Consider the following 55162-nt stretch of genomic DNA (forward strand, 5'->3'; position numbering starts at 1 on the left):
CCGATCATTTGACCAGCGCTCGCATGCACCTGATCATGGGTCTGGTGCTGCTGACGGCGATCGGTGCGGTCTATGGCGCGATCGGCCGCATCAAGGATACCACGGCCGAGGACGCCTATCTGTTCCTGAAGCTCTTCACGGTGGCGCGCGAGCCGCTACCGTCATTTGCCGCGTTTCTCGGCTTCCTGCTACCGCTGGTAGCCATCGCGCTTGGTTTCGATGCGATCAATGGCGAATACAACCGCCGCACCATGAGCCGGCTGCTGGCACAGCCGATCTATCGCGATGCCGTGCTATTCGGAAAGTTTCTCGGAGCACTTCTTGTCATTGCCATCGCGCTACTCACGCTGTGGCTGCTGATGACCGGGCTCGGTATTCTGTTTCTCGGATTGCCACCAACGGCGGCTGACGTCGTTCGCAGTCTGGCCTATCTGGCAGCGACGCTTGCCTGCGCCGGCGTTTGGCTTGCGCTCGCCATCGCATTTTCGGCCGTCATTCGGTCACCGGCGACGTCGGCGCTTGCCGCATTATCGGTGTGGCTCATTCTCACGGTCTTTTGGGGAATGATCGCGCCGCTGCTGGCCGGCCTTATCGCACCAATCGATCCGCTCGATCCTTCTACGGTGCTTGCGCAGTTCGAAGCTCAGCAATTGATTGCGCGGCTTTCGCCGCAAACGCTCTATGCTGAAATCACGGCCATATTGCTCGACCCCGCAGCGCGCTCGGTTGGACCATTGTTCATGTCGCAGCTTCAGGGCTCACTGTACGGAGCACCTTTGCCGACGATGGAAAGCGCGCTGATCGTCTGGCCCCAGCTTTCGGCGCTGGTTGCCGCCATGATCCTGTTGTTCACGGTTGCCTATGTCGCCTTTCAACGTCAGGAGGTGCGCGCCTAGCGTCATCCCGAACGCCTGTCCCAATTGGTGGAGCCGGCTTCCAGCGTTGGAAGGCCTTTAGCTTCAGGCCCCGGCAAGCTCCGCGGGGTCCTCCGTGGGGCGATAGAAGGGATAGATGCGATAGGTGCTTCGTTCAGGAGATCGCGAAAAAGAGCGACTGGCCCTCGCGATTAATGCGCACCAAAAGGGGTCTATTCTCCTGGCGCGCCTTTGCCCATTCTTCGGCCAGGTCCGGGGGCTGAGCGACAGAGCGATTGTTGGCCGCCACGATCACGTCGCCGGGTCGGATACCGCTCTCGGCCGCTGGTGTACCGGGTTCGACATCACCGACCACCAACCCCGAATCGACGCCTAGGCGCCGCCGCGCAGCATCCGACATCGGTCCGAGACTCAATCCAAGCCGTTTGCCGTCCTTGTCAGAGTTTTCCCAAGCGCCCGTCCGGGCCGGGCGATCCTGTTGACGCTGCCCAACGGCGACGGTGATCTCCTGCGTCCTACTGTTTCTGACCACGGTAAGCGGGGTCCGCGTCCCCGGCTTCATTTCTCCGACGGCCCGAGACAGAGTGCGCGGTCCCTCAATGGTTTTATTTCCGATGTGCGTGATCACGTCGCCGACCTTGATCCCGGCGTCGTCCGCGGGGCTGCCCGACTCCACCGCGGCAACAAGTGCGCCCTTGGTATCGGGCCGGCCCAGCGCTTGGGCGATCCCGGTCGTCAATTCCTGCAGGCGCATACCGACGTAGCCCCGCTCGACCTTCCCCGTCCGGATGAGCTGATCCGCGACCGCCTGCGCGGTCCGCGACGGAACGGCAAATCCGATGCCGACGTTGACGCCGACCGGCGAAAAGATCGCCGTATTGACGCCGATCACCTCGCCCGCGGCGTTGAACAGCGGCCCGCCCGAATTGCCTTGGTTGATCGAGGCATCCGTCTGCAGAAAATCGTCATATGAGCCGGCTTGGATGTCGCGCGCCCGCGCCGATAGCACCCCGACAGTGACCGTGCCGCCGAGGCCGAAGGGACTTCCGATCGCGATCGTCCAGGCCCCGGGCTCCATCTTGTCGGAATCCCCCCAAGTTGCGACAGCCATACCGGGGCGCGGTTCGATCTTGAGTACCGCGATGTCGGTGGACGGGTCTCGACCGATCAGCTTCGCCGGCACATCCGTCTTGTCGGTGAAACGGACATGGATCTCGCTGGCTTTGTCCACCACGTGGTTGTTCGTCACGATGTGGCCCTCGGGACTGACGATGAACCCTGAGCCGAGCGCCGTCCGCGCCTGCGTACGAGGTTCGCCGAAGCGACGCCGAAACAGGTCACCGAAGGGCAGGTCGTCCGGCAGCCCGCGCGCCTCGTCTTCTATCATCTGCTTCGTGAGGATCGCGACGACGGCGGGCATCTTCTCGCGTACAACCGCGGTAAAGTCGATTGGAACCGCGGCCGGCTGGGCAAAAGCCGGTGTCTTCGCCGACGCGAGCGCACTCGCGGCAAGAGCGCTCGCAACTAGGGTACCGAACAGGTGCGTTCTCAGATGACGGGTCATGTGGCGTTTCCCTTTTTAAGATTCGATCCGCTCGAACCTCGGCGGAGCTTCGCTCTACGAGTAACGTCGCGCTGCGCGAGCGGTTGCGTTGGTCGAAGAGCAGCGACGTTTTGACCGAAGGCAGCGGCCTGACCGCGGAGCCTGCTCTGGACCGCTATCAGAAGGCAGGGATTTCGAATGTATGGCCGCGCTGCAGCCCGCTGCGGCGCGGGGCGGGCGCCGGATCCGGGTCGTTCGGACGATTAGCCCGCAGTCGGCAGGGAGGCCGCTACGATGGGAAGAGCCCTTGGCGTCCCCCGTTTCCCAGACTTTGGCTCTCCACCCACGCTGGTGGGCCTCTCTGCCGACGACAGCGCAATGCGCCGGAACGGCGCGGAGTTCGCGCTGCGGCCAGGCCGCCGCTGCGGACCGAGCTATCGGCGGCTTCGTTTTAACTCACCCTCGGGAGGCCCCGGTCGTACTCCGTTGGCATGCGGAAGAGCCCGGGCCGAGCGCTGTCGGGCAACAGAAGGGTGTCGACTTTGAAAATCGGAGTGCTCGGCTTCCAGTTCATCCAGCGCATCGAATCCAGGTAGGGAATGGGCGGAAGCGGCAGCAGATTGCCGGCGGTGTCCATGGCCAGCTTCGGCGAACCGTCCCTGGCCAGCCTCGGCGAACCGTCCATGCCCCAGGCGCCGAACGGCAGAAGCATTGTCGCCAAGGCAAAGGCGCCTGCCACGATTTTTCGGGTTCGGCGGCCAAATGTCTCCGCACGGGCGGAGTCGAGTGTGCGAGTCCTGATCATCTCATCCTCCCATCGTTGAAAAACTGGTCCATGCGATCGTGAGAAGGCTGAGGGCGAACATGAGCCAATGCATTACAGTCGCCCCGCTCTTGCGCGATCGAGATTGCATGCGTGTGCTCATCTGAGTCTCCTTGTGCTGTGCGTTTCCTTTCTCTTTTGGTCAGTGGTTAGGGAGCCCGGCCGGTGGCGGCCGGGCTCGGTCTTGCTCAGAAGTCCATCGGCGGCGCGGCGGGCCCCGGCTCGGACTTCTTCGGCTTTTCGGCGACCAGCGCTTCGGTGGTGATCAGCAGCGCCGCTACGGAAGCCGCATCCTGCAACGCGGTGCGAACGACCTTGGCCGGATCGATCACCCCTGCCTTCGCCAGGTCTTGGTACTCGCCGGTGGCGGCATTGAAACCCCAGTTGTAGCTGGAGTTCTCAAGCAGCTTACCGACTACTAGCGAGCCGTCTTCGCCGGCGTTCTGCACGATCTGCCGTGCCGGCACCTGGATGGCGCGGCGCACGATGTCGACGCCGGCCTTCTGGTCGGCATCCGCGATCTTGATGCCATCGAGCGCCTTCAAGGCGCGCAGCAGCGCAACGCCGCCGCCCGGCAAGATACCTTCCTCGACCGCCGCCCTGGTCGCGTGCATCGCGTCGTCGACGCGATCCTTGCGCTCCTTGACCTCGACTTCGGTCGCGCCGCCGACGCGGATCACGGCGACGCCGCCGGCCAGCTTCGCAAGCCGCTCCTGCAGTTTCTCGCGGTCGTAGTCGGAGGTGGTTTCTTCGATCTGCATCTTGATCTGGGCGACGCGGGCCTCGATGTCCTTCTTGGACCCCGCACCGTTGACGATGGTCGTGTTCTCCTTGTCGATGACGACCTTCTTGGCGCGGCCGAGCATCTTGAGCGTGACGTTCTCGAGCTTGATGCCGAGATCTTCCGAGATTGCCTGGCCACCGGTCAGGACCGCGATGTCCTCCAGCATGGCCTTGCGGCGATCGCCGAAGCCCGGCGCCTTCACGGCGGCGACCTTCAACCCGCCCCGCAGCCGGTTGACGACGAGGGTCGCGAGCGCTTCGCCTTCCACATCCTCGGCAACGACGAGCAGCGGCTTGCCGGACTGCACGACGGCTTCGAGCAGCGGCAGCATGGACTGCAGGGTCGACAGCTTCTTCTCATGGATCAGGATGTAGGGGTCTTCGAACTCGACCCGCATCTTCTCGGTATTGGTGACGAAGTATGGCGACACGTAGCCGCGATCGAACTGCATGCCTTCGACCACCTCGAGTTCGGTATCGAGGCTCTTGGCTTCCTCCACGGTGATAACCCCATCGTTACCGACCTTCTGCATGGCGTCGGCAAGAAAGCGGCCGATCTCGATATCGCCATTGGCCGAGATGGTCGCGATCTGGGCGATCTCGTCGTTGGTGGTGACTTTCTTGGCGTGCGCCTTCAAATCATTGACGATGGCTTCGACGGCAAGATCGATGCCGCGCTTGAGATCCATCGGGTTCATGCCGGCGGCGACGGATTTGGCGCCTTCCTTGACGATGGCCTGGGCCAGCACGGTCGCGGTGGTTGTCCCGTCGCCCGCGAGGTCGCTCGTCTTGGAGGCGACTTCGCGCACCATCTGCGCGCCCATGTTCTCGAACTTGTCCTCCAGCTCGATTTCCTTGGCGACGGTGACCCCGTCCTTGGTGATGCGCGGCGCGCCGAAGGATTTCTCGATCACGACGTTCCGCCCCTTGGGGCCGAGCGTGACCTTGACCGCATTCGCCAGCGTATCCACTCCCCGCAGCACCCGGTCACGGGCGTCGGTGGAGAATTTCACCTCCTTTGCAGCCATGTTCGTTGCTCCTCTGTCCTCAATAACTGTCGGCTTCGGCTCAAGCGGCCTTCTTGACTGAGTCGGTTTTGTCGACCACGCCCAGAAGATCGCTCTCCTTCATGATCAAGTAGTCCTTGCCGTCGATCTTCACTTCGGTGCCCGACCATTTGCCGAACAAAACCCGGTCTCCCGGCTTGACGTCGATCGGGATCAACTGGCCTTGCTCGCTTCTGCCGCCGGGACCCGAGGCGACGATCTCGCCTTCCTGCGGCTTCTCCTTTGCGGTGTCGGGAATGATGATGCCGCCGGCGGTCTTCTCCTCGGCATCGATGCGGCGCACCAGCACGCGGTCGTGCAGTGGGCGGAAATGCATGCACATCCTCCATGTCAGTTCAGCGATGTTCAAAAACCGGAGCCAGCAAACGGCCCCTGGGCGAAAAGGACCTAGGATCCGAAAAACCGCCGTTCAAGGGGTGTTTGAAAAATATTTGTCACTCTGACCGTCCGAGTGCCAACCGCGGTGAAGGACGGATTTGGCTCGACCAGCTAACCGGGGAGCGCTCATCCATTCATCGCCCTCGCTCCGTAGCTGACTGCGGATTGAGGCGTCTGCCCCATGTCGAACCCCGCCAAGAACGCCGAACATGGACGACTATCGCGACCTGGTGATTGCTGGTCTGGCGGTGCTGTGTGCAGGTCTCATGTTGGTCGCCGGTCTCCTGTTCATTCTGAGTTCGTCCGACGGGTCGAAACCGGCGGAGCTTGAGCCGCCAAGCCCGCAAGTCGCGGCATGGAGTCCTTTGGAGACGTAGGCGTTATGGAAAGCCAGGGGTCAGAGCCGCTTCTTTTCCTGCTTTCGCCTTCATCACGTCCGCTTGAGTGCGATAGGCCTTTGCCAAGTTCAAGAGGCTCTCCGAGATTTCTGCATCAGCGGCCACTCTCGTTCGTCGCTCGGCTTTGTCGGCCTGCTTTCGCAGGAATCGATTTCCTTTGCCATGGCGGATGCCGCACGCGAATGAACATCGAGCTCTGGCTATCCTTCAACGTATCATGATATCGCGCTACCTCTGTTTCGCACAGATAGGCGAGGCGCCTTGCCCTGGGCGGGCCGACGCACTGCGATCGAAGTCAGCTTGCCTTCCTGTCGACGTGCTGGAAGGATGCTGGCGTAATCTGCGGCTCCTCGAGATCGAGCAGTGCGTCGATCACCTCCTGGAGACGGGAGGGACCCGGCAACAAGTTGCCCTTCGAGTGCTCCGTCTCGAGCTGATAGGCATCAAGAGCCCGGCGCCGCAGGATGTCGCGTTTTCGGGTCGGCGACAGATTGCTGTCCAGCAGCACGTGTTTCGGATCTGCGTAGCTCTCGGCAGGCTCAGCCCCAGGCCCGAACCCGTGACGGATCACCTCCGGTCCAAGTGTCCGCTCGATCCATTCAAGCCGCCGGCGACGCTGCCGGCTGGCGTCTCGGCCCTCAACCTCGGGATTGTCCGAAACCAGCCGCGGCTTCGATTCCTGCGCGAAGCCTTGCACCGTGTATTGCAGACCTTGGCGACGCGCATATGCGATGGCGGCTTCGGCGGACGGGAACGAAAGCTCGACCTGCGAAAGGGTGTCGTCGTCGCCGGTCCAGCCCATCAGGGGTTCGACAAACGGGGCCCCGCGGCGCTCGAAACGCAGCGTCCAGCGCTGGGCGCGCGCGCGTCCCGAAGTCATCGGCGAGGGGGTAGGCTTGTAGATCACGGCCTGCGCATCCGCCGGAAATACCGACTTCGTCACCGGCGCCTCTGCAACGGGCCGGCGCGCCGTAAACTCCGAATGAGCCGATAAAGGCGCGATGTTCATGAACGCCTCCTTCGAACCAGGCGGGCGGGAGCGAGGCTCCCGTCCGCTTCGTCTTACTTTCCGTTGATTGCGATCCTTTTCACCTTTCGCTCCGCCGTAGGTAACTTCGGCAGCGTGACGGTGAGGACTCCGTCCTTGAACGATGCGGCGACTTTATCCTGCTCGACGTCGTTGACGGGAATGCGCCGCTCGAAACGTCCGTAGTAGCGCTCGCTGAAGCGACGCTCCTTGTCTTCCGTTTCGCTCTTCTTCTCACCGCTGATCGTCAGCACGCCGTCGGCAAGTTCGACCTCGACGTCTTTCTGCTCGATACCGGGAAGCTCGGCGATAACCTTCACTTCCTTGTCGGTCTCGTTGAGCTCGACGCTGGGCCACCCCATCGTCGCCGGTGGGGCGAACCGGCCGATATCGACGCTACGGAATACGTCGTCGAATAGCCGATTCATCTCGCGATGCAGCGAGAGAAACGGGTTGTCTCCCTCGGTGCGTCGCGCAGGTACATTGCGTGAGCCGTTGTTCCATGGAATGAGTTCGCGTAGTGCCATTTGTGGTCCTCCTTTTCTTGGGTTTGGTCAGTCAATCGACCAGCAGTCCGCAGCGCGGACCAAGCCGCGCAAGCGGTTCGCTGTGCAGCCAGCCGGTGTCAGGCCGCCTGCGTCCGACCGCTCTTCTGGTGGTCGTTGCCGGCAACATCGATCGCGATTTGACGCGGCTTCAGCGCCTCCGGCACTTCCCGAGCCAGGGCAATCCTGAGCAGGCCGTCTTCGAACGTCGCGTCCTTGACCTGGACGTAGTCGGCCAGGTTGAATACGCGCCGGAAGGGCCGGACGGAGATTCCCCGATACAGGTAGTCGCGTTCATCCTCGTTGGCCTTGCGGCCTTCGACCGTGAGCGTCGAGCGCTCTGCGGTGATCGCCACGTCGTCCGGGGTGAAGCCGACCAGCGCCAGCGAAATCCGGTACTGGTCCTCGCTGGTGCGCTCGATATCGTACGGCGGGTAAGTGTCGCCGTCGTCTACCGTGTCGTTCACCAGGTCTAAGAGGCGGTCGAACCCGATGGTCGAACGCCAGAAGGGTGATAGATCGTAGGTTCTCATAACCACATCCTCCTCTGAGCAATATGGATAGGAGCAACATCGGGGTTCTCTCCGATGGCCTCTGCCGGACCCGACGAGGCATCCGGCGCCACGCTGCGCGTAGCTGCACAAAAACTAGGATGCGGCGATTTTGTTTCAAGAGGATGTAGGATTCGAAAAGCGACTAGCCGACGGACCGGTCGTGCCACGCGAAGCCTCCTAGAAAGTCGAACGTCGCCGCGTCAGTCGACGACGGGCAAAGACTTGCGGGCCTCATGTCTCGCCTCCGAATCCCCCGGGGCTGCTTGTGGCGCTGCGGAAACCCGTTGACCAGACGGCCCGGGCTGGCTGGAAATTTTTCGGACCCCTTGAAACCAAAACCGGTTTTTATAATTTTCCAGTCGCCACCGCAGGGTGGTCCGGGCGCCTGATGGGCCCGGGAAACCAGAGACGGGCACCGGTCGTGTCCGGTGCCGCTCGTACCCATTTTGCTCTTTGGAGGATCTGGCTATGCGCAGTTACGACTTCTCTCCCCTTTGGCGTTCGACCATCGGTTTCGACCGCCTCTTCGACCTCGCGGAATCCGCCCAGCGCGCGACCGAGGACAACTATCCGCCCTACAACATCGAACGGCTCGGCGAAGACAGCTACCAAATCTCGCTGGCGGTGGCCGGCTTCTCGCCCGACGAAATCTCGATCACGGCCGAGCAGAACGTCGTGACGATCGAAGGCAACAAGCCCGAAAAGGCCGAGCGCGAGTTCCTGTACCGTGGCATCTCGACCCGGCACTTCAAGCGGCAGTTCAACCTGGCCGACTACGTCCAGGTCAAGAGCGCCTCGTTCGACAACGGGCTGCTGAAGATCGAGCTGGTCCGGGAAATCCCCGAGGCCATGAAGCCGCGGCGGATCGCCATCAACGGCAGCAACGTCCATCAGATCGAAGCCAAGGCGGCTTGAGCGAATACCCTGCGGCGGCCCGGCCTCGTTGTGTCGGGCTGCCGCCCACACTCGTCTAGAATGGAGGAAAACATGCGGCCGACGACCGCCACCCACGGCAACGTTTTCGACTTCCACGCGCTGCTGCACCCCGGTACCGTCTTCGAGCATCCCAAGGACGTGGTATCGCATCCGGATCTGACGCTGGCCGAGAAGCGGGCGATCCTTGCCTCCTGGGCTTCCGACGCTTCAGCAATCGCCTCATGTCCCGCGTTGCGGGCTCCGGAAGGACTGAAGGCGCCCGTAAGCATTGACGTCATCCTTGAGGCGTTATGTGAACTCGATGGCGGCCCGCGCAACCCGCCTGGTGGCACACCAAAGCGCCGGTTCTCAACGGCGCGGGCGCTGGCAGCTTGAGGAGAGATCGCATGGACGATATCCAGTTACCTCGTCACGTGATCGACCGTCTGGAGCATCGCTGGGCGAACCGGCTGCAGCAGGGCGCGAAGGCCTGGAGCGGCGAGAGGGGCAGTTCGGTCCGGTTACGCCATGTGCAGTCCTACGGTCCGCGAGACATCCCTGTCACCGTCAGACGTGCTCGCCGTGCTGCGGATGCGCCGAGGTACGAATAGAATCGCAAGACTTCGAAAGCGATGGATGACCCATACGATCTAGTGCTGGGCATGTTTGCTTTGGCGATCGCTGCCGTCATGCTGGTGAAGCGGATCGCGATCAACGGCAAGTGAGGAAGGATCGGGCGCAAGCCCACGGTCCAGCCCGGGCCGATCTGCGCAGCCAGTTCGAGCTGAAGGCTTGATCGTCAATCCCGGCCTTCACCGGCCGCAGGGCAACGCTCGCCACTTTTTCTGCCCAGCCACTGCGTTGGCCCGAAAAGATTCGGCATGCTGGGCGGGAAGGGGCCAGTCCGGCCCGCATAGGCCGGCAACTGGGGTGGCATCATGCAGGGCGCTGGTCCTTCTAATCAGGAGGACATTCCGGGCAGGTGTCACCGATCGAGTTCAGTACGTCGCGAACCTCGGCTGCCGCTTCATCGGGGGAGACCCCTGCTGGCGGGTCTTCACGGGCGATATCGATCGCTCGCTCCCATGCATGCGGATCAGCGCGGTCCTGCATCCAACCGTGCTCCTGGCATTCGCGGATGGCGCCAGCGTTCTGAAGCACGTCAATCGCCCATCCGCGCATAGTCCGGATCGCCGGCCTTCGCTCCCTTTTCATCAGCATCGAAATAGCTCCTGACGGCGAATCATTTTGTCCGCTATTCGTTCCGTCTGCTAGCACATGGCAGGGATTCGCAAGGGTGAGAGCTCGAGTTTTGGAGTGTAATGCGCCCCGCGAACTGCTCGCTTCAGGTTACACGCTTGAAGTGAACGGCACACTGAAGGCCGCATTTGCGGTCAGGGAAGGCGCCACGGCAAGAAGCTGTGAAAACGTTTCTAAATGCTTCAGGGACGCGCAGAGCAAAGTTCGCGAGGGGTCCCAGTGCCTGAACTTGGTTTTCTTGGCTTTCGTTTGGGCGCGTGCGGCAAGTGCCGCACCGGGCTTATATGAGCTGAGTCAAGGGCGGCCGGCCCCGGGGACTCGGAGGCTGTCATCGTCCGCTGCTGGCGAATGATACCGGAACGGGTAGTAGCGGATTATAGGCACTTCCTTTTTTGTAAGTGAGCAATATTGACCAGCCGGAATGAGCCACACGGCCTATGGTCTGCCATGCTGATTTATTGCTTCTCCGTTCGCAACGCCGATGGAAGCTATCGTGAGGCCACCGGACAGATCACTCTGACCGACGACAATGCTGCGCGAGCTTTCGGCAAGGCGATGATGCGAGACATGATGCGTGGCGGCGCCCCGCGATATGCAGGCTGGACCCTGGATGTTGTCGAGGGCGCACGTTCAGCTTGCCGTCTCCACTTTCCCTCGGAACCAATCCGGTCCGCCGCACTTAAATAGCTTGGGATGAGGTGTGCTGTGGGAATTTCCGCGACCAAGTGACCCGTCGTTCTTATCGTCGAAGATGACTATTTGCTCCGAATGAACGCCGCAGAAATGATTAGTGACGCCGGTTTCGACGTTATTGACGCTTGCAACCCTGACGAAGCAATTGCAATTCTCGAAACCCGTCCGGACATTCACGTCGTCTTTACTGACATCCAAATGCCCGGCTCAATGGATGGCCTCAAGCTCGCCAGATTTGTTAGGGGCCGATGGCCGCCGATCAAGATCGTCGCGACCTCCGGCTTCGTCAACGTTGGGAAAGACGACTTGCCGGAAGGCAGTCGCTTCCTGCCAAAGCCCTACAGCCCAGAGCAAATCGTTGCGACGCTTCGTGAATTGACCGCAACCGCGTGAGCCGCGGTCGCGAATGCCCCTCAACGGACATCGCTTGCCGCGGAAGGCCGGGATTTCTGACGCTACTTTGCGTCTGCATCGTCGCTCTGCGGCCGCTTGCGGATCAGACCGAGCCAGCCTTGTACGATCTGCAGCCACCGGGCCCGATCCATCTCGCTGGTTGACCGGTCGGCCTCTTTCTGGGCTTCTGCCGCCTTCTCTCGATACTCGTCGTCACGGGTCATGCAAAGACATGCGTGCCGCGTTGATGTTGTTCCTCAGCCCAGTCCATCTAGCCGGGCGAGTCAGGGCTCTTGAATCGTTCGATGAGCCGGTCGAGTTCCCAGAGTTCTACGTCGAAACCGTCCACCAGCAACTTTGCCTTTGCTCTGGCTTGCGCCTCGTCCGGGCAATCGAGATCAACACGGAACTGGACGTGTCCGTCCGGGCTAAGGATGTAGGCCCGATAGTCAGCCATTGAAACCGCTCATCCTATCGGAGGGTTTCAGTTTCGGAGGAGCCGAACTGTTTCATGGCATGCTCCACTTCATCGGCGAGCCGGCTAAGGTGAGCATGCAGTCGATCGAACACGTCTCGTTTTCCCTGATCGGTGGCAAGGTCTCGGATCAGCGCAGCCTCGGCTGCGTCGTTTCGAAGCTTCTCGATGCAGGCGACGTAATCCTTCATGTTTCCCTGTTCGCTAAGATGGCCTCAATGCTTTGTCGGTTTTTCGATAATCTCGACGTTGGCACGGAGGCCCGACCGGTGAAGCTTCAGCAGCCCCTGCGCCAACTGCCGCAGATCGTTGCGAGCGGCCCCGATGGGGAGTTTGCGCGCCCGTCGAAGGGCATCTGCCGCATGAACGATCAGAGGCGCTTTCAGTTTCCGGTCGCTCATTTTGGCGTCTGCAAGCCGGGGGAATGCAGCCAATCGCTGACATGGGCGGCCGTCTCGGCCTGTCGGGCTCGTCGGAGAAGCAGCTCCCGTGACAGGCTGCCAGGCGGTTCTCTTTCGGCCGCTTCCCTGAATTTTTTGGCCTCTGCCGCCAATCGCTCTTCAAATGTCGATGTGTGTTTGACACGCCGGCGCACCTTGACCATGGCAAACCCCTATCCAAAACGCCTCCCGGCGATTTTTAAATCTCCCGCAGCAATGGCGTCTGTCCGGTGTCAGACTCAAATCAAAATGGGTATCCGTTTTCGAGTCGTCCCGCGCCATCGATCAGGGAGACCAAGAGAAGGCGCAATTGTGCACCGCATCCAGAACAGGGACGCCCACGCCAACCAACGCAACAGTCGCTGAAATAAGAAAAGATGCCGCTAAGTCATATTCTGACAGAACCCGACCCTTTTTCGTGCCAGTGTTGGTCATTGCCGACCACGATCCATGGGCGTCGGTAACTGAGAGTTCTTGCACTCCCGCCTGTCAAACGGGAGCGCAGAGATGCTGCACGCCAACGCATTTTTGGCCGCCCTGTCGCCGAGCGACACAGCCGCCCTCAGGCCTCACCTCAAGGCAACTCATCTGCAGCAAAAGACGGTGCTGTATGAAGCCGGCGACCTGATCAAGGCCGTCTACTTTCCCATCAACGCCGTCGTGTCCCTTGTTGTCTCCCTCGCGACCGGTGAAATGACCGAAGCCGCCATGGTAGGCAGGGATGGCGCGATCGGCATGGCGTCCGCGCTGGATGGAAAAATCGCTCTGAGCCGGGCCATTGTGCAATTGGGCGGCGATGCGATGGTTTGTGACCCCGCAGCATTCAGGGGCGCGGCGATGCAATCGGAGTCCCTGATTGCCAGGGTCATGCGACATGAGCAGGCCCTGTTTGCACAAGCGCAACAATCAACGGCTTGCATGGCACATCACGAAGTCGATGCCCGGCTTTGCCGCTGGTTATTGCGCGCCCGCGACTTGTCGGGGAGCGATCAGCTGCCGTTCACGCAGGAATTTTTGGCTGAGATGCTAGGCGTCCGGCGCACGAGCGTGACTGCAGTGGCGCGCACCCTTCAGGAAGCCGGGATGGTCAAGTACACCCGCGGAAAAATCGAAATCTTGGATGTTGAGGGTTTACGCGAAGGCTCCTGTGAGTGCCACGAAACGATCAACGAGCAATATGGTCAATTGCTGAGCTGAAGCCTCGCGCAGGCTGTCAAGCATCAAGTAGCGACAATAGGAGCCCGAAGCGGGCACGGCAGAAGCCGTGGCCCATGTCGGCCTGCGGCACATAGAGACGCTTTTGCCACTCAGTTAACTTCCACTTCCGATCAAAGCGGACATACTTCTCGACGGCGCTCAGTCGCGGTCGAATAGATGGGGCGACCCCCGCGCCAGGCGGGGTCGCGGCCAAGCGACCGCTCAACCGAGCCCGCAAGCGGTCTCGGCCCATTCGGGTCACGATCGCTCCGCCAAGAAGACGGCAGCGTACGCCTAGCCTGCTTCCATAACGCGAACAATCAGGACTGGAGCCGTTGTCCCGCCTGCATGCTGCACCGTGGCAGCCGCATCAACTTATATCCGGTCGAGCGCCAGCGGCTCGTACCAAAATCCTGCATACTCGTGGCGGTTAAATGAGTTTGGCCCGCGCTTCCGGGCCAATGCCGGGACGGATGTGTGACTGAGGATGCCGGGTTGGCCTTATCAGCCGTACGAGAGATGAGTCCCATCCATCTTGGAGCTGGCACCTGTCGGAACCTTGCCGGTTTCGACGTATCTCCAGAGAGCGATCACTAGCTTGCGCGCGAGCGCGATGATCATAATGCGCCGGACGCGACCCTTTAGGTCTCCGACACGCCTGTAATACCAGAGAGACAGTTCGCTTTTCGATTGGTACCTGAGCCACAGCCAAGCCATTTGCACGGCGATCACACGGGCTCGTGTGTTGCCGGCTTTATTGATTCCCTGGTCGTGTTTGGTGTCTCCACTGTCGTAGGGTGCCGGCGTCAAGCCGACATAGCTGGCGACTTGCCGGCGGTTCTGGAACGGTCGATAGAAGACTTCCCGCGTGAGCACTGTGGCAAACTCGGCGCCGATACCGTGCAGCTTGACGAGCTGGCGCAACTTTTCGGTGCAAGCGTCCCCTGATGGTTCGCTCCCTTTGACGAGCCTGTCACGTTCGGCTTCGACCTCCCGGACTTGCTCGGCGACTACCTTGAGCCGCTTCCATTCGCGCTCGATCTCGATCTTCAGCCGCGCCGGAATCGGCCGACCATCGCCGGTCCGCATCTTGTCAAGACGCTCACACCACTTTCCATCCGTGATCCGGAGCGCCCGAATGCCATGCGTTATCAAAAGAGCCTTGATTCTGTTCAAATGGCCAGTACGTTCGCGCACGAGTCGCTGCCGCTCGCGATGGAGGCGCCGCGCATCCTCTTCTTCGGGCGTTGGCGCCCGGACCACGCGACAGCTTTGCGGATCGCCTTGCACGAAGCCAACAATTGCCCTGAGCAGACGTTTCGCGTCGATATTATCTGTCTTGATATGCTTGGCGCGACGATCGATCGGAAGACTCGCCGGGTCGAGGACGTGGTTCTCGATGCCGTGGTTGACGAGCACCCTATGCAACCAGAACCCGTCGTAGCCTGCCTCATAGCAGCATACCGTCCGCACCCGGCTGACGTCCTTGTCTTGAAGCTTCGCTCGCAGGCGACCGATAAGCTCAAGCAAACGCTTCGTGTCCCCGCCCGGTATCGCATGCACGCTAATCTTGTCGCCAAGCCGCGGTGCCAACGTCGCCACCAGCCAGGTCGAGCGGCTCAACTCCATGGCCAGAAATAGCGTATTCTTGAAGCCTTCGGGCTCTACTTTCACGGTGAAATCGGTCTGACCGTTCATGGTCACCTCCCTGTGTCAGCGAATCAGAAGCGCCTATTGGAGCACTCTTACCTGCTGCATAGGATCTCTCGTGAACCGAGCCGCAAGGCGTCTCGGCCATCCGGCTTCGATCCCTCGCGCGATCATGAGTCGCTCGCCGGAGGCACTCGCCCTCGGTCCCGCCGTCATTTTCATTCCGGCGTCGCTATCACTGCCCTTCGTTCGGGTGCCTTTTTAACCGGTCTCGCGACTGCACTCGGTCGCGGGTCCCGCCGTCATTTCATGCCGGCGTCGCTATCACTGCCCCGCGCGCCGGGTGCCTTTGCCTTCGCTTCGCGCCCTTCGGGCTTCCGTCACCTATGCGAAGGTGGCTGCGCTGCCGCGAAAACCATTTTCTCAGAGAATTGCGGCGTCACCCTCGCTGAAAGTGGGGCGGCATCGATCCTTCGCGCAAGAGCAGATCATGCCCCTCGCCGGGCAGAAACGAAAAACCGGACCTTTATGCAGTAGCTAGCTGCACAAAGGGCCGGCCTTATGTTGCCTTGCCGCGCTAGAGAAACGGCTGCAAAGATCAGATCCTTTGGACAGGTTCGCTTTGCGTCCGGGTTGCGGCGACCCGCAGGCGGCAATCTCTCAGTCGCGGATACGACTACTTCTTTTTCTTTGAAGTCTTCTTTGCCACCTTCTTGGTGGCTGCCTTGGCGGTCTTCTTTGCCTTCTTCGCTTTCTTGGCCATGTCGTCCTCAGTAAAAATTGGCTCAGTGAACATGCGCACGCCGTGAATCGACATGCGCAACATTGAGACGATATCACAAATGCAAAATTGATACCAACGAGTGGTGAGATCGCTCTTGAGCCGCTCGCTGGGCTTTCATCCTGACGCCAAGACGCCGCGCGACCGCGAATCCGCTTCTCAAAGGCGCGCGGCGTCACCGTCACTTAGAGTGAGAGTGCGGGCCGGGTCTGCCGCGCCGGGTTGAAGATCGGAGGAGAGGCTTCCGGCGCCCGTCGCGGAGGACCGCGATGTCTGGACATACCGCCCGAGTTCGTGCCGGCAACGACCGCGCGAGCCTTTACACCGAAATCACCGACAAGATCATCGCCGAGCTGGAGGCCGGCCGTGTTCCGTGGGTTCAGCCATGGGGGACTTCGGCGATCAAGGCGCCGCTCGCGATGCCGCGCAACGCTTTCACGCTACGCCGATATTCCGGGATTAACGTGCTGATCCTCTGGGGTTCTGTCATCGAGCACGGTTTTTCCGGACAGAGCTGGCTCACTTTTCGCCAGGCGCTCGGGCTTGGCGGCCATGTCAGGAAGGGCGAGCGGGGAACGACCGTCGTCTATGCCGATCGCTTCACCCCGGACGACGAACGTCGGCGCGCCGCGGAGGCCGGTGAAGAGCCGGGTGCCATCGCGTTTCTTAAGCGATTTACGGTCTTCAACACGGACCAGTGCGATGGCTTGCCCAAGGAGATTGCTGCTTCGGTCGTCCCGCCCCCGCCAGATCAGATTGAGCCCCGAGCCGAGGCGCTGATCGCCGCGACCGGTGCGGATTTCCGCATCGGCGGTGCACGCGCTTACTACAACACGACGGGCGACTTCGTGCAGGTGCCGCCGCCGGCTGCATATTTCGAGCCGATCAATTGGCACCGAACCGCATTTCATGAACTCGGTCATTGGACCGGCCATGCGTCCCGCCTCAACCGCGACCACTCGGGTTCGTTCGGCTCAAAATCGTACGCGCGCGAAGAGCTGGTCGCCGAAATGGCCGGTGCCTTCGTTTGTGCCTCGCTCGGCATAGTGCCGACCGTGCGCCACGCCGACTACATCGGTTCCTGGCTGGAGGTTCTGCGCGAGGATAATCGCGCCGTCGTGCGCGCCGCGAGCGCGGCATCGAAAGCCGCCGATTTCCTGCTCGCTTTTCTGCCGCCCGCGATCGATTCTGTCATTGAGGGCAAAGAGGAGGCCGCGTGATGCATCCGCCCGCCGTTTCAGCTTCAGTTGGTGCTGCGCCTCAGAGAGTGAGAGGCGCGCCGGCTTGTCTGTGACGGGTAGGAGGTCGAGAGAGAATCTTTCGGCCGCCCGTCGTGGAGAATCCGACATGGCAAGCGTTCAGAAAATCAAACTCAGTCCCTCCCGCGATATTCCCTTCAACAAATTGGTCTTGAGCCAGTCCAACGTCCGCCGCGTGAAGGCCGGCGTCTCGATCGAGCAACTGGCGGAAAGCATCGCTCAGCGCACACTGCTACAAAGTCTGAGCGTTCGCGCGGTCGTCGATGTCGACGGCCAGGAAACCGGCATGTTCGAGGTGCCGGCCGGTGGACGCCGCTACCGCGCGCTGGAACTGCTGGTTCAGCAGAAGCGTATGGCGAAGACGCAACCTGTCCCCTGCATTATCAGGGATGGCGGCATCGCCGAGGACGATTCCCTCGCCGAGAATGACGAGCGAGTCGGCCTGCATCCACTCGATCAGTTCCGCGCGTTCAAGGTACTGCGTGACGGTGGCATGAGTGAAGAGGATATCGCCGCGCGGCACTTCGTCTCGCCGGCGATCGTCAAGCAGCGCCTGCGTCTGGCGTCAGTGTCGCCGAAGCTGCACGACGTCTATGCCGACGATGGCATGACGCTCGAACAGTTGATGGCCTTCTCGGTCACGGCCGACCAGGCGCGTCAGGAGCAGGCCTGGGACAATGTCAGCAGATCCGGCAACGACGAGCCATATCAGATCCGGCGGATGCTGACGGAGAACACCGTGCGCGCTTCCGACCGTCGCGCCCAGTTCGTCGGGCTGGATATCTACGAGCAGGCCGGCGGTACCGTGCTACGGGATTTGTTCGCACACGACGATGGCGGCTGGTTGCAGGATGTGCCGCTGCTCGATCGTCTCGCCGCCGAGAAGCTGAAGGCCGAGGCCGAGACGATCGCGGCCGAAGGCTGGAAGTGGATCGCGGTGGCAGTCGACTTCCCCTACGGCCACACTAACGGGTTGCGCGAGATTGAGGGCGAACCGGTTGATCTGACGGAGGAGGAGCGGGCGACGCTTGACGCCCTCAATACCGAGCACGCCAAGATCGAGGAGGATTACCAGGACGCCGACGAACTGCCGGACGAGATTGATCAGCGCCTTGGAGAAATCGAGGCGGCGCGGTCCGTTCTGGAATCTCGATCGCTTGTCTACGATCCGGCCCAGATCACCCGTGCAGGCGTCTTCGTCAGCATCGATGCCGAGGGTTTACTGTCGATCGCCCGTGGCTACGTGCGACCGGAAGACGAGGCGCCCGTGACCGTCGAGCCTGAAAGCGAAGTACAAGGCGACGGAGAGACCAACGATGACCGGCCCACGACCAATGGTGTGGTCCAACGCGCGGTCATCACTGTCGGCGGCGCGCCAACTGAACCCGTCGAGGAGGACGACGACGACACGGTCAAGCCGCTGCCGGATCGGCTCATCACCGAATTGACCGCACATCGCACACTTGCGTTGCGCAATGCGCTGGCGAACGATCCGGCCGTCGCCTTTCAGGCGGTGCTGCACAATTTCGTGTTGGCGACCTTCTACCGCTTCTCGTCGTCGGGCGGCTGCCTGGAAATCGCCATCCGGACCCCGACATTCCCTGCTCAAGCGCCCGGCTTGAAGGAGAGTGCATCAGCGGAAGCTATCGACGGGCGCCATGACGGATGGAAAGCCCGCCTGCCCAAGGACGAAGCTGATCTATGGAACGTGCTCACGGCGTTCGACGGGAAAGAGCAGGCCGCGTTGTTCGCGCATTGTGCGTCATCGGCGGTCAATGCGCTCTACGAGTCCGCCAACCGCTACAATGAGGGCCGCGTCTCCGCGAACGGCATACGCCGAAGGCTCGATCACGCCAACGTTCTTGCGCGCGCCGTCGGTCTCGATATGGCAGCAGTGGGCTGGAAGCCTACCGTCGACAACTATCTCGGCCGGGTCACCAAACCTCACATTCTCGAGGCCGTTCGCGATGCAAAGGGCGAGCAATCGGTGCAGCTTATCGACCACCTCAAGAAAGTCGACATGGCGCGGGAGGCCGAGAGGCTGCTCGAGGGGACCGGATGGTTGCCTGAACCACTTCGTCTCGAAGAGGTGGGCACGGTAGGGGAGCCCGCTGCAGATCACGAGGCGTTACCGGAGTTCCTCGCGGCCGGCGAAGACGAAGCTGGCACCGAGGCCGACGAGGACCGGCCACATATAATTGCGGCAGAATAATCTCGCAGGTGCGGGGGCTCCGGCCGACCCACACCTTCTTATCCCGTCTCAAGCCCGGCATTCCGTGCCGGGCTTTTTCTTTCGCGGAGCACCAAGATCATCCCCGCTCCGGCTCGCATGAATCTCTTACCGTCGCTTCTCAGCGCAGTGGAGTAGCTGAACTGGGTTCGGGATTCTCTGCGGTGTCATTGTCGTCCAATTCGACGAGATAGACCATCAACATTCCATCGGATGATTGAGCATCTTTGGAAGCATCGTCGAATGTTGCGATCTCGTCGGCGAAGCCCACGCGTGCTCTCAGCGGAGCTTTGCCATCCCACAACGGTGCGCCGTTGGACTGTGTTGATGTGAAATCTTCACGCAGCCACGGCGCGCTGCAAATTTCGTTTGCTTCAAGGAGGCTCTTTGCTTCGAACGTCACCGTTGGGGTGCCGCCGATCTCGATCGTAAAGACCGAAGGAAACAGCGTCGGCGTCATGTTCGCTTCGCCTTTTCGGCAGCTTCCCGCGCCAATCGCAATGCTTTCAAGCGTTCGCGATTTTAGTGAAACGCCTTTTGCGCCTTTTCATGCTCGCTTACGGCTTTCTCGGTCTTGACCTGCCCGAATACGTTCAGCGCCTCTCGTTCGGCTGCCGTGGCGACTCGTCGTTTGAGCTTTCGGTCGTTCATCTCGTCGCTTCATTGCGCTTCTCGATGAGCAGAAAGATAGCGCGCCGATTCATGAGATGAAAGGGGCTTTTTTCCTTTCACTTAGGGCGGTGCGCAGCCACTCAGTCTGCATTTCTTGGCGGTCAGTCAGCGTCACCGGAAGAGGAAGAGGTTGGCCGGGATGGGTTTGAGCCGGCTCGGTCGAGAGAGCGCCCTGCGGCTCAAACCTTCCCCGCTCTCCGAGGCTTCCTTCATGACGATCATTCACTCATCCGTGGCCGCCGTTGCGGCCGCGACGCTTCGCGTTACGCCCACTTCTCTGAAAAAGGCCGGCGCGGTCGCTAGCGCCGCGCAACAACTTCTTCTGCATCTGCAGCGCGGTGAGTGCGTCGATGCGCCGATCTTGCGCGCAGCAATGGAAAACGCCTTTGGCGCCTCCGACGCCGATGGTGGGTGGGATTGGAAGACGTCCTACGACGCCGGTGAAGCCGCGACCGTCCTGTTCGTTCGCAAGTTCGGTCCGGCCATGCGCGCGCGTGCCGATTCACCTGCCGCGATGCTGCCGATGCTGGCAAAGATCGCCGGCCTTCTTCCCACCCACACCCGCCGTTCGGAAGAGAGCGAGGCGCTTCAGCAGTTCAGCACGCCCATCGCGCTTGGTTTCGCGGCGAGCACGGCAGCGGCGATCATGCCTTCCGATGTTGTGCTGGAGCCTTCGGCTGGCACGGGCTTGCTCGCCGTCCTGGCCGAGCTGTCTGGTGCTTCGCTCGTTCTCAACGAGCTCGCCGAAACCCGCGCTGGACTTCTTTCGCTTCTCTTTCCTGGCATCGCCGTCACGCGCTTCGACGCCGCGCATATCGACGATCATCTCGACACCGCCATCACGCCAAGCGTCGTACTGATGAACCCGCCGTTCTCGGCCGTCGCCAACGTCGATCGCCGCATGGCCGACGCTGCCTTACGACATATCGCGTCGGCCTTGGCGCGGCTCCCCGAAGGCGGCCGGCTGGTCGCTATCACCGGGGCGAGTTGTTCCCCGGACAATCCGGTCTGGCGCGATGCCTTCATCCGGTTGCAGGAACGCGGGCGCGTCGTCTTCAGCGCAACCATTGCCGGTGGGGTCTTCGCTAAGCACGGCACCACCATCGAGACGCGGCTGACCGTGATCGACCGGTTGCCGGCGGACGATGCGACGACATTCCCGTCGCCTCTCGGCGTGGCGCCGGACGCTGCCACGCTGCTCGGATGGGTCACGGAGTACGTTCCGGCCCGACTGCCGATCGCGATGCCAGTCGCCGCTTCACCCAACGCTCGTCCGGGCATCCCGCGAACCGTCCGCGCCTATGCGATGCGACCGTCCGGCACCGCCGCTCCCACAGCGGATATGGCAGGGGCTGAACTTGCCTATGAGGCCGTTGCTTGGACACCGGCGGAGGGCGGTCGGATCACCGAGGCGCTTTACGAAGAATATGCACTTCAATCGATCCGTATTCCCGGTTCTCAGCCACATCCCACCAAGCTGGTTCAATCGGCCGCCATGGCGACCTGCTCAGCAATTGGAACAGCTTGGCGCGCATTGTCTTCGAGAGCTTCGCCGGACTCGGCTTGAAAGCATCGGGTGCAAGCCTATCCGCATCGGATTTCCTGCGGCCGGGAAAGATCGCCCAAATCGGACTTGATGCTGGCCGACCGTTGCTCGATTCGATTTCAAGCCTGATGGGGTACATCAGTTTCTTCGAGAATTTCGTCCAAATCGTCGTTCTCCTGTTCGCGTGGGTCGTGGTGCTGCTCGCCTTCTTCATCCTGGCGATCCAGCTCTTCGTCACACTAATCGAGTTCAAGCTCACGACACTGGCCGGCTTCGTGCTGATTCCCTTTGGCTTGTTTGGCAAGACCGCCTTCGCGGCGGAGCGCGTTCTGGGCAACGTCATTTCCTCGGGAATTAAGGTCCTCGTCCTTGCTGTCATTGTCGGCATCGGCTCCAGCCTGTTCTCGCAGTTCACAACTGGTTTCGGCGGTGCACAGCCGACCATCGAAGACGCGATGACTCTGGTGCTCGCGGCGCTCTCCTTGCTGGGCCTCGGCATCTTCGGTCCGGGAATCGCAAACGGCCTGGTGTCGGGCGGACCCCAACTCGGCGCCGGCGCCGCTATCGGAACAGGCCTTGCTGCCGGCGGCATTGTTGCGGCTGGCGCGGGACTTGCCGCTGGCGGCGCCGGTCTCGCTGGCGGTGCGGTCGCAGGCGCCGCGCGCGGTGGCGGCGCTGTCATAAGCGGAGCAACAGCCGCCTATCGAAGCGGCGGCCTTGCCGGATTGGGGGAGGCGGGCAGCTCGGCTGTGACGAGTCCTTTGCGCCGAGCTGCGGCCGCCGTTGGACGTAGCCAAGCAAGCGAGCAGGGCGCGAGCTCCCCGGCCGACGGGCAGCCTGATTGGGCTCGCCGCATGAAGCGCGCAGAGACCATCCGGCATGGTGCCTCGGCTGCCGGCCACGCCATCCGCTCGGGCGATCACGGCGGCGGCGGCTCCTCCGTCGATTTGTCCGAAGGAGAGCGCTGAGACACACCACTGCACCTCCACCGCACAGCAGCGCCTCAGAATCCTTCAAACGCAAAACTTGAAACCGATAACTCAATTTCAGGGGCAACCATCAATGTTCAAACGACCATCAGTTCACTACGGGCGCATGCCCGAGCCGATTACGCCTTATCAAAAGGCCGCACAGGTTTGGGACGAACGCATTGGATCAGCGCGCGTGCAAGCCAAAAACTGGCGCCTGATGGCCTTTGGCTGCCTCATGCTGTCGGCCGGTCTGGCTGGCAGCCTTGTCTGGCAATCCCGCCAAGGCTCAATCACGCCCTGGGTGGTCGAAGTCGATCATCTCGGCCAAGCTCAAAGGGTTGCGCCCGCCAACATCGACTATCAGCCTACAGACGCTCAGATCGCGTACCATTTGGCGCGCTTCATTGAGGACGTCAGAGGTCTGCCGGCCGACGGCATAGTTCTGCGCCAAAACTGGCTCCGGGCCTATGATTTCACCACCGATCGCGGCGCCGCTGCGCTCAATGACTACGCACGCAACAACGATCCCTTTGCCAAGTTGGGCAAGGCCCAGATCTCCGTCGACGTATCGAGCGTCATTCGCGCCTCTTCGGAGAGCTTTCGCGTCGCGTGGACGCAGCGCACCTACGACAACGGCTCGTTGAGCTCAACTGAGCGCTGGACTGCAATTCTCTCGATCGTGATCGAAACGCCCCGCGACGCCGAACGTCTGCGCAAGAATCCCCTTGGCGTCTACGTCCGCGCCATCAACTGGTCAAAGGAGTTGGGTCAGTGACCAAGACGCCGTCTTACGTTCATTCGAAACGTTCCCTCCAGCAAAGCAGGCTCAATTCGGCTTGGCCCGGGTTCGTGAGCTCGAAGCGTGCATTTCTATCTGCTCTTCTGCTTTGTTCGTCTGCGCTCGGCGGGTGCGCGACCTACATTCCGCCGGAGATCAGCTATGACGCTAAAGTTCCTCCGTTACCGGCGACGCCCGTGGCCCTCGACGACAGATCGCGACCGCTTCACGTTCCGCCGCTCTGGAAGCCGGCGCTCGGCGGCAAGTCGGGAGGGAAGGAAGACGCTGAACCTGTGAGCCGGGTTGAGACCGCAAACAGCGCAGCCCGGGTCGAACCACGCAAGCGGGGGTATTTCAACGCGGCCCAAATCTACGCCTACAGTCCCGGGGCGCTCTATCAAATTTACGCTGCACCGGGGCAGATCACGGATATCGCGCTTGAGGAAGGAGAGCAGTTGACGGGATCAGGTCCGATCGCAGCCGGAGATACCGTACGCTGGGTCGTGGGTGATACCGAAAGCGGAAGCGGCGACACACGACGGGTCCATATTCTGATCAAGCCGACTCGAGTTTCGATCGAGACCAACTTGGTGGTCAATACTGACCGGCGCACCTACCTGATCGAGCTCCGCTCCCGCGAACGGCCATACATGCCGTCTGTTGCCTGGTACTACCCAGAAACCTTGCGGGAACGATCGCGCTCGGTCGCTCTGAAGCCCGTTATTCCGGAGCCGGCGCAGCGCATCTCCCGCTATGCCATCGAAGGGGACAGTCCTCCCTGGCGACCGCTCGCCGCATATGACGATGGACGCAAGGTCTACGTCGAATTCCCGCGGGGAATCGTGCAAGGTGAGATGCCTCCTCTTTTCGTCATAGGCCCAGACGGCAAGACCGAACTCGTCAACTATCGGGCGTACGGCAACGTATTGATCGTCGATAGGCTGTTTGCTGCAGCCGAGCTGCGGATTGGCGGCGAGCATCAGCAGAAGGTCCGTATTGTCAGAACCGACGGGAGGCCGTCGTCATGAGCACCCCGAATGGAAACGATTACGAGCAAGCAGTTCCGCCGGAGACGCAAGAGGAGCAGTCCAGGAGTTTCCGCCTGAGAGCAGAGCATCCGCGCGTGACACGGTTGTCACGAAAAGTCCTGGCTGGAGGGAGCGCGATTGCCCTGCTTGTCATCGGCGGAGCGGTCATGTGGTCGCTGGAGAGCAATCGTTCCCGAAGCCAGGCGGCCGATGAGCTTTACAGCACTGACCATCACAATGTCGCCGATGGCATTACGACGCTGCCGAAGGACTACGCTGGCGTTCCGCGCCAGCCGATTCCGCAGCTTGGTCCGCCTCTTCCCGGGGACCTTGGTCGACCGATCCTAGCTGCTCAGGGGCAGTTGCCGACGAGCAGCGCTGATCCGGACCAGCAGCGGCGGGATCAAGAGACCGAAGCAGCCCGCATCAGCCATCTGTTCGCTTCGACCAATGGACGAGAGGTGCGTCCGTCCGCCGCTGCCGCTGTTGGGAGCGAGCGCGTCGTGCCGGCGAGCGCAACGAGCACCGGCGACGATGGATCTGCGCAGAACGGTCACGACCGGAAGCTTGCCTTCGTTAATGCCTCTGCGGATCGTCGTACGGTAAGCCCTGACCGCATCGCTAAACCTGTTTCTCCGTATATCGTGCAGGCCGGGACGGTCATTCCGGGAGCGCTGATCACCGGGATCAGATCGGACCTGCCAGGCCAAATCACCGCGCAGGTAACCGAAAATGTCTTTGATACGCCGACCGGTCGCTTTCTGCTTGTGCCTCAGGGAGCGCGACTGATTGGGATCTACGATAGTCAGGTCACCTTCGGCCAGTCGCGTGTCCTGCTCGTCTGGACCAGGCTCATTATGCCGAATGGACGTTCCATCGTTCTCGAGCGACAGCCTGGCGCCGACACCGCAGGCTATGCGGGTCTCGAGGACCAGATCGACAACCATTGGGGTGAGCTATTCAAGGCCGCAGCGTTATCGACGTTTTTAGCTGTCGGGACGGAACTAGGCGCAGGGTCCGACACCAACAGCAGCGACAGCGCCATCATCCAGGCATTGCGACACGGCGCCTCCGACTCGTTAAACCAAACCGGACAGCAGGTGGTTCGGCGCAGTCTCAACATCCAGCCCACACTGACCGTGCGACCTGGTTTCCCGGTTCGCGTTCTCGTCAATCGTGACCTCATCCTTGTGCCCTACGGACGGTAACGGCATGCCCAAGCTTAAAATAGGTACACTGCCCGACGACAAGCCGGTGAAGGTCACCACTGAGCTTCCCGCATCAGTGCATCGCGATCTCGTCGCCTATACAGAGGCCTTGGCACGTGAAAGTGGGCAACGCATCGATCCGGCGAAGCTGATCGCGCCGATGCTCGCGCGTTTCATGGCTACCGACCGCGGATTTGCAAAGGCGAGACGAGCGGGTCACTCCTCGGGGGCAGGCGGAGGTGAGGGATAGCGCTCTGAAAGCAGATCGAGGAATCGTTTCAGAGCAGGGTTTTCGTTGTCATCCCGCCAATGTGCGTAGAAGTCCAACCGGCTCGGTCCCGTGCCGTCCTGCAGTTCCCTATACACTAGACCAGCAAAGCTTGCTCCAATATCCGATTCCATTACGAGACTGAGCCCCATGCCCATGCTGACAAGGCTCTTGATAATGCCGCGGCTGACGTCGTGTCGTTCGATTTTGGGACCATCTTCGGGTTGTGCAAGCTTTGAATTCAAAAGATCCGCGAGTTCTTTCCCGGGATCATACTCGCTTAAAAGAATCCTTTCGTTCCGCAAATCGGTCCAATAGATAATCTTGCGTGCTGCCAGGCAGTGGTCCTCAGGCAATGAAACCAAGATGCGCTCGCTCCACAGCTGTTGTGCTCTATTGCCCTTCAATGGTAGGCGTCCCGGGCTCACGACAACGTCGATGGTTCCGTTACGAAGGGCGGTCATCAGACGGAGACGGGAGCGTTCCATCGTCGCCAACTCAAGCTGCGGAAGCAGCTTCTTAAGCTCGCCTACGGTAGCTCGCAGGTTTCCCGTGGACATGGACGTGTAGAAGCCAATAACAAGACGGCCAGTATCGCCGCGAGCAGCGGATCTGCCAGTATCAACGAGTATTTCGACTTGTTCTAGGATCAGTCTCGCAATTCTCAAAATTGCCCGACCGGCTGGCGTAGGCTTGATTCCACCGCTTGAGCGTTCGAATAATGAAGTGCCCACGAGGTGCTCGAGTTGACGGATCGAGCGGCTGAAAGCGGTATGCTTGATCGACAGCGCGTCTGCGGCTCGTCGAAAACTTCCATAGTCACAAGCGACTATCGCCAGTCGAAGCTGTTGCAAGTCGATAGCTCTTGCGCTTCGTTTGTCGTTCTTGGTCTCAATTGTACCCATGTTGAATGCCCAGAAGCGGCGGGACGTGCCGTGCCTACCTTTGCGAGGACGCATGCCTCAGTTGTCAATGTTGATGGTTCTAGGCGGCTGCGGAGATCACCGGTGTCCAAAGAACCGGCGTCGAAAGACCGCTAGCCCTGCGGAGGCTGGCAAGGGTCTCACGCGAGATTTTGAGGTAACCTGCTACGGCCAAGGTTTTGCCAATTGCGGAAGGATTGCCGATACGCCGCAGCGGCCAACCGGCTCGCCGAAGAATTCTCTCCATACGGACATCTGTGACCGTAACTATGTCGGTGAGCTTTCGGGAAAGTCCGAATTCGACCATTCCTGCAAACAATTCATAAGCGGCACGAGTAATCCCGTGATCTCCCTTTGGGGCATCCGCCGCAACATCGATTGCGAACCTGCTACTTTCCCAAACGAGAGGACTTGACGGTGCTGACTGGCCCTCGAGAAGCGCGGGAAAAACATCGCAAAGCATGGTCGGGCCGAGCGTGGGAAGCAGGCGGACGGCGCCTTGTACCTTTCCGTCATCGAACACTTGAACCAAGTATGATGGATGCAGAGCATCAAATTCATCAATCTCCATAGCGTCGCTGGTCTGAACTTCCCAACCCATGCGAATCTTGAATACGCGATGTCTAAGCTCGAACATCCCCGCAAGCGTTTCCGAAAACTCTCCGTAAAAGGGTTCTGTGATTAAACGGATCATGATTCCTCCCGTGTTGTCCCGCCAATTAAGGCGAGGTAACAGTCAAGGTCATCACCTGCAGTTGTGGGGGGATCGGTGTCCTAATTTTGCCGCTTCAATTTTCCAGCCGCGAGCAGCAAGGCCGCCTGGACGACGGTCCTTACGCCTAACTTCTGCTTGGCGGACCGCAAGTATGACGCGGCCGTATGTCTCGAAATCCCAACGATTTGGCCTATCTCCCAAGCAGTCTTCCCCTGAGCTGCCCATTCCAAACATTCGTACTCCCGAACTGAAAGTAAGATATTTATAGCTTCGTGTTGGCTCCTCGATTTGCGGCGAACGTGTGCATGGAAATACAGGGCCATTAGTTGCAGAACCCGCGATTGGTGCGCAACGCAGGTCTCAAACGGTCCGCTTCGCTGATCCGAAGCAAATGTCAGCGCCGCAATCGGGCTCCGCCCATCGTGAATAGGAATGGTAAAGCCGCACCGAATCCCGAACTGAGAGGCTTCGTCGAGCATTTGCTGCTGAAGTGTTGAATGGCAAGTGTTCGAAAGATCGAAACCCCACCTGAACGGTTCGGGGCTGGTGAGCACACTTTGAATGACTGGATCGATTCTTTGGTAGCGACTCTCAAGATAATGAGATGTCCAATCGGTAGGATAGTTAGAGATCAGTTCAGGTCTTCCATGCGGAGATTGAGGTAGCGCCAGATACGCGAAGCACGACAAATCCAGAGCTTTGGCGGTGACGACCATCGTCTGCGAGAAATCATCGGTCTCTTTGGCGGCCGCCAACATGTCAATGAACCTTTGGAAAACGAGATGCATGTCGCCGCCAATACCGAGGCCAGGAGTTGCGTCTGAATGACCAATGCGAATTCCAGAGATTGTTGGTTTTATTCACTCTCTCTTCGGTTGTAGCATACGCCATCAAATAATAGTTGACAAAACAACAAATCTGTCTATCATCCAATATGAGCGTCGGTCGAGGCCGCTCGTCGTGGCCTCGACGTCCTCCCTTTGATTTATAACCTAGGATTATCCGCCTGCCATCACGGATGATGGCAGGCGGCTTTTTTTTGCTTACCTACAAAAGATTCACACTTTTTGCAAAATAGGTGATTAGTCAACCAATCCTTTAAAGGTTCGCGAGAATATTTAGCCCCGTTCAACGAGCCTAGCGCGGTTCCAAATGCCACACGTATCCATTTCTTCCCTTATCAAATCGATGGTTCTAGTTTTATCAGCCTGCATTGTTTGTATGCTCGCCACCAAGTCGTGGGATTTATGGCGCGAATCCGAAGCAGCTGAGCGCATTTTGAGGGTCGTTGGCAGCTCTGAGAAGACCTTCCGTGCCATGCACAATCTGCGGTTCGACAGGTCCATAACGTTGAGGACCCTGAACGCGGAATCTGCGATCGACCGCGAGACCGCGGACTATCTGAACAGAATACGCGACTCGGAAATGTCCGGCATGCGCGAAGCGATAGATGTGCTTCGTCAAGGACCTCAGCTGATTGATCCGAACGAGTTGCAAGCGCTAGCGCTCCAATTCGACGAACTGTCCATCTTGCAGAAAGAGTATTGGACCAATGTTGTTCGACCGAAAGCCGATAGAGATGCGGGTCTCGCAAAGAAGTACGCCGATGCCACGATTGCGGCACTCAAAGCTATCGAAACTGTAGACGGTTCGCTAAATTCCCTCGCCGCGCTTAAAGATCCAACGATCGACAGACTGATGTCGGTAAAGAGGTTGGCCTGGCTGCTACGAAACGCCGCCGGCGACGCTCTCGTATTGGTTTCGGATGGTCTATCGGCCGGCGTGCTTCCTGCTGATCGCCGTGAAACTTACGTGAGATATCTGGGTGGAATCGACGCAGCGTGGACGGCGCTGCAATTGGTCGCAATCGGACCTACATTGCCTCCTAAGGTGTCAGATGCGATCGGTAGAACCAAATCCACTTTGTTCGACGCCGAGTACGTGGCTCTGCGAGATCGACTTGTTGCTGCGCTAGTCGCGAGCAGGTCTCCAGAACTTACCGTATCGGCGTGGGGGCCGATCACGGTAGAACGACTTCGCGGGCCAATATCGATAGCGGAAGACGCGTTGGAAGCCGCGACAGCCTACGCCGAGTCACAAAGGAAGCGCGCGCAAATAGCTCTCGCGTCTTATGTTGGACTGCTCTTCGTTTCGGTTATGGCGGCAATCCTTGCCGTAAAATGTGTCAATGGCCGATTGATCCGTCCAATGCGTCTTGCCAGATGTTCAATGATCGAGCTGGCCAACGGCAATCTGGAAGTAGAAGTGCCGGTATCGCGCCGTTCGGACGAAATCGGCGCTCTCTTCGATGCGCTGCTGGTGTTCAAACAAAGTGCTCGTGAGAAGGCATCGATCGAAAGTCGCCAAAACGACCTGCATGCGGCGGAGTCGGCGCGACAAGCTCGCATCGAGTCGCATTTGACTTCGTTTGAAGCACAAGTAACTCAAGAACTTGATTTGCTCTCGGATGCGTCCGACAAGATGATGCAGACTTCCGTCGATCTGTCTTCGACGTCGAAGCGGGCGATGGTTCAACTCCGCCTTGCTGCTACGGCTACGGGCGACGCAGCCGCGAATGTAGATAGTGTCGCAGTATCGACGAGCCAACTGAGTGACTCAATTAACGAAATAAGCCAGCGTGTCACTTTCGGGGCCGGAATCGCTGGAGAGGTACTCCAGGAGGCGCAATCGGCCGACAGCATTGTACGCAAGCTTTCCTTGGCTGCGGAGCATATCGGTGAGATCGTTGGGTTGATCAGTGACGTCGCAGGCAGGACTAACCTATTGGCCCTTAACGCAACCATCGAAGCTGCTCGTGCGGGAGAGGCTGGTAAGGGATTCGCAGTCGTCGCGTCCGAAGTCAAGATGCTGGCTGGTCAGACGGCTAGTGCTACGCAGGAGATCGCAAAATACATCGCGGACGCTCAGGAAGCGGCAATCGAAACAAAGAATGCGGTCAGTCACATCGGATCCGTGATTGCGAAGATGAGCGATGTATCGACATCGATCGCGGCTGCAGTCGAAGAGCAGGGTGCAGCCACAACGGAGATAAGTCGAAATACTCAGGCGGCTGCGCAGGCGACGAGAGAAGCGTCGTCCAACGTCGCCCATGTCTCAGCCGGCGCCGATGTCACAGAAGCCGCCGCGACCAGCGTCAAGCATTCGGCAGACATCCTTCGAGGGCAAACCATCGTCCTGCAGACCAGAGTCGCGGATTTCCTCGAACAAATTCGGGCCGCTTAACATGCGGTCTCCACTCCAAGGCAAATTTCCGTATCGCGCCCGACTGACGACAGATGCCGCAAATGCGGGTCCAACATAAAATTAGTTGACGACACAACGAAATGTCATTAATCGTCTTTTGTCGGGCAAAACAAGAACGAAAGTGACGTCGGGATGGCAACGGCTGCTCTGATACCGGATAACCCCAGAAGTATAGCGTTTCGAGACTATGCCGCGCAGATAGGACAGGTCGTTGGACTTTCTGACTGGGTTCTGGTCGATCAGCAGATGATCGACGATTACGCCAAGATCACCGATGACTACGGTCCCGTTCATGTGGACGAGAAGCAGTCAAAGGAAAGAGGGCTCGACGGTACCATCGCCCACGGGTTGCTCACCCTTTCGCTTTGCTCGAACGTGGGCGCGATGGTCAAGACCGCCCTTCCTACCATCAGTGACCGCCGTCTCCTCCTAAACTATGGTTACGATCGGATACGGTTCATCGCGCCGGTGCCGAGAGGAAGGAGGATCAGGGCACAGTATCGCCTGATCGGGGTAGACGAGCGCGTCGAAAAGGAGTGCCTGCTGCGGTACGAGATCACCGTGGAGTTGGAGGGCGCTGAAAAGCCCGTGATGTTCGCGAATTGGCTTTTCATGGTGTATCTAAAGTGAGCGTGGCGGCACAGTGGGCTCTCGATGGCCTGCTTTCATCGCTCGGAATGAGCCGCGGCAGCGGAGCGCTCAGCTTTGTGGGGGATGATCCCATCGTTCCTAGCCGCTTCCGACCGGCCGCGGCATGCGCAGCAGCGATTGCAGCTGAAGCGTGCGGCATTTCCGCAATCTGGAAAATGCGTAGCGGCCGCGATCAAGATATTCGGGTGGACCTACGGCATGCAGCCGTACCTGGCCTGCGTACCTCCTTGCACATCCACCAGAACGGACATCACCTGGATCTCGGTCGACCGGTTTCGGAGCGTCCAAACTTCTTTCGGACGCGTGATGGTCGTCGCATGTATCTGCTCCGCGCTTCCGCTTATCATACAAACCTGATCGCGCTTTTGGACCTCTTGAAGTGCGCGAACACGACGGATGCAATCTCCGAGGCGACGTCAAGCTGGTCGAGTGACGACTTGGAGGATGCGCTCGCTGAACGGAAGGTCATCGGTGTGATGGCTCGCACAAGAGAAGAGTGGCTAAGTCACCCACAGGGAAGTTGGCTCTCGTCCCGACCGGTTGTCCATGTTCAGAAGATCGCAGAGAGCCCCGCTCGACCGTTTACGCCCGCCGAACGTCCGCTCTCCGACATACGCGTTCTGGACATGGCGCACCTCTTGGCAGGTCCCGTATCGGCGCGGGTGTTGGCAGAGCAGGGCGCGGACGTCCTGCGTGTCTCTGCCCCGCTTAAGCAAGACGACTTCCGCTACGTCATCGATACCAGCTTTGGCAAGCGCTCCGCATTCATCGATCTCGACCGTACCGGCGACATGGAGACGCTGAAGAAGTTGATTACCCGAGCAGATGTCTTTGTTCAGTCGTTCCGGCCAGGTAGCCTCGCGAAGCGCGGTTTGTCACCGGAAGAGATGGCCGTGGCGCGGCCGGGCATCATCTACGTCACGATATCGGCATACGGCATGGGTGGTCCGTGGATGAAGCGCGGCGGGCTAGAACAAGTAGGCCAAGCTGTTTCAGGTCTAGCCATCGCCGAAGGTTCATCCGAGGTGCCAGTCCTGGCGCCGACCTTCACACTAAACGACTACCTGGCGGCATATCTGGGTTCGGCCGGCGTCGTCGCCGCTCTAGTTCGAAGAGCGAAGGAAGGGGGCAGCTATCGCGTTGAGGTTTCACTTACCGGCTGTTCGATGTGGCTTCAAGAACTCGGGATGCTCCCTCAAAATTTGTGGCGAAGCGAAGGCGATAGATCGACGCTCCCTGTCCCACCGATGGACTCATATTTCGAAACGTCGGGCGCGTTCGGCAATCTTACTCATCCGAAACCATTGGTCGAGTTCTCGGAAACTGCGGCGTACTGGAATTGCGGACCCTCACCGCTGGGATCATCCATCCCGGCTTGGCTCGACGCCTCCCAATAAGGAGCTTTGTCTCAATGGTTGATCACACGACGAGTATCCGAGCCAAGAGTTCCTCACTCTTGCGTGTCGCGAATATTGTGACCCGTCGAGCGGGAGTGACCGGTCGCGCTCTTTGGTCGACGACGTTCATGCTGATTGCACTTGGAGTGTTGCCTGCCGCAGCTCAGAAAAATTACGACACAGGCGCAAGCGACAGTGAGATCAAGGTGGGCAATTTCGTTCCCTATAGCGGCCCCGCGTCTGCGTACGGCGTGATCGGAAGAGCGGAAGACGCCTATTTTCGGATGGTCAACGATAAGGGCGGGATCAATGGTCGAAAGGTGACGTTCATCTCGTACGACGACGGATACTCCCCGCCGAAGGCCGTCGAGCAAACTCGAAAACTCGTCGAAGGGGACGAAGTGCTCTTGATGTTCGGCTCAATGGGAACGTCGTCAAACACCGCCGTGCAGAGGTACTTGAATTCCAAGAAAATCCCGCAGTTGTTCGTCGTCAGCGGGGCGGCAAAATGGAACGAACCGAAGAAGGCGCCTTGGACGATCGGGCTGGTACCAAGCTACGAGACCGAGGGGCGGATCTACGCCAAGTATATCGTCGCAAATTTACCGAACGCAAAGATATCTATTCTGTATCAGAACGACGACTTCGGAAAGGATGTCCTGAAGGGATTGCGCGACGGTCTGGGCGAGTCAGCTGGATCTGCGATAGTAGCAATCGAGAGCTATGAGGTCTCAGAACCGACAATCGATTCTCACGTTGTCAAGCTGCGCAGCACAGGGAGCGATGTGTTCATCAACATTGCTTCGCCGAAATTCGCGGCGCAAGCCATCAAGAAAATCGCGGAACTCGACTGGCGCCCCGCCCATTTTCTTTCCTATGTTTCTTCGTCGGTCGGCGGCGTGATTAGGCCCGCAGGCATCGCCAACGCCCAAGGCATCATATCCTCAGCATATGCCAAGGACGTTAGCGATCCGGTGTGGAGTCAGGATCAAGCGCTCTCCGACTATCGCGCATTCCTGTCGAAGTACCTCCCCGGAGCAGATCCGACTGATGGCCTACTGCTGACCGGCTACATGCACGCAGAAGCGCTCGAGCAGGTCTTGCGACAATGTGGAGATGACCTGACACGCCAGAACGTCATGAAGCAGGCCGCCAATCTCAAGGGGGTCACGTTGCCTGGCATGCTCCCCGGGATCACGATTGACACGTCTCCCGATGACTACGCAGCCATCGAGAAGCTGCAGCTTATAAAGTTTTCCGGAACAAGTTGGTCGAGATTCGGTGAAGTCCTCGACGCGAATGTCGCCCGATAGTGCTGCCATTTTCCTCACAGTCACAGAAGGTTAATCAGGAGAGTTTTATGTCTACACGCGTTATTGAGCCGTCGAAAGTACTGAAGCCGTTCGGATTCTGGAATACAGCGTTCGAGATCTCGAGTGGTTCCCGAATGCTGATCACAGGCGGCATCTCTGGAGTAAAGCTGGACGGCAGTTTCGATGCCGACATCGAAGGGCAAACAAAGCAGATGTTTGCGAACGTCATCGCGGTGCTCGACGAGGCGGGAATGAGTATGGAGAACGTGGTGAAACTGAACACGTTCCTGGTGGATTTCAGCGACTACGAGCAATACTCGAAGACGAGAGAGGGGTTCCTCGGAAGCAGGAAGCCAGCGGTAACGCTGCTCGTGATCAACGGATTACCACGTCCCGGGCTGAGGGTCGAAGTCGATCTCGTAGCAGTCGAATAGCAGAACAACCGGCGCTGCGAGAGCGCGAGGTTCTTGGAAAACAGTACGGAGCTATCGATGCGTGCGACGATGTGGACAGCGATCCTTTGCTTATGTGCCCTCAGCCTGACCCCAGTAAGCGCCGAGATTCCCAACAGCAAACTCGTAGTGGGCGTGCTCACGGATTTTTCAGGACCGTTCTCGGACTCGACGGGCAAAGGATCCTTGGCGGCTGCTCAATTGGCCGCTGAGGACTTCGCGAAGGAAGCAGGCGGCATCAAGGTCGAAATTGTGTCGGCCGACCATCAGAACAAGGCAGACATTGGAGCGACCATCGCGCGGAAATGGATGGACGTCGATGGTGTCACCGCCATCGTCGACCTTCCAAATTCTGGAGTAGCTTTGGCGGTGATTTCGGCCGTAAAGGAGAGAAATCGAGTGACGCTGGCTTCCGGCTCGGCTTCATCCGATCTTACCGGGAAGCAGTGTGAGCCGACCACGGTGCAGTGGGCTTGGGATACTTGGGCCCTGGGTAATGCCGCAAGTCGAGCCATCTCCGGCGGAGTCGATAATAGCTGGTTTTTCATTGGCTTCGACTACGCACTCGGCAAAGCGCTCCAGCGCGATACCGCCGAAGCTGTGAAGAGGCAGGGCGGGACAATCGTCGGATCTGTTTCTCACCCGCTCAATACCGCCGATTTCGCATCTTATCTGCTGCAGGCACAATCGTCCGGGGCGAAAGTGATTGCGTTGGCGAATACCGGCCATGATTTTCTGAACTCGGTCAAGCAGGCATCGGAGTTCGGATTGTTAGGAAATGGGCGCAAGCTCGCCGCCCTGTTCGGCGAAGTGAACGAAATCGAGGGGATCGGTTTGAAGGAAGCTCAGGGATTGATCGTGAGCTTGCCCTTCTACTGGGATCTGAACGACAGCACCCGAACGTGGACGAAGAGATTTCAGGAAAAGCTTCCGGGTAAAGTGCCGAACAGCAACCAATCCGCTACATATTCGGCCACACTCGCTTATCTCCGAGCGGCAAAAGCGGCCGACACTATCGAAGGCGAGAAAGTCGTGAAGGAAATGCGAAAGACCACAATCCATGACCCGCTTTACGGCGAAGTCGACGTTCGGATTGATGGAAGAGCAGTTCATGAGTTCTATGTCTTCCGGGTGAAGACACCCGCTGAGTCTACGGGGCGTCATGACGTTTTGAAGTTGATGCAAACCATTCCGCCGGCCGAAGCGTTCCGCCCCCTGGACCAAGGAGGCTGTCCACTCGTGAAGTAGCGGGCGGCGCCGAAGCGGATAATGACGATGAATGAAGCGAGTGGCCCGGTCGCGATAATTGGTACCGGCGGATTGAACGCAAGCGCTTGGACGAGAGCTTTGCTTTCAAAGGGAATCAAGGTTCGTTCGCTGGTTCGGAGGCCGGAGGAACATAGATCGACGGCGTATCAAGAGTTCGTGTATTTTGATCTTGAGCAAGTAAGCTCGCACGAAGTTGCGCTTGCAGGTGTGGAAAGCGTAGCGCTCGTAACTCCAGCAAACCTTTGCCAGGTAGCAAATGAACTAAGGGTAATCCGGGCTGCGATCCACTCGCGAGTAAAGCGAATTGTCAAGCTATCGGTTCTGGGAGCGGAGCTTCCTCATCCCATTTCCTTCTTCGCGCGCAGCGCAGCAGACGTTGAGCGCGCCCTTCGGGATAGCGCGGTCAATTGCGTGATCCTACGGTCAAATGCTTTCATGCAGAATACACTGCTCCAGCGGAAATCGATCGCGGCGGGAAGATACGTCGAACCGCAGGGATTGCCACCGTGCAGCTTCATAGATGTTGAAGACATCGCAGAAGTCGCAGTGAAGGCTTGCAGCGGCGAACTCGATGGGCAGGTCTTGACGCTGTCAGGCAAGGCGGCGCTATCCGGCCGCGATATCGCGCTCGCCTATGAGGTCGCGCTAGGACACAAGGTGGATCTCTCCGTTCTCCCACTGAGTGAGTACAAGGATATGTTATCAGGAGCAGGACTACCGGAATGGCGCTCGGGAGCGTTGATGGAACTTTATGACAACCTTCTCAAGCAGAAAGGGTCGCACTTGTCTCAAGTCGGCGCGGACCTTACACCCATCATCGGACGACCTGCACGGTCGTTCGACCAGTTCGTTCGAAGCAACATCGCGGCGCTTTCCATCAACTAGCATCGCGACGAACGCTCGCAATCAAACATCACGGTCTCTTGGACGCCCGCGCTTTCGGAGGTGCTTTCATCTGAACGGTGTCTTCCAATTCGACCTCCGCATCGTCCTCGGGGACGACCGTCTTCGCGATCGTTCCGATTCGCTCAAGTAGTCGAAGAAAATCGGCGCGTTCCTGAAGAGTAAGCTCTCCAATCAGCGCCGCCTGCCGCTTTTGAGCATCCCTCATTATCTTGTCAAAAATCTGCCTGCCACGTTTGGTGAGAAAGAGCACCTGACGGCGTCCATCACTGGGGTCGCGGACACGCTCAACCATCTTTTTCTGCGACAGGAGTTCTAATGCACGACTGATTTGAGCCTTATCCATTCCGGAGTGTGAATTGACGTCGACGGCGGAGATCGGTGTCCGATCAACCAGCAGGGTCAACATTCGCCATTCGGACAAGCCAATGTCGTGATCTGCGAGGTAGAGCTTGGTCAGGCGGCGATGCAACAACGTGCTCAGCGCCGTCACTTTGACGCTGATAAAATCGGAGACCGAGAGGTTCCCGCCTTCGGAGCCCAGGTTGCGCCAGGCAGCATCAGATTTCGCGCTCATTCCCATCCTCTCTAACCAGGCGCCTTATTGCCTCATTATATGGCGGCCGGGAAGCGCAAGCACGTTGTTATCGCCCTGCGGGTCGCAATCTGCCCAGCTTTTATCGCCGAAGCGGCTCGTGACAAACCTGGCGCGGCAGGCTATAAAAGTAGTTGTCTAATCAACGAAAGGCGACCTGAATGGCGGTGCGAGGGCTTGAACAGGATCCGGCCAAAAGATCGACGTCGGTAAATGACCCATCGCTCGTCTTGTTGAACGGCAACATCCTGACGATGGACAAGGCGGGCCGCAAAGCCGAAGCGATTGCCGTGCGCGACGGGCGAGTTCTCGCGCTTGGTACAAACGCGACGATTGCGGCGATCGCGAGCGACAGATCGCGACAAATCGATCTCAAAGGGAAGACGGTAGTCCCCGGACTGATGGATACTCATCTCCATCTCCGGGATGTTGGCACCGCAGATTATGTGGTCGATCTAAAGGCCGCGCGTTCGGTACCGGAGGCCCAAGAACTGATCCGAGCCTTCGTTGCCACGAAGAAGCCTGGAGAATGGATTCGCGGAACCGCTTGGCATCCGCCTTCCCAACTAACCGAAGGGCGATATCTATCTCGCCAAGAGATCGATCGGGTTGCACCCAGTAACCCGGTATACTTGCGAGCAATCGGTCACACTTCCATGGCCAACACGCGTGCATTCGAAGCGTTGGGGCTTGATCGTGCGACGCCGGACCCGGCAAACGGAAAATTCGAGCGCGACGCTTCGGGCGAATTTACGGGTCTGCTGATTGAGACGGCGCTTCGCAAAGTTGAACGCATGATGCCTCCCTGGTCGCCGGATGAGGAGGTAGCGCAGTTCAAAATCGCGCAGTCGGTTCTCAATTCCCACGGTATTACGAGCGTGGTGGCGGGTGCCATTTCGTCGAGCGAGATTGCGGCACTTCATCGGATCAAGTCGTGCGGACAGGCCACGCTTCGGGTCGGCCTGATGTTTCGGCCGTTTCCTCCTCTAGACAACCTGGCGTGGGAAGATACGATCCGTGGCAATGGAGCATCGTCAGGTTTCGGAGACGAGTGGCTGAAATTCGCTGCGGTAAAGATTGCTTACGATGGGGGCATGACGTTGAAGACCGCGCTTATGCGCGAACCATACCCGAATTCGGCTCCGGACTGGTGCGGATTTTCTCATCAGACGTACGAACGTTTGAAAGAGCTCGTCGCGATCTGCAATCGGTATAACTGGCGGGTAGGCGTGCATGCTGTCGGTGACAAGGCAGTCGATCATGCGCTGGATGCTTACGAACAGGCCGATCAGGAGAAGTCGATCTTAGGGCAACGATTTATTCTGATACATGCAAGCCTCATCCGCAAGGATCAGATGGAGCGCGCCAAGCGGTTGGGGGTGCGCGTCGACTTCCAAAACGTCTTCATGTGGAATCGGGCATCCGCGGTGTCGGACGCGTTGGGCGCTGAGCGAGCACAGCGCGCTATTCCTGCCAAAAGTCTGATCGATGTGCTTGGGATCGAAAGCCTCGGGGCGGGAACGGATTATCCGGTCAACACTCTCAATCCGTTCGTCAACATGTACGTCATGGTGACGCGCATGGACGCGACAGGAAGAGCGTACGGCCTCAACGAAGCGATAAGCCGCGAGCAGGCGCTGCGTCTCTACACCAGTGCAGCGTCGCACTACACCTTCGAGGAACTGGATAAGGGGACGTTGGAAGAAGGAAAGTTCGCGGACATGGCAGTTTTGTCTGGCGATCCGATGACCGTGCCCGAGAAAGACATTAAGGACATCACGGCCGAACTGACGGTCGTGAACGGGCGAGTCGTATTCAGCGGCGGGTCGTTTGCAGCGGAAAATTGACGGCTTTTCTTCGCTTATTAGAAGCAAACCACTAGGAGGGGTTCATGCTCAATTGTCTTCCGCTCGTGAAGTTGGATGAAGTCACTTTTGAACTTCGGAATACGCAAAGGCGCGTGGCAGTGCTCTGGCAGGAACCGGAGTCGCTGGCGTTTGTAGCGCGTGGTCGCGAATACAGAAGCGAATTTCACATAAACGAAAGCGATGAGTTTACTTACATGATCAGTGGGACAATGAATCTTCACTTCCGGACGCCGGAAGGTAGAGAGGAGGTTCTTGTCATTCCGGAGGGTGCGGTCAACTTCATGCCGGCGGGAACTCCCCATTCCCCACGGTTCCCGCCGGACGCGTTTGCACTCATCGTCGAACGGGGTCGGCGGACGGGAGAGGTCGACAGATTTCACTGGTTCTGTCCTAAGTGCGATCAGTTCCTGCACGAGGAGGTTTTTACTGTGTCGGACTACCGGGCTGACCCTGTTTCGCAGGCATACCGGAATTTCTTCGAAAGCGAAGCCGCGCGAACATGCAAGGAGTGCGGAAACGTGATGGCCAAACCGTAGGCTTTGATCCTAACCGCTTCGTTTGTCCAGGAGTGCCCTGGCGTTGATATGCTCGATGGCTTCTAGCACGTCCAAATCGGGAACGGCGGCTCGAAGATCTGAGAGGGCGGTGTCCACGATCTGCGTTCCTGCGTGTGGGAAATCACTTCCGAACACGATGCGACTAGGCGAAGCGAAGCGCAGTAGCGCAGCCGCCGTGTACGGGTCGACCGACAGGGCTGTATCGAAGTAGAGCGCTTTGAGCGAGGCCAGGACGCCGCCTGGAACAGCATCGCGGAACCGGGCTTGAGATTCTAGACGGGCCAGCCGCGCTGAGAGCAGCGGAATGGTGCCGCCTGCATGGGCGAACACGAAGCGTACATTTGAGTAGCGCACGAAAGTGCCCGAGAAGAGGAGACTGGCCACGGCGCGAGTTGTGTCGAACGGGAACTCGATGGATGCGGCAGGCAGATTGACCGAAAAAGGTTGAGGTTCCGGCATCGTAGGATGTACGAAGACGACCGATGCGTGACGATCCAATTCCTCGAAGATCGGCGCAAAGCACGCGTCCCCGAGATAGCGGCCTTGATAATTGCTCAGCAGGCAAAAACCGTCGCACTGAAGATCCCGGGACGCATACTGGATTTCTTCAAGACTTTGGTCGATATCCGGCAGTGGAAGTGTCGCAAGCGACCCAAATCTGCCTGGATGGTCGCGATTCAGCGTTGCAGCGTATTCGTTGCAGGAGCGAGCCAGTTTTGCCCTACTCGCGGAATGAACCGGGCTGACCGCCGGAGAGGAGAGCGACAAGAGAGCTGTCGCAATGCCGTTGCGATCGAGCACTTCGAGCGATCGGCTGGCATCCCACTGCGGGACGCGACCGGAAACCAGAAAGCCCGCAATCGCTTCATCCCCGATTTTTTCCGCATACCCTGGCGGGAAAAAATGATGGTGGGTGTCTATGCGGATCATGTTGACTGATCGAACATCGCGACGCAGTCGATCTCGACATTGACGCCATCGCGGTGGGGAGTTCCCCCACGCAGGTTCGCGAGACCCTCTCGACGCCGATCTCTTTGCGGAAGACTTCATTAAACTTCCCGAAGTCGCGCACGTCTCGCAGGATGACGCGCATATTCACCACGTTCGAGAAATCTGCGCCGGCCGCCGCCAGTACGTTGCGCAAGTTGGAAAGCGTCCGGTGAGTCTGGGCTTCAATGTCGCCTTCCACCACCTGCTTCGTAAGCGGATCGAGAGGACCCTGACCAGAGACGAACAACATTTTATCGAAGCGGACGGCTTGAGCGATCGGCGACGCAACGGCACGGTCCGTGAAACCGGTCACCGGGGCATCAGTGGCTATTACGACGGTCTTCGGCATCAGGAAGCTCGCCTTTCCGGGGTTGATTTTGTGGCGTCCAATACGTCAGTGTTATCCTAGATACTTGTTCTAGCTATATAGTTGACGAATCAACAAAGCAAGCAAGGCGCCAAAATGGCTGCAGATGACGGGGCCGCCCTGACGATCCGCGAGGTCCTAGCGCCGGACACGATCTTCGCGAACGGCAACATCCTTACCGTCGATGATCGCTTCAGCGTGGCGAATGCGGTCGCCGTACGGGACGGACGATTTATGGCCGTCGGGACGACCAAAGATGTGCTTCCGCTTGCAGGTCCACGGACGAACATCGTCGACCTGGAGGGGCGGACCGTGCTGCCGGGTCTTATAGACACTCACGCTCACGTCGAGAGGGCGGGCCTCGAAAAGTGCACCGTGCGACTGAACGACGTCCGAAGCGTTCGCGAGGCGCTCGGGCGGATAGCCGAATACGCCGCTACTCTCCGGAAGGGCGAGTGGATCAGAGGCGGTCAATGGCACCCCGTAGCACAATTAGCGGAAGGGCGCTTTCTCACCCGTAAAGAACTGGATTCCGTGTGTCCGGATAATCCGGTTAGTCTGCCGATTGGACACTTCACGCTCGTCAACTCTCATGCCCTCGCCCTCGCTGGTATAACGAAGAACACTCTGGATCCCGCGGGAGGTACCATCCATCGCGATGAATTGACGGGGGAACCAAGCGGGATACTCGAAGAAGCTGCGGAGGACCTAGTCCAAAGCCTGCTCCCGGGATGGTCCGATCAGCAGAGGGACGAGCAGTTGCTGTCCGCGATGCGCCTTTTTAACAAGTTTGGTCTGACTTCCGCGATTTCGGCGGCTGTTGGTCCCGAAACGTTTAGAGCGCATCAACGGGTGAGAATGAGCGGCCGCGCGTCGCTGCGCATCAGCGCGATGTTTGCCCCCACAGGCAGCCTCAATCCGGACGTGACCATCGATGAGTGGGAAGCATTCTTCTCGAAGATCGGCGTAGCCTCCGACTTTGGCGACAGCTGGCTCAGCCTTTCCGGCGTAAAACTGCAGATAGACGGGGGAATGACGTTGCGCACGGCGGCAATGAGAGACGGATATCCAGGAGATCCCCTCTACAAGGGCACAATCGTGATCGAGCCGACTAGATTCAACGCGCTGGTAACGATTGCCAATCGTTACGGTTGGCGTGTGGGAGTTCATGCCGTCGGCGATGCGGCGATCGACCGCGTCCTCGACGCTTATCAATTGGCCGACGGCGAGCGGTCGATCAAGGGAAGGCGGTTCGTCATAATCCACGGCAGTCTCATGCGACGAGACCAGATGGAGCGCGCAAAGCGGCTGGACGTTCGAGTTGACGCACAGACCACGTTTCTATGGGACAAGGCCGGGGCCGTTGCGGGATTTCTTGGCAAGGCGACCGCGGACCGGGCATTCCCGATGAGAACAATGATCGATGTCATGGGATTGGATGCCGTAGGCCAGGGGACAGACTACCCGATCAACTCCCTCAATCCGTTCGTCAACATGTATGTGATGGTTACGCGCCGCGACAAGGACGGGATACTCTACGGGGCCAGCGAGCGGATTACTCGCGAGGAGGCCATACGACTCTACACCAGTGCGGCTTCGCGGTATTCATTTTCGGAGAAGCAAATTGGCTCGATCGAGACCGGCAAATATGCCGATATGATCGTTATCTCGGACAACATCATGAGAATTCCCGACGATCTGATCAAGGATATCCAGGTCCTCCGAACGATCGTCGAAGGACAGATCGTCCATGAAGGGACCGATCATTCGCGCTTGGGCGACGCGTAATATCCTGAACGAAGGGCGAAAGTGCACCATGCCGCATTTGGTGGTTGACTATTCGGATGGATCCTTCGATCCTGAGAGGATATCTGAACTGTTGTTGGAGTTGGCGGATGCCGCTTGGCGCACCGGCGTCATGAAGGCCGAAGACGTGAAGATCAGGGCTCAGCCCTACGAGCACTATCTAGTCGCGGGGAAGCAGGATAGTTTCGTACATGTGACTGTCTATCTGCTTGAGGGGCGAAATTCTGCGCAGAAGGTCGAGCTGAGCGTGCGGTTGCGCGAAGTTCTCACCTCGAGATGCGCGGCGGTGACCAGTCTGAGCGTTGACATCCGCGACATGGACTCGCTCGCTTACAAAAAGCGACTGAGGTAGGTACGAGCCTCGATCTCGATTCTCTGGTTGAGGCGATGCATACGACGGCATGTTCCTCGGGAGCGGGAGGAACCGGTCGATCTTCTTCCGTTCGAAACGACATCACCACGTTCACCTATGTCGGCTGCGGCGACTATGGCGCAGCCGTGACGTCACACTGATCTGTGGGTTACGGCGTTACCAACGATTTCAGGTCGAAGGAAATGTCCGCGGCCTCTCCTTGTGACGGAGAGACACCCGCTGCAATGAGCCGCCGTGCGACAAGTTGATCTCCTGGTCGATTGATGCTGTCTACTGCAAGCAGACAGCCGTCCTTGAAATAGAATGTTGAAAATCTGCCGGTATCGACCGTCCCTCTGACGACCGCTGCATCGAAGCTTCCTGCGATGCCAGTGGTCTGCAGCTTCAAATCGAACTGATCCGACCAAAAGCGGGGTACGCTGATGTCGGGGCTGTGTTTGCCTGCGATCGCCAACCCGGCGGCTTTAGCTTGATCTTGAGCGTTCTGGACTGACTCTAGCCTCGTCCAGGTCTTGCTGAACCGATTGAAGTGGTATGCGCAATCGCCGCATGCAAATACTCCATCGACGTCCGTCATTCCGTGTGCACTGACCGTAACTCCGTTGGTGCAATTGAGCCCCGCCTTGCGAGCAAGTTCGTCGTTCGCGATGCCGCCGATCCCGACAACGACCATGTCGGCGCGAACTTTCGATCCGCTGCTAAGAAGCACGGTGGACAATTTCCCGCGAGCGCCTTCGAAGGCTGCCACCGTTTCGAGAAGCCGGATTTCGACGCCGGCCCGCAGATGAGCATCCAAGAGGAAGCTCGATACGACCGGAGAGGTAGCCCGTTCCAGGAGACGATGGCCCGCCTCGATTAGAACCACCTTCTTGCCCAATTTCGTCGCGGAGGCCGCCACTTCGAGGCCGATAAATCCTCCGCCGATGATGACGACGTCCTCAGCTTGCTTCAACCGCATTTTAAGATGAGCCGCATCTGAGAGCGATCGGAGATAGCAAACTCCCTCCAAATGGCCTCCTGGAACCTCCAAACGGCGGGCGCGGGATCCCGCGGCAATGACTAGCTGTTCGAAGCCGAGGACGCTGCCTCGCTCGAGAATCGCGCGACGGTCACGCAAGTCGATGTCGATGACGCGGCTGCCGAGGATCAACTCGATACCCTTGGCACCGAAGAAGGCATTGTCGCGCAAGAACAGGCTCTGCTCGCTGGCGTTGTCTAGGAGATAGTCCTTCGAAAGGGGAGGTCTTTGATAAGGCAGGCATGGTTCATCGCCGACGATCGCAATCGGTTTCGCGAAGCCGGCATCGCGTGCGGTCAGTGCGGCTTGAACGCCCGCGTAAGAGGCCCCGACTACGACGAGCCCCTTCATTTATTGTGCATCCGGTACGTGGACGATCAACTCGTCGGACCGGTCGAACGGCCTCAACTGGCAGCTCAGGCGGCTGGTCGGCCTTCGCTCGGCGACGACAGCCGACAACAAGTCGATTTCGTGACTGGTTGGGGAGGCACTAGCTTCGACTGCGCTTCGTCTAGGTAGACGTGACAGGTTGCGCAATCCATACTGCCACCGCAGTCGCCATTTATGCCCGCGACGCCATGACGTATGGCCGCCACCATAACGCTTACGCCTGGGTCTTCATTCACGCATTTTTCCGTGCCGTCTGGTTGAACAAACCTAATCCGCATACGCGTTTCCCTAGCCAGTGAACACAGCACTCACATCCATACAATATAAGTTGACGAGTCAACTAATTTATGGGATTGCTCGATGTCGATGGACCGTGGACGTCGTTTATGGGGCCGCAGCGCCGAGCGGACGCGGCCAGCGAACCAGAGCCCGCGCCGGGGAGGGGATGAAGCGGTTGAGTGCTTTTCTCATCCCGCCCGTTGTCGTGCAGCGGAAGGCGGGGCTCCAATTGACTTGACTAAAGCGTTTGGCGCGCAGGGAGAAAGGGTCATCGCTCAAGCGAATTTCTGTACGAAGCAGGTCGACAGGTCGATCGATATTCCATTCGAATCTTGGAAAGCCTCCGCCGATGCCTTGGGTCCTGAGGTGCACTAGCGGACGACGGTGTGGAACGGCTGACCGGCCCGGAAGCAGTCCGGAGAGAAGAACTTCTAGAGAGGAGCCGCAACTATGATGAGCCAAGAGCAAAACGACCACATCAGCCGCACTGGACCCAAGACCGCCGCAGGCAAACTGTTACGAATGTATTGGCAGCCCGCGGCTCTCCTCGACGAATTGGACGGCAGTCGTCCGATCAAACCGGTCAAGCTTCTCGGCGAAAGCCTCGTGCTTTTTAGGGATGACCGCGGCCACTACGGTCTTCTCGATCGCGATGCCCGCATCGCGGTGCTGATCTGGCCTTTGGCCGGCTCGAAAGCGGTGGTTTGCGCTGCGCATTTCATGGATGGCTCTTCGACGTCTCGGGGAAATGCCTTGAGACGCCAGCTGAATCTGCGAGTTCGTCTCTATGCAAGAACATCAAGCAGCGTTCGTATCCGGTCGTTGAAAAGGGCGGAATTATTTGGGCCTATCTTGGCGAGGGAGAGCCGCCGGCATTTCCGGAAATTGACTGTTTCGCGGCACCTCAACAGTACACGTTCGCGTTCAAGGGATTGATCGAGTGCAATTGGTTGCAGGCACTGGAGGTTGGTATCGACCCCGCCCATGCTTCATTCCTGCACAGATTCTTCGAAGACGAAGATACTTCGGTTGCCTATGGCAAGCAGTTTCGCGGAGCTTCCGCTGACTCCGAAATGCCGATGACGAAAGTCCTGCGTGAATACGACCGCCCGATTATCAACGTCGAAAATACCGAGTATGGCCTTCGACTGATAGCCTTGCGCGAGATCGACGAGCAGCGCACGCATGTCCGCGTCACCAATCAGCTATTTCCGCAAGCGTTTGTCATCCCGATGAGCACGGAGATGACGATCACCCAATGGCACGTTCCGGTCGACGACGAGAGTTGCTATTGGTACGCGATCTTCACCAGCTATTCGACGCCCGTCGACCGGGCGAAGATGCGCGCGCAGCGTCTCGAACTATACGAACTTCCCGAGTATCGATCGCGTACGAACAAGTCGAACGACTATGGGTTCGATCCACGCGAGCAGGTGACCGAGACCTACACCGGAATGGGTCCGGACATTAATGTCCACGACCAATGGGCGGTCGAGTCCATGGGGCCGATTCAAGATCGTACGCGGGAGCATCTCGGGCAGTCCGACAAAGCGATCATCCAGTACCGCCGTCTGCTCCGCCAGGAAATCGAGAAGGTCGCGTCAGGCGGCAAGCCGCTCTTGTCTCTTGATGCAGCGAGCGCGCGCAGCGTTCAGGGGCCGGCGACCATGGACGGGATCGGTCCGACAAAAGGCTGGGAGAGTTATTGGATGGAAGTCGACGTAAAACGTCGTCGCGGTGCTCCCTGGGTCGCGCCGGTTCCTGCTGAGATCGCCCAGAAGACATCCCACCTGACGGCCGCGGAATAGTGAAGATCGTACGCGAGCGCGAGGAGACATCGTTGAGCTTCGTCGAAAAGCACGGTCTTTGGACCGGCGAGCAGAGGGAAGCCGCTGTCCGAATGAAGCGATTGGTCGAGGACCGGGAGCTCCACACGATACGGCTGTCCTTTGCCGACCAGCACGGCATCTTACGCGGAAAGGCTCTCGTCGCTTCCGAGGCTCTCGCGTCCATTGAGAGCGGTTGTTCGATAACGACAACGTTGCTCGCGAAGGACACGTCCCACCGTACGGTCTTTCCTGTCTTCACCACCGGTGGCGGCTTCGGGATGAGCGAAATGCAAGGTGGCGGCGACATCATAATGGTTGCCGACCCGTCGACGTTCAAGATTCTCCCTTGGGTCCCTGGGACCGGTTGGGTGCTTTGCGACCTCTATTTCTCCGACGGGCGTTCAGTCCCGTTCGATTCGCGAGGCCTCTACCGCAACGTACTCGGACGACTCGCGGATAGAGGATACGACTTCAAGGCGGGCTTGGAAGTTGAATGCCATATCTTCAAGGTCGAGAATCCTCGACTTGCCCTTGCGGATGCTGGTAATCCAGGCAGGCCAGGAGAGCCGCCGGAGATAAGTCTGCTTTCGCAGGGCTACCAGTATCTGACCGAACAGCGTTACGACCAAATGGAGCCGGCGCTTGAATTGATCAGGCAGGACGTGGCCGCGCTAGGTCTACCACTTCGCTCGATCGAGGTCGAGTATGGACCCAGCCAGTGTGAATTTGTCTTCCAGCCGACCATAGGCCTAGAACCGGCCGATACAATGGTCCTGTTCCGGACGGCGGTGAAGCAGATATGCATCCGTAACGGTTATCACGCGACATTCATGTGCCGGCCACGCATACCCAATGTGATGTCGTCTGGGTGGCATCTGCATCAATCGCTCGTCTCGCGAAGGGACAATGCAAACGTCTTCATGACCAGCGAGCCTGATGGCCTGTCCAAGCTCGGCAAATGCTACATGGCTGGTCTCTTGGAGCATGCCCGCGCTTCCGCGGTTTTCTCGACCCCGACGATCAACGGCTACAAGCGGTATCGCTCCTATTCGCTTGCCCCGGATAGGGCCATCTGGGGCCGAGACAATCGTGGTGTGATGATCCGGGTGCTTGGTGGACCCAACGATCAAGCGACCCGCCTGGAAAACAGGATCGGCGAGCCGGCGGCCAATCCCTTCTTGTACATGGCATCACAAATATTGGCGGGTCTGGATGGCATCGACCGCGCGTTAGATCCGGGAGCTTCGGCAGATACGCCTTACGAGACCAAGGCGGCCCTTCTCCCGACCACTTTGCGCGAGGCAGTACTCGCCCTGCGAGACGATTCTTTTTTTAAGGACAGCTTAGGTAGGCAATTCGTTGATTACTACGTCCACATCAAGAATGCCGAGATCGACCGCTTCCAGTCGGAGATCAGCGAATGGGAGCAGCGCGAATATTTCGAACTCTTCTGATTGGCAAAATAGAGAAGAGTTGCAGGTCGACCGATCAGACGAATGACTTTCGATCGCCGAAAAGTTTTGAATGAGTTCGGCTTGAGCCGAGCGAATTGCGCTGGGGTTCGCGATGATAAAAAGGAAGATCTTATCGAACGCAGTATTCCGTTTCTCCGCGAAGTCAAAGACATGACTCCAGGGGTAGAAATGGAGCGATGGCTCAACGACAAATACGGTGAGGAAAGCGACCTGTACCGAGAACTTTCTCGTCTCGTCAAATCAGGCGTCGAACAGGGATGGGCAGCGAATGAGGAAGTGGATGGTCCCAACTACCGTCGCAGTCGCCTAATGGAGCCGGTCTCCGAAACATACCATTTCAGCATCACTGCGGTCTACATGAATAGCTCTCATTCTCGCAGTTTTCGAGACGAGGACCATCACGATGTGCTACGAGGGCAATTCCACGGCCATCCCTATGGTGAACTCAACCTCGTAGTTCCCGTCGACAAGAGCGCCCAACTGAGGGGATTGCAAGGTTGGCAGGGCCCAGGCTGGACGGCGCCCGAACCCGGAAGCCGACATTACCCGGAGGTCAGAGGCGGTGCAGTGATCGCCTTGTTTTACCTTCCGGCAGGACGCATTTCATACGACTTCAAAGCCTCGAAGTAGGTGTGCCGGTGGCGTATCTGCGATGAAAGGCAAGCACATCGAAATGATCTACCCAACCTCGGCAAATGATATTCATCCTTCGCGACATTTTGCTTCGTATCGAAGCACTCTCAAGCGCTCGCCGACCAAGGCGCTGATCCCGATGCGGCACACGCTCTCCGAACTCACCGGTCCGGTCTACGGTCATGAGAAGGTGCGCGAGCACGATCACGACCTGACGGTCCACGGCAAAAGCGAGCCGATCGGCGAGCGGATCATTGTACACGGGCACGTTCTCGACGAGGATAGCCGCGGCGTACCGGACGCGCTGGTCGAACTCTGGCAGGCCAATGCCTGTGGGCGCTACGTTCACGTGGCCGACCAGCATCCGGCGCCGCTCGATCCGAACTTCACCGGAGCTGGCCGCGCGCAGACGGATCCGAAAGGCCACTACAGCTTCGTCACAATCAGGCCCGGCGCTTACCCGTGGGGCAACCATCACAACGCCTGGCGTCCGGCCCACATCCACTTCTCCGTGTTCGGTCACTCCTTCGCGCCTGGTGACGCAGATGTATTTCCCGGGTGATCCGCTGTTCCCGTTCGATCCGATATTCAATTCGGTCGTGGACGAGACCGCGCGGGCGCGGATGACGTCGTTCGATCTCGACAGCACTCAGCCCGGTTGGGCGCTGTGCTATCGCTTCAACATCGTATTGCGCGGGCGTAAGGCTACGCCGATGGGGAGACCAAGTAGGTGTCGAACCAGGATCTTGATGGAGTGACGCCGTCGCAGACCGTGGGACCGTATTTCGCGTATGGCCTGACCCCTAACGGCGATTATAAATGGGACGACGCGTTCACTGGCAATTTAGCGACGCCCGACACGTCGGGCGATCGCATCCGCATTGCCGGCGTCGTCTCTGACGGCGACGGGGCGCCGGTAGTCGATTGTATGCTGGAGATATGCCAGGCCGACGCGCAGGGTTGCTTTTCAGATCCGCAGGATAGGCGCGCGCTGGTCAATTCATCGTTCAAGGGATTCGGCCGCGTCGGCACCACTACGAATGGCAGCTTCGCCTTCGACACCATCAAGCCCGGTATCGTCCCTGATGCCGACTGCAAGCCACAGGCGCCGCACATAGTGCTCGCGGTGTTCGCTCGCGGCATTCCGCTGCACCTTTACACCCGTATCTATTTCGAGGATGAAGCGGCCAATGCGGCCGATCCTGTTCTGGCCCTGGTGCCGATCGACCGTTGGGAAACGTTGATCGCAAAGCGCCGCGGAAACGGTGCCTACACTTTCGACGTTCGTCTGCAGGGCGACAAGGAGACGGTGTTCTTTGACGTTTGATTGTATCGCCCTCCAGCGAGCGCCATACCGACCGATGCCGCCGATTGTCAAATCGAGCAGTTGCGAAGGGACGCGATCTATCTTTGAACGTCTAGTTCACGTTGTTCGAACAAGCACCGTAGAGATATTGGTTCCAAGCCCGTCAGGTCTCGGACCGCCGTCGTGTGTTGATTTAGATATCCACGCCTTATCGCTTCACCGGTGGCAGTCCAGAGCTCAAAATATTCAGAGTTCGCCGGATCTGCCTCGAACTCGACCCGGTATCGCTCGTAGTCGTCGTCGTTCACCTGAACGCACTTGATCGAACGTCGCCCGAACTCTTCGAGCAGCGACAGAATATCCGATCGACCGAGGAGCGCTGGACCGGTCAGTTCGTAGGTCTGACCGTGGTGTCGGGAGTCTTTCGCGATCAACACCGCGGCAGCAGCTTCCGCACAGTCTCTGCGCGTAACATAGGCATGAGCACCGTCTCCGATGTTGGTCGTCCACTGTCCCTGTGCGATGTAACGTTGCGCTAGGCGGAGCCGCCAGTCCGAAAAAAGCGCGTTGCGGAGAACTGTCCAACCTACGTCAAGTCGAGTGAGATCGGCTTCACTGGCCCGATGGCTGGCGACTGGCGGTGCTGGGTTTCCCTCCACCGGATTAGGGTAGGATGTGTAAGCAATGTTATGCACACCGGCTCGCCGCGCGGCGCCAAAAGCATTCCTGTGCTGAGCGACCCTATTCGTACCTGGTGGCATCGTGCTGATGATTAGTGCGCTCCGGCCACCGTCGAACGCTGATAGCAGCGTATCCGGCTCGGAAAAATCCCCGTATCGCACCGAGGCTCCTCTCGCCGCAAATCCCTGAAGTTTGTCTGGCGATCGACTGACCAAAATCAAATCAGATGCAGATACCTGACGGAGAAGGGCTTGCACTACTTCAAGCCCTAAGGAGCCAGAAGCGCCGGTTACTATTATGCTCATAAATTCTTACCACCAGATGGATCGGTCGAACTTTCCTTGTCTGAATTATTAGTTGACGAAGCAACGATCTGTCTAGTAACTTTGCATAGAGGCGACGTAGGAGCGATTTGTAAGGGCGTGCTTCGGGGTCGTGATGGACATCGCCCCAACCGGACACGATTGCAACTTCGTCTGGTTTCCGAACGGCATTGAGGCCGCGTCGGCCTCTGCTCGATGGATGGCGACTCGTCGATGCGACAAAGGTGGTCTGTGCGACCATGGCGCGGTCGCCAGTATTTGCAGATACCGCGCTTAATCTTTTGGGGTTACAATTTTGGAGAATCTCACTCGTCGTCAGTTCGCATCGGTCCTCGGACTCGCGTGTGGCCACTTGAGTCTAGCAAGCGTCTCGCGTGCCCAAAATGCTCGGCTAGGAAAAATCATCATTGGCTTTCCTGCTGGCGGAACTATGGACGTAACTGCGAGGCGGATTGCAGAGGCCCTTCGCGCGCAGGGTAAAAACTACATAGTCGAGAGCCGGCCGGGAGCCGCTGGTCGTATCGCAAATGCGCAACTCAAGCGCGAGAACAGCGACGGCTCCGTCATGCTTTGTACCACAACTTCGACAATGACGATTTATCCGCACGTGTACGAAAAGCTTGGCTACGACGTCGTGAACGATTTCAAACCGTTGAGTACTGTCGCGGAAGTATCTTGCGCTTTCGCGGTGAGTTCTGCAGTGCCAACTTCGGTGAACACTCTTCGAGATTTTGTCGCATGGGCCAAGACCCAGCCGCAAGGGATTTCCTACGCGTCAACGGCCGCCGGCTCCTCAGCGCATTTCCTAGGCTTCAGCTTTGAGCAAGCTGCAGGTGTCAACATGACTCACGTACCCTACAAAGGGGCGGCTGCGGCGTTTCAAGATATGCTTGGAGGTCATATAGCCGGCTATCTGGGTGTAATTGGAGACTTCCTCAGCACCGAAGGATCCGCTTACTATCGTCTTCTTGCCGTGACCAGTGCGACTCGGTCGCGTTTCCTGCCGCAAGTTCCGACGTTTACGGAAAGCGGATATCCTACTGTTGTCGGAACAGCCACCTACGGGCTCTTCTTGCCGCCTAAAACGCCTGACGCAATATCCTCTGAACTGGCCGACGCAGTTCGAGCCGCCATGGGAGATGCGGCGCTGATCGCGGGATTTCATAAAGTGGCGATTGAAGCCATTTCGTGCCGCCCGGATCAGTATAGCAAATTGATCTGCGACGAAAGCAATGCTTGGAAACCAATCGTCCTTGCGTCTGGCTTCAAGTCGGAAGAATGACGTAATCACATGGGATTAGCTGGCACTCTCTCGGCCACCGCACCGTCACCTCTTTAACGGATCGTTCCAATCGACAGCAAGCAATGCGCAGCGCAAATAGGGGCTGTCACGACTACGCGCGTTTTCCCATTGGCACTACGTTTCCATCGCTCCGCGGTATTAGGCGCACGACTGCCGCCCTTGCGAGGTCTTCCAAGGCGGTCGCAATGTATTTTGCGTAGTGTCTCTCGATCATTTTGACTGAGGTGTTGTGCAGTTTGGCGACCTGTTGGATGGGCAAGCCGTTTCGTAGCCCGCGCACAATGCTCGAGTGCCGCAAGGCATAGGGAATCACCTCTGGCATACCGGCTCGCTCGCGAACCGCCTTCCAGGGACGTGCCAGCTCGGCTCTTTTCCATGGACCGCGTTCAGACTTCTTCCACGCGATACCCCCCGGATCCTGTTCATGGATCCATCGCTCGAAAAGAAATGAATCGCTTGGCCGGCCGGTGATTGCGGGCAAAAGCACCCCAATTACATCATCACCCACTGGGACTGGGTCTGAGCCGCTATTGCCCCCGCGCCCCTTGTAGGAACCGGGCACCATCAGACGCTGCGCAGAAACCTGAACGTCGCTCACCCGCATTCGCCTGACCTGGGCATACCGCGCGCCGGTCGCGGCCAGACATACGACGATCCGATATAGATCGCCATCAAACCCCTGCTCACGATCGACGTCAGAAGCAGCTTGAAGGATGGCGCCAACCTCCTCATCCGCGAGAATCTGATTATCCCGAGCAACCGACATATTGTCATCATCGTCGATCCGCTCGGCTTTGAAGCCGGCCTTCACAATAGCGAGGAACGTCGGGTTTAACTTCTTCCGATCTGCGGAAAGCCGTGGCCACGCGGCATTTAGTGCGGCCTTGAGGTCATTCACGAACCGCTGTTTAGTCGTGACCTTCAAGTCGTCTGGCAAGCTCTCGCGCCACGCCATCAAGTCGTCTTCTTTCAAGGCATGCAGACGTACCGATGCAAGAGGAGCAGCTTCCGCTGCTTCCTGATTGCCGCGCTTTTCTTGACCGAGAACGTAGCGTCGCAGCTTGGTACCGGCGTCGGATCGGACGTCGCGACCTGTTCGGCGTCGTTCTCGAGCGTCGCGTTCCTTGACATAGGCTTCAACGGCTGATCGCACGGTAGGAGCCGGGCCGGCCGCCTGCGACGCGGCTTCTGTCCTGGCTCGAGCTACGGCCTCCCGCGCCGTTCTCATGGCCTGTTCGAACGTCAGAATCCCGTCGGCGGGTCTGTCATTGATGTCGTTGGCGACGCCGACCGGTTCCTGCTTGTAGTTGCCCCCTTCGTGGTGATTGCGCCAGCGAACAAACCAAACGCCGCTTTGTTTTCCCTTGCGATATCCCAGATGCGCTTCCGCATCGAGGCGCCGCCAATGCACGCCAAGTTCAAGCTTGGAGCGCGCTTTAGCCGTCGTGAGCTGAGCCTCGGTGAGTGTCTTCGACATATCGCCTGTTGCATCGCTACACGTCGAATATCCGTTGAATATCCGACCGTGTACGTTGGTGAACGATACTGGATTGTGGACATTCAAGCTATTGAAATTATTGAACGTTGGCGAACGCCGGCGGACAGCAATTGACTTATTGTTTGGCCCTCTCAAGGCTGAAACAGGGGTTCGATTCCCCTAGGGAGCGCCATTGCCTTGAAGCTAGCTTCGCCTTGAAGCTACCTTCCCTTGATCTCGGTTTGATTGTTCCACCCGCTGGGTGAGCGCTTGTGGCATTGGCGATCAACGTTCGAGCCGATAACAATTCAGCAAGTGAGATCGAGCGGCTGTGGGATCAGGTCGTAGCGTTCGAAGTCGAGCCCTCGATGCGCGCCCTTGGCTACCGGCCACATTTTACATTTGCGATCTACGACTCGCCTGCGATCGACGAAAAGATAGCATGGGCCGCCATGCTGGCGGCCGTTGCTGGCGAAGCGCAATTTCGCATCGAGTTCAAACGGATTCGTTGGTTCGCAGGCTCGCCTCTCGTTCTCTGGGCGGAGCCGAGCTCCAATGAGGTGCTAACCCGTATCCACAGCTCCGTCAGCGCCGCAATCGACCCGGCGCATTGCCATCCTCATTACCGGCCCGGGGTATGGACGCCGCATTGTACGCTCGGCTTGCGCATCGCCGATGAGCGGCGTGATGACGCGATTGCTTTTGCGCGATCGTTTGATCGAAGCATGGAAGTGCTGTTCGACGTCGCTGATTGCGTTGCCTTTCCGCCGGTTCAGGTAATCGCTGAGCAGCGATTGCCCCGTAGTTGATTATCGATTCGGAGAGGATGGGTTTCGCGAGTGCTCAACTCATCCTAGGTACTACTCAACGTAACCGGCCCGTTATATCCCGAACCCTGTCCGCGGCAATAGATCGTCGCTTTATCCGCCTCTGTGATCACTGCGATTGTAATCGCTTCAGGTCGGCAATGGCGGCACGATACTCTCGAAACGAGGTCGGGCATCCGTCTCGCGCGGCCGCAAACTCGTTCCGGGCCGCGACTGTATCTTTGCTCTTGAGCTGAACAATCCCGGCGTAATAATGGGCCTCGCAGGTTTGATCTGCATTCCTGGCCGAAGCCAGGGCTGCGGCGGGAGTGATCCGACCGACAAGCAATTCGCCAACGGTTCTCGGCCAATCCCTGAGCCGGCCCTTGTCGAGTGCAGCGGACAGCGCGGTGTCCGCATCGGCAGATCGTCCCTGCGTCCG

General features: G+C 58.9%; 56 protein-coding genes and 4 pseudogenes (2 of these 60 running past the window's edge). 35 read left to right on the forward strand and 25 right to left on the reverse strand.

All coding sequences use genetic code 11. The features are described from left to right. On the forward strand, nucleotides 1-896 hold the 3' portion of the coding sequence (locus BJ6T_RS09810) for an ABC transporter permease (protein WP_028169854.1). It extends 58 nt beyond the left edge of the window; the window shows 896 of its 954 coding nt (coding positions 59-954); the start codon falls outside the window, past its left edge; it ends in the stop codon at nucleotides 894-896. Between the two features lie 133 nt (nucleotides 897-1029). On the opposite strand, the gene BJ6T_RS09815 is transcribed toward BJ6T_RS09810, so the two are convergent. The 4 genes from BJ6T_RS09815 to groES form a co-directional block, all read right to left on the reverse strand. Next, nucleotides 1030-2439: a Do family serine endopeptidase gene (locus tag BJ6T_RS09815; RefSeq protein ID WP_014492175.1), complete on the reverse strand. Its 1410-nt coding sequence runs from the start codon at nucleotides 2437-2439 to the stop codon at nucleotides 1030-1032. 430 nt (nucleotides 2440-2869) lie between these two features. Then, complete coding sequence (locus tag BJ6T_RS09820) at nucleotides 2870-3223, reverse strand: hypothetical protein (RefSeq protein WP_014492176.1); 354 nt, start codon at nucleotides 3221-3223, stop codon at nucleotides 2870-2872. 206 nt (nucleotides 3224-3429) lie between these two features. Next, on the reverse strand, nucleotides 3430-5052 hold the full coding sequence (gene groL, locus BJ6T_RS09825) for a chaperonin GroEL (RefSeq protein ID WP_014492177.1): 1623 nt from the start codon (nucleotides 5050-5052) through the stop codon (nucleotides 3430-3432). 40 nt (nucleotides 5053-5092) lie between these two features. Continuing rightward, a complete protein-coding gene (gene groES, locus BJ6T_RS09830; RefSeq protein ID WP_014492178.1) occupies nucleotides 5093-5407 on the reverse strand; it encodes a co-chaperone GroES in 315 nt (104 codons plus the stop codon). 271 nt (nucleotides 5408-5678) lie between these two features. Between groES and BJ6T_RS45410 the strand changes: the two genes are divergently transcribed. Then, on the forward strand, nucleotides 5679-5846 hold the full coding sequence (locus tag BJ6T_RS45410; RefSeq protein WP_014492179.1) for a hypothetical protein: 168 nt from the start codon (nucleotides 5679-5681) through the stop codon (nucleotides 5844-5846). A 316-nt stretch (nucleotides 5847-6162) separates the two neighbouring features. Here the strand turns inward: BJ6T_RS45410 and BJ6T_RS09835 are convergent, their stop codons facing one another. The 3 genes from BJ6T_RS09835 to hspE form a co-directional block, all read right to left on the reverse strand. Beyond that, a complete protein-coding gene (locus BJ6T_RS09835) occupies nucleotides 6163-6876 on the reverse strand; it encodes an ETC complex I subunit (RefSeq protein ID WP_014492180.1) in 714 nt (237 codons plus the stop codon). Nucleotides 6877-6929: 53 nt separating this feature from the next. Beyond that, the gene (locus BJ6T_RS09840; protein WP_014492181.1) at nucleotides 6930-7421 is read right to left on the reverse strand and encodes an Hsp20/alpha crystallin family protein; all 492 of its coding nucleotides are present in this window, start codon (nucleotides 7419-7421) and stop codon (nucleotides 6930-6932) included. A 98-nt stretch (nucleotides 7422-7519) separates the two neighbouring features. Beyond that, nucleotides 7520-7972 carry a small heat shock protein HspE gene (hspE, locus tag BJ6T_RS09845; protein ID WP_014492182.1) on the reverse strand — a complete coding sequence of 151 codons (453 nt, stop codon included), beginning with the start codon at nucleotides 7970-7972 and terminating at the stop codon, nucleotides 7520-7522. A gap of 489 nt (nucleotides 7973-8461) precedes the next feature. Here hspE and hspD point away from each other — a divergent pair, with 489 nt between their 5' ends. From hspD to BJ6T_RS45415, 3 genes are all read left to right on the forward strand, one after another. Beyond that, nucleotides 8462-8908, forward strand: coding sequence for a small heat shock protein HspD (gene hspD / locus BJ6T_RS09850; protein ID WP_014492184.1), 447 nt, complete (start codon nucleotides 8462-8464; stop codon nucleotides 8906-8908). A gap of 72 nt (nucleotides 8909-8980) precedes the next feature. Further along, on the forward strand, nucleotides 8981-9304 hold the full coding sequence (locus tag BJ6T_RS09855) for a hypothetical protein (RefSeq protein WP_014492185.1): 324 nt from the start codon (nucleotides 8981-8983) through the stop codon (nucleotides 9302-9304). Nucleotides 9305-9315: 11 nt separating this feature from the next. Next, nucleotides 9316-9519, forward strand: a complete 204-nt coding sequence (locus BJ6T_RS45415) for a hypothetical protein (RefSeq protein WP_014492186.1) — start codon at nucleotides 9316-9318, stop codon at nucleotides 9517-9519. 346 nt (nucleotides 9520-9865) lie between these two features. On the opposite strand, the gene BJ6T_RS09860 is transcribed toward BJ6T_RS45415, so the two are convergent. Next, nucleotides 9866-10129: a hypothetical protein gene (locus BJ6T_RS09860; RefSeq protein ID WP_014492187.1), complete on the reverse strand. Its 264-nt coding sequence runs from the start codon at nucleotides 10127-10129 to the stop codon at nucleotides 9866-9868. 486 nt (nucleotides 10130-10615) lie between these two features. Here BJ6T_RS09860 and BJ6T_RS49580 point away from each other — a divergent pair, with 486 nt between their 5' ends. Beyond that, on the forward strand, nucleotides 10616-10855 hold the full coding sequence (locus BJ6T_RS49580; RefSeq protein WP_014492188.1) for a DUF6894 family protein: 240 nt from the start codon (nucleotides 10616-10618) through the stop codon (nucleotides 10853-10855). Nucleotides 10856-10909: 54 nt separating this feature from the next. Beyond that, entirely contained in the window at nucleotides 10910-11254 is a 345-nt protein-coding gene (locus BJ6T_RS09865) for a response regulator (protein ID WP_028169855.1), read from the forward strand. Between the two features lie 62 nt (nucleotides 11255-11316). Here the strand turns inward: BJ6T_RS09865 and BJ6T_RS47065 are convergent, their stop codons facing one another. After that, nucleotides 11317-11478, reverse strand: coding sequence for a hypothetical protein (locus tag BJ6T_RS47065; protein ID WP_014492190.1), 162 nt, complete (start codon nucleotides 11476-11478; stop codon nucleotides 11317-11319). Between the two features lie 47 nt (nucleotides 11479-11525). Further along, nucleotides 11526-11711 carry a hypothetical protein gene (locus BJ6T_RS43165; protein WP_014492191.1) on the reverse strand — a complete coding sequence of 62 codons (186 nt, stop codon included), beginning with the start codon at nucleotides 11709-11711 and terminating at the stop codon, nucleotides 11526-11528. On the opposite strand from BJ6T_RS43165, the gene BJ6T_RS49355 reads away from it, so the two are divergent. Continuing rightward, entirely contained in the window at nucleotides 11711-12535 is an 825-nt protein-coding gene (locus BJ6T_RS49355; RefSeq protein ID WP_155256726.1) for a hypothetical protein, read from the forward strand. The two genes, BJ6T_RS43165 and BJ6T_RS49355, sit on opposite strands and share 1 nt — an antisense overlap. 141 nt (nucleotides 12536-12676) lie before the next feature. After that, a complete protein-coding gene (locus BJ6T_RS09885; protein ID WP_014492194.1) occupies nucleotides 12677-13366 on the forward strand; it encodes a Crp/Fnr family transcriptional regulator in 690 nt (229 codons plus the stop codon). A gap of 504 nt (nucleotides 13367-13870) precedes the next feature. On the opposite strand, the gene BJ6T_RS09890 is transcribed toward BJ6T_RS09885, so the two are convergent. Then, nucleotides 13871-15064 carry an IS110 family RNA-guided transposase gene (locus tag BJ6T_RS09890; RefSeq protein WP_014492196.1) on the reverse strand — a complete coding sequence of 398 codons (1194 nt, stop codon included), beginning with the start codon at nucleotides 15062-15064 and terminating at the stop codon, nucleotides 13871-13873. Between the two features lie 628 nt (nucleotides 15065-15692). Next, the gene (locus BJ6T_RS47075; RefSeq protein ID WP_014492197.1) at nucleotides 15693-15842 is read right to left on the reverse strand and encodes a hypothetical protein; all 150 of its coding nucleotides are present in this window, start codon (nucleotides 15840-15842) and stop codon (nucleotides 15693-15695) included. Nucleotides 15843-16066: 224 nt separating this feature from the next. Between BJ6T_RS47075 and BJ6T_RS09895 the strand changes: the two genes are divergently transcribed. Then, nucleotides 16067-17017, forward strand: a complete 951-nt coding sequence (locus tag BJ6T_RS09895; RefSeq protein ID WP_014492198.1) for an ArdC family protein — start codon at nucleotides 16067-16069, stop codon at nucleotides 17015-17017. A gap of 127 nt (nucleotides 17018-17144) precedes the next feature. Beyond that, nucleotides 17145-19268 (forward strand): ParB/RepB/Spo0J family partition protein, encoded by a 2124-nt coding sequence (locus BJ6T_RS09900; RefSeq protein WP_014492199.1) that lies wholly within the window; start codon nucleotides 17145-17147, stop codon nucleotides 19266-19268. 139 nt (nucleotides 19269-19407) lie between these two features. Here the strand turns inward: BJ6T_RS09900 and BJ6T_RS09905 are convergent, their stop codons facing one another. Both BJ6T_RS09905 and BJ6T_RS49100 read right to left on the reverse strand, forming a co-directional pair. After that, entirely contained in the window at nucleotides 19408-19746 is a 339-nt protein-coding gene (locus tag BJ6T_RS09905) for a hypothetical protein (RefSeq protein WP_014492200.1), read from the reverse strand. A gap of 62 nt (nucleotides 19747-19808) precedes the next feature. Beyond that, nucleotides 19809-19937, reverse strand: a complete 129-nt coding sequence (locus BJ6T_RS49100) for a hypothetical protein (protein ID WP_259226315.1) — start codon at nucleotides 19935-19937, stop codon at nucleotides 19809-19811. Nucleotides 19938-20169: 232 nt separating this feature from the next. On the opposite strand from BJ6T_RS49100, the pseudogene BJ6T_RS09910 reads away from it, so the two are divergent. From BJ6T_RS09910 to BJ6T_RS43175, 6 genes and pseudogenes are all read left to right on the forward strand, one after another. After that, a pseudogene (locus tag BJ6T_RS09910) lies at nucleotides 20170-21489 on the forward strand (SAM-dependent methyltransferase); the annotation flags it as partial. After that, nucleotides 21462-22472, forward strand: a pseudogene (gene trbL, locus BJ6T_RS09915) (P-type conjugative transfer protein TrbL); the annotation flags it as partial. The pseudogenes BJ6T_RS09910 and trbL, both read left to right, overlap by 28 nt. 94 nt (nucleotides 22473-22566) lie before the next feature. Then, nucleotides 22567-23250, forward strand: a complete 684-nt coding sequence (trbF, locus tag BJ6T_RS09920) for a conjugal transfer protein TrbF (protein ID WP_014492203.1) — start codon at nucleotides 22567-22569, stop codon at nucleotides 23248-23250. After that, nucleotides 23247-24281 (forward strand): P-type conjugative transfer protein TrbG, encoded by a 1035-nt coding sequence (gene trbG, locus BJ6T_RS09925; RefSeq protein ID WP_014492204.1) that lies wholly within the window; start codon nucleotides 23247-23249, stop codon nucleotides 24279-24281. Before trbF ends, trbG begins: the two co-directional genes overlap by 4 nt. After that, nucleotides 24278-25489: a TraB/TrbI/VirB10 family type IV secretion system protein gene (locus BJ6T_RS09930; RefSeq protein WP_014492205.1), complete on the forward strand. Its 1212-nt coding sequence runs from the start codon at nucleotides 24278-24280 to the stop codon at nucleotides 25487-25489. The genes trbG and BJ6T_RS09930 overlap by 4 nt, the downstream gene beginning before the upstream one ends. 4 nt (nucleotides 25490-25493) lie before the next feature. Beyond that, nucleotides 25494-25739 carry a DUF2274 domain-containing protein gene (locus tag BJ6T_RS43175; protein ID WP_014492206.1) on the forward strand — a complete coding sequence of 82 codons (246 nt, stop codon included), beginning with the start codon at nucleotides 25494-25496 and terminating at the stop codon, nucleotides 25737-25739. Here the strand turns inward: BJ6T_RS43175 and BJ6T_RS09935 are convergent. The 3 genes from BJ6T_RS09935 to BJ6T_RS09945 form a co-directional block, all read right to left on the reverse strand. Further along, nucleotides 25706-26662, reverse strand: a complete 957-nt coding sequence (locus tag BJ6T_RS09935; protein ID WP_039227569.1) for a LysR family transcriptional regulator — start codon at nucleotides 26660-26662, stop codon at nucleotides 25706-25708. The two genes, BJ6T_RS43175 and BJ6T_RS09935, sit on opposite strands and share 34 nt — an antisense overlap. A 79-nt stretch (nucleotides 26663-26741) precedes the next feature. Further along, nucleotides 26742-27374, reverse strand: coding sequence for an acyl-homoserine-lactone synthase (locus BJ6T_RS09940; protein WP_014492208.1), 633 nt, complete (start codon nucleotides 27372-27374; stop codon nucleotides 26742-26744). Between the two features lie 80 nt (nucleotides 27375-27454). After that, the gene (locus BJ6T_RS09945; RefSeq protein ID WP_028169859.1) at nucleotides 27455-28183 is read right to left on the reverse strand and encodes a helix-turn-helix transcriptional regulator; all 729 of its coding nucleotides are present in this window, start codon (nucleotides 28181-28183) and stop codon (nucleotides 27455-27457) included. A 433-nt stretch (nucleotides 28184-28616) separates the two neighbouring features. Here BJ6T_RS09945 and BJ6T_RS09950 point away from each other — a divergent pair, with 433 nt between their 5' ends. The 7 genes from BJ6T_RS09950 to BJ6T_RS43185 all read left to right on the forward strand — a co-directional run bounded on the left by BJ6T_RS09950 (nucleotide 28617) and on the right by BJ6T_RS43185 (nucleotide 36626). Continuing rightward, nucleotides 28617-30638 (forward strand): methyl-accepting chemotaxis protein, encoded by a 2022-nt coding sequence (locus BJ6T_RS09950; RefSeq protein WP_014492209.1) that lies wholly within the window; start codon nucleotides 28617-28619, stop codon nucleotides 30636-30638. A 153-nt stretch (nucleotides 30639-30791) separates the two neighbouring features. Then, on the forward strand, nucleotides 30792-31289 hold the full coding sequence (locus tag BJ6T_RS45425) for a MaoC/PaaZ C-terminal domain-containing protein (RefSeq protein WP_014492210.1): 498 nt from the start codon (nucleotides 30792-30794) through the stop codon (nucleotides 31287-31289). After that, nucleotides 31286-32707, forward strand: coding sequence for a CoA transferase (locus BJ6T_RS09960; RefSeq protein WP_080666071.1), 1422 nt, complete (start codon nucleotides 31286-31288; stop codon nucleotides 32705-32707). The genes BJ6T_RS45425 and BJ6T_RS09960 overlap by 4 nt, the downstream gene beginning before the upstream one ends. 128 nt (nucleotides 32708-32835) lie before the next feature. Beyond that, a complete protein-coding gene (locus tag BJ6T_RS09965) occupies nucleotides 32836-34020 on the forward strand; it encodes an ABC transporter substrate-binding protein (protein ID WP_043900172.1) in 1185 nt (394 codons plus the stop codon). Nucleotides 34021-34067: 47 nt separating this feature from the next. Continuing rightward, nucleotides 34068-34454, forward strand: coding sequence for a RidA family protein (locus BJ6T_RS09970; protein WP_014492213.1), 387 nt, complete (start codon nucleotides 34068-34070; stop codon nucleotides 34452-34454). A 57-nt stretch (nucleotides 34455-34511) separates the two neighbouring features. Next, a complete protein-coding gene (locus tag BJ6T_RS09975) occupies nucleotides 34512-35720 on the forward strand; it encodes an ABC transporter substrate-binding protein (protein ID WP_014492214.1) in 1209 nt (402 codons plus the stop codon). A gap of 27 nt (nucleotides 35721-35747) precedes the next feature. Next, nucleotides 35748-36626: an NmrA family NAD(P)-binding protein gene (locus tag BJ6T_RS43185; RefSeq protein ID WP_160321075.1), complete on the forward strand. Its 879-nt coding sequence runs from the start codon at nucleotides 35748-35750 to the stop codon at nucleotides 36624-36626. Nucleotides 36627-36654: 28 nt separating this feature from the next. Here BJ6T_RS43185 and BJ6T_RS09985 read toward each other — a convergent pair whose 3' ends face one another. Then, nucleotides 36655-37221 carry a MarR family winged helix-turn-helix transcriptional regulator gene (locus BJ6T_RS09985; protein WP_014492216.1) on the reverse strand — a complete coding sequence of 189 codons (567 nt, stop codon included), beginning with the start codon at nucleotides 37219-37221 and terminating at the stop codon, nucleotides 36655-36657. A 179-nt stretch (nucleotides 37222-37400) separates the two neighbouring features. Between BJ6T_RS09985 and BJ6T_RS09990 the strand changes: the two genes are divergently transcribed. Further along, nucleotides 37401-39086 (forward strand): amidohydrolase, encoded by a 1686-nt coding sequence (locus BJ6T_RS09990; protein WP_014492217.1) that lies wholly within the window; start codon nucleotides 37401-37403, stop codon nucleotides 39084-39086. Nucleotides 39087-39130: 44 nt separating this feature from the next. After that, nucleotides 39131-39643: a 3-hydroxyanthranilate 3,4-dioxygenase gene (locus BJ6T_RS09995; protein ID WP_014492218.1), complete on the forward strand. Its 513-nt coding sequence runs from the start codon at nucleotides 39131-39133 to the stop codon at nucleotides 39641-39643. Between the two features lie 9 nt (nucleotides 39644-39652). On the opposite strand, the gene BJ6T_RS42800 is transcribed toward BJ6T_RS09995, so the two are convergent. Both BJ6T_RS42800 and BJ6T_RS43190 read right to left on the reverse strand, forming a co-directional pair. Then, nucleotides 39653-40594: an amidohydrolase family protein gene (locus tag BJ6T_RS42800; protein WP_014492219.1), complete on the reverse strand. Its 942-nt coding sequence runs from the start codon at nucleotides 40592-40594 to the stop codon at nucleotides 39653-39655. Continuing rightward, nucleotides 40530-41003: a Rid family hydrolase gene (locus BJ6T_RS43190; protein WP_240537959.1), complete on the reverse strand. Its 474-nt coding sequence runs from the start codon at nucleotides 41001-41003 to the stop codon at nucleotides 40530-40532. Before BJ6T_RS43190 ends, BJ6T_RS42800 begins: the two co-directional genes overlap by 65 nt. A gap of 81 nt (nucleotides 41004-41084) precedes the next feature. Between BJ6T_RS43190 and BJ6T_RS10005 the strand changes: the two genes are divergently transcribed. Then, nucleotides 41085-42809, forward strand: coding sequence for an amidohydrolase (locus tag BJ6T_RS10005; RefSeq protein WP_225894958.1), 1725 nt, complete (start codon nucleotides 41085-41087; stop codon nucleotides 42807-42809). Further along, nucleotides 42772-43179: a 5-carboxymethyl-2-hydroxymuconate Delta-isomerase gene (locus BJ6T_RS10010; protein ID WP_014492221.1), complete on the forward strand. Its 408-nt coding sequence runs from the start codon at nucleotides 42772-42774 to the stop codon at nucleotides 43177-43179. The genes BJ6T_RS10005 and BJ6T_RS10010 overlap by 38 nt, the downstream gene beginning before the upstream one ends. A gap of 169 nt (nucleotides 43180-43348) precedes the next feature. Here the strand turns inward: BJ6T_RS10010 and BJ6T_RS10015 are convergent, their stop codons facing one another. Continuing rightward, nucleotides 43349-44569, reverse strand: coding sequence for an NAD(P)/FAD-dependent oxidoreductase (locus BJ6T_RS10015; RefSeq protein ID WP_014492222.1), 1221 nt, complete (start codon nucleotides 44567-44569; stop codon nucleotides 43349-43351). A 65-nt stretch (nucleotides 44570-44634) separates the two neighbouring features. Next, nucleotides 44635-44886, reverse strand: coding sequence for a 2Fe-2S iron-sulfur cluster-binding protein (locus BJ6T_RS48195; RefSeq protein WP_347336783.1), 252 nt, complete (start codon nucleotides 44884-44886; stop codon nucleotides 44635-44637). A 451-nt stretch (nucleotides 44887-45337) separates the two neighbouring features. On the opposite strand from BJ6T_RS48195, the pseudogene BJ6T_RS10020 reads away from it, so the two are divergent. The 5 genes and pseudogenes from BJ6T_RS10020 to pcaG all read left to right on the forward strand — a co-directional run bounded on the left by BJ6T_RS10020 (nucleotide 45338) and on the right by pcaG (nucleotide 50151). After that, a pseudogene (locus BJ6T_RS10020) lies at nucleotides 45338-46695 on the forward strand (aromatic ring-hydroxylating dioxygenase subunit alpha). A 32-nt stretch (nucleotides 46696-46727) separates the two neighbouring features. Next, complete coding sequence (locus BJ6T_RS10025; protein WP_028169867.1) at nucleotides 46728-48170, forward strand: glutamine synthetase family protein; 1443 nt, start codon at nucleotides 46728-46730, stop codon at nucleotides 48168-48170. Between the two features lie 42 nt (nucleotides 48171-48212). Further along, a complete protein-coding gene (locus BJ6T_RS43200; protein ID WP_014492226.1) occupies nucleotides 48213-48821 on the forward strand; it encodes a 4-hydroxylaminobenzoate lyase in 609 nt (202 codons plus the stop codon). A gap of 37 nt (nucleotides 48822-48858) precedes the next feature. Beyond that, nucleotides 48859-49582 (forward strand): annotated as a pseudogene (gene pcaH / locus BJ6T_RS10030) (protocatechuate 3,4-dioxygenase subunit beta). Beyond that, entirely contained in the window at nucleotides 49555-50151 is a 597-nt protein-coding gene (pcaG, locus tag BJ6T_RS10035; protein ID WP_014492228.1) for a protocatechuate 3,4-dioxygenase subunit alpha, read from the forward strand. The pseudogene pcaH and the gene pcaG overlap by 28 nt, the downstream one beginning before the upstream one ends. A 77-nt stretch (nucleotides 50152-50228) precedes the next feature. On the opposite strand, the gene BJ6T_RS49585 is transcribed toward pcaG, so the two are convergent. Next, entirely contained in the window at nucleotides 50229-51116 is an 888-nt protein-coding gene (locus BJ6T_RS49585; protein WP_063623581.1) for an NAD(P)H-binding protein, read from the reverse strand. Between the two features lie 448 nt (nucleotides 51117-51564). On the opposite strand from BJ6T_RS49585, the gene BJ6T_RS10040 reads away from it, so the two are divergent. Next, the gene (locus BJ6T_RS10040) at nucleotides 51565-52416 is read left to right on the forward strand and encodes a tripartite tricarboxylate transporter substrate-binding protein (protein WP_014492230.1); all 852 of its coding nucleotides are present in this window, start codon (nucleotides 51565-51567) and stop codon (nucleotides 52414-52416) included. A 112-nt stretch (nucleotides 52417-52528) separates the two neighbouring features. Here BJ6T_RS10040 and BJ6T_RS10045 read toward each other — a convergent pair whose 3' ends face one another. Further along, nucleotides 52529-53914 carry a tyrosine-type recombinase/integrase gene (locus BJ6T_RS10045; protein WP_014492231.1) on the reverse strand — a complete coding sequence of 462 codons (1386 nt, stop codon included), beginning with the start codon at nucleotides 53912-53914 and terminating at the stop codon, nucleotides 52529-52531. Nucleotides 53915-54186: 272 nt separating this feature from the next. On the opposite strand from BJ6T_RS10045, the gene BJ6T_RS10050 reads away from it, so the two are divergent. Continuing rightward, nucleotides 54187-54723, forward strand: coding sequence for a 2'-5' RNA ligase family protein (locus BJ6T_RS10050; RefSeq protein ID WP_014492232.1), 537 nt, complete (start codon nucleotides 54187-54189; stop codon nucleotides 54721-54723). A 127-nt stretch (nucleotides 54724-54850) separates the two neighbouring features. On the opposite strand, the gene BJ6T_RS10055 is transcribed toward BJ6T_RS10050, so the two are convergent. Next, nucleotides 54851-55162, reverse strand: the final stretch of a protein-coding gene (locus BJ6T_RS10055; RefSeq protein ID WP_028169870.1) for a tetratricopeptide repeat protein. The gene runs 693 nt beyond the window's last position; the window shows 312 of its 1005 coding nt (coding positions 694-1005); its start codon lies beyond the right edge, outside the window; its stop codon occupies nucleotides 54851-54853.

This window comes from Bradyrhizobium japonicum USDA 6 (assembly GCF_000284375.1).
Lineage (GTDB): Bacteria > Pseudomonadota > Alphaproteobacteria > Rhizobiales > Xanthobacteraceae > Bradyrhizobium > Bradyrhizobium japonicum.

Excerpts from the sequence above, each read along its gene's own strand:
- BJ6T_RS09815 (WP_014492175.1), bottom strand. The coding sequence starts at position 2,439 with ATGACCCGTCATCTGAGAACGCACCTGTTCGGTACCCTAGTTGCGAGC.
- BJ6T_RS09820 (WP_014492176.1), bottom strand. The coding sequence starts at position 3,223 with ATGATCAGGACTCGCACACTCGACTCCGCCCGTGCGGAGACATTTGGC.
- groL (WP_014492177.1), bottom strand. The coding sequence starts at position 5,052 with ATGGCTGCAAAGGAGGTGAAATTCTCCACCGACGCCCGTGACCGGGTG.
- groES (WP_014492178.1), bottom strand. The coding sequence starts at position 5,407 with ATGCATTTCCGCCCACTGCACGACCGCGTGCTGGTGCGCCGCATCGAT.
- BJ6T_RS45410 (WP_014492179.1), top strand. The coding sequence starts at position 5,679 with ATGGACGACTATCGCGACCTGGTGATTGCTGGTCTGGCGGTGCTGTGT.
- BJ6T_RS09835 (WP_014492180.1), bottom strand. The coding sequence starts at position 6,876 with ATGAACATCGCGCCTTTATCGGCTCATTCGGAGTTTACGGCGCGCCGG.
- BJ6T_RS09840 (WP_014492181.1), bottom strand. The coding sequence starts at position 7,421 with ATGGCACTACGCGAACTCATTCCATGGAACAACGGCTCACGCAATGTA.
- hspE (WP_014492182.1), bottom strand. The coding sequence starts at position 7,972 with ATGAGAACCTACGATCTATCACCCTTCTGGCGTTCGACCATCGGGTTC.
- hspD (WP_014492184.1), top strand. The coding sequence starts at position 8,462 with ATGCGCAGTTACGACTTCTCTCCCCTTTGGCGTTCGACCATCGGTTTC.
- BJ6T_RS09855 (WP_014492185.1), top strand. The coding sequence starts at position 8,981 with ATGCGGCCGACGACCGCCACCCACGGCAACGTTTTCGACTTCCACGCG.
- BJ6T_RS45415 (WP_014492186.1), top strand. The coding sequence starts at position 9,316 with ATGGACGATATCCAGTTACCTCGTCACGTGATCGACCGTCTGGAGCAT.
- BJ6T_RS09860 (WP_014492187.1), bottom strand. The coding sequence starts at position 10,129 with ATGCTGATGAAAAGGGAGCGAAGGCCGGCGATCCGGACTATGCGCGGA.
- BJ6T_RS49580 (WP_014492188.1), top strand. The coding sequence starts at position 10,616 with ATGCTGATTTATTGCTTCTCCGTTCGCAACGCCGATGGAAGCTATCGT.
- BJ6T_RS47065 (WP_014492190.1), bottom strand. The coding sequence starts at position 11,478 with ATGACCCGTGACGACGAGTATCGAGAGAAGGCGGCAGAAGCCCAGAAA.
- BJ6T_RS43165 (WP_014492191.1), bottom strand. The coding sequence starts at position 11,711 with ATGGCTGACTATCGGGCCTACATCCTTAGCCCGGACGGACACGTCCAG.
- BJ6T_RS09885 (WP_014492194.1), top strand. The coding sequence starts at position 12,677 with ATGCTGCACGCCAACGCATTTTTGGCCGCCCTGTCGCCGAGCGACACA.
- BJ6T_RS09890 (WP_014492196.1), bottom strand. The coding sequence starts at position 15,064 with ATGAACGGTCAGACCGATTTCACCGTGAAAGTAGAGCCCGAAGGCTTC.
- BJ6T_RS47075 (WP_014492197.1), bottom strand. The coding sequence starts at position 15,842 with ATGTTGCGCATGTCGATTCACGGCGTGCGCATGTTCACTGAGCCAATT.
- BJ6T_RS09895 (WP_014492198.1), top strand. The coding sequence starts at position 16,067 with ATGTCTGGACATACCGCCCGAGTTCGTGCCGGCAACGACCGCGCGAGC.
- BJ6T_RS09900 (WP_014492199.1), top strand. The coding sequence starts at position 17,145 with ATGGCAAGCGTTCAGAAAATCAAACTCAGTCCCTCCCGCGATATTCCC.
- BJ6T_RS09905 (WP_014492200.1), bottom strand. The coding sequence starts at position 19,746 with ATGACGCCGACGCTGTTTCCTTCGGTCTTTACGATCGAGATCGGCGGC.
- BJ6T_RS49100 (WP_259226315.1), bottom strand. The coding sequence starts at position 19,937 with ATGAACGACCGAAAGCTCAAACGACGAGTCGCCACGGCAGCCGAACGA.
- trbF (WP_014492203.1), top strand. The coding sequence starts at position 22,567 with ATGTTCAAACGACCATCAGTTCACTACGGGCGCATGCCCGAGCCGATT.
- BJ6T_RS09930 (WP_014492205.1), top strand. The coding sequence starts at position 24,278 with ATGAGCACCCCGAATGGAAACGATTACGAGCAAGCAGTTCCGCCGGAG.
- BJ6T_RS43175 (WP_014492206.1), top strand. The coding sequence starts at position 25,494 with ATGCCCAAGCTTAAAATAGGTACACTGCCCGACGACAAGCCGGTGAAG.
- BJ6T_RS09935 (WP_039227569.1), bottom strand. The coding sequence starts at position 26,662 with ATGGGTACAATTGAGACCAAGAACGACAAACGAAGCGCAAGAGCTATC.
- BJ6T_RS09940 (WP_014492208.1), bottom strand. The coding sequence starts at position 27,374 with ATGATCCGTTTAATCACAGAACCCTTTTACGGAGAGTTTTCGGAAACG.
- BJ6T_RS09945 (WP_028169859.1), bottom strand. The coding sequence starts at position 28,183 with ATGCATCTCGTTTTCCAAAGGTTCATTGACATGTTGGCGGCCGCCAAA.
- BJ6T_RS09950 (WP_014492209.1), top strand. The coding sequence starts at position 28,617 with ATGCTCGCCACCAAGTCGTGGGATTTATGGCGCGAATCCGAAGCAGCT.
- BJ6T_RS45425 (WP_014492210.1), top strand. The coding sequence starts at position 30,792 with ATGGCAACGGCTGCTCTGATACCGGATAACCCCAGAAGTATAGCGTTT.
- BJ6T_RS09965 (WP_043900172.1), top strand. The coding sequence starts at position 32,836 with ATGCTGATTGCACTTGGAGTGTTGCCTGCCGCAGCTCAGAAAAATTAC.
- BJ6T_RS09970 (WP_014492213.1), top strand. The coding sequence starts at position 34,068 with ATGTCTACACGCGTTATTGAGCCGTCGAAAGTACTGAAGCCGTTCGGA.
- BJ6T_RS09975 (WP_014492214.1), top strand. The coding sequence starts at position 34,512 with ATGCGTGCGACGATGTGGACAGCGATCCTTTGCTTATGTGCCCTCAGC.
- BJ6T_RS43185 (WP_160321075.1), top strand. The coding sequence starts at position 35,748 with ATGAATGAAGCGAGTGGCCCGGTCGCGATAATTGGTACCGGCGGATTG.
- BJ6T_RS09985 (WP_014492216.1), bottom strand. The coding sequence starts at position 37,221 with ATGAGCGCGAAATCTGATGCTGCCTGGCGCAACCTGGGCTCCGAAGGC.
- BJ6T_RS09990 (WP_014492217.1), top strand. The coding sequence starts at position 37,401 with ATGGCGGTGCGAGGGCTTGAACAGGATCCGGCCAAAAGATCGACGTCG.
- BJ6T_RS09995 (WP_014492218.1), top strand. The coding sequence starts at position 39,131 with ATGCTCAATTGTCTTCCGCTCGTGAAGTTGGATGAAGTCACTTTTGAA.
- BJ6T_RS42800 (WP_014492219.1), bottom strand. The coding sequence starts at position 40,594 with ATGATCCGCATAGACACCCACCATCATTTTTTCCCGCCAGGGTATGCG.
- BJ6T_RS43190 (WP_240537959.1), bottom strand. The coding sequence starts at position 41,003 with ATGCCGAAGACCGTCGTAATAGCCACTGATGCCCCGGTGACCGGTTTC.
- BJ6T_RS10010 (WP_014492221.1), top strand. The coding sequence starts at position 42,772 with ATGAAGGGACCGATCATTCGCGCTTGGGCGACGCGTAATATCCTGAAC.
- BJ6T_RS10015 (WP_014492222.1), bottom strand. The coding sequence starts at position 44,569 with ATGAAGGGGCTCGTCGTAGTCGGGGCCTCTTACGCGGGCGTTCAAGCC.
- BJ6T_RS48195 (WP_347336783.1), bottom strand. The coding sequence starts at position 44,886 with ATGCGGATTAGGTTTGTTCAACCAGACGGCACGGAAAAATGCGTGAAT.
- BJ6T_RS43200 (WP_014492226.1), top strand. The coding sequence starts at position 48,213 with ATGACTTTCGATCGCCGAAAAGTTTTGAATGAGTTCGGCTTGAGCCGA.
- BJ6T_RS49585 (WP_063623581.1), bottom strand. The coding sequence starts at position 51,116 with ATGAGCATAATAGTAACCGGCGCTTCTGGCTCCTTAGGGCTTGAAGTA.
- BJ6T_RS10040 (WP_014492230.1), top strand. The coding sequence starts at position 51,565 with ATGGACGTAACTGCGAGGCGGATTGCAGAGGCCCTTCGCGCGCAGGGT.
- BJ6T_RS10045 (WP_014492231.1), bottom strand. The coding sequence starts at position 53,914 with ATGTCGAAGACACTCACCGAGGCTCAGCTCACGACGGCTAAAGCGCGC.